Raw genomic sequence first — 49,529 nt, forward strand, 5'->3', positions numbered from 1 at the left:
CCAGAATGGAAGGAGATGGGCTCATAGAGTTCCCTTTGTGTACCAACAGTCTACACCGGTTTCTCACCCGCCCTTTGGGTAGATTAGGGGTCATGCGCCAGGCGCTGCTTTTGCTCGCCCTAGCCCTCCTGCCCTTTGCCCTTGCCCAAGAGCCCTCGGCACCCGGTACCTACGCCATAGCCCGCATCGTCGCCCTCAACGAGGGCACCGCCACGGTGGAGGTGGGCGGGCGGCGGGTGGAGGCCGAGCTACCCACCGAGTTCGTGGGCTTTTGGGTAGGACAGCGGGTGGTGGTCTACCAAGCCGACGGCAAGACCTACATCGCCGAGCCGTACCGCATTCCCTACCTGTGGGGTCTGCTGGGGCTATTCGGGCTTGTCACGGTGGCCCTGGGCCGGGGTAAGGGTCTACGCGGCCTACTGGGCACGGCAGCCAGCATGGGGGTGCTGGCCTTCTTCGTGGTGCCCCAGATATCAGCCGGGCAGAACCCCCTGCTGGTCACCTTTGTGGGGGCTTTCGGCATCCTAAGCCTATCCATCTACTTCGTCCACGGGGTCAACCGAAAGACCACCGCCGCCCTCATCGGCACTACCCTGGCCACAGCGGTAGCGTTGGTGCTCTCCTCACTCCTCACCGAGTGGATGCAGTTCACCGGCCTCACCTCGGAGGAGACCTTTCTGGCCCGCTTCCAGCTCGGCGGGCAGCTCGACCTGGTGGCGCTGTACCTGGCAGGGGTGGTGGTGGGGGCCTTGGGGGCCCTCAACGACGTAACGGTAACCCAGGCCGCGGTGGTGCAGGCGCTGGTGCAGGCCAACCCGCGCTACAGGGTGCGGGAGCTGTACAACCGGGGTATGAGCGTGGGCTTTGACCACATCGGTAGCCTGGTCAACACCCTGGTGCTGGCCTATGCGGCGGGTTCCCTGCCCCTGCTCCTTCTAATCAGCAAGAGCGATGTTCCGCTGGTTTTCTTGGTGAACAACGAGACCTTCGCCGCCGAGGTGGTCACCATGCTGGTCGGCTCTTTGGCCTTGGTGCTGGCGGTACCGCTGACCACGCTGGTAGCGGCCTGGCTCTTGCGAGGAAGAAGCCTCGACTACATCAACCGGCGCTGGCCCAGGTAGGAAGGGGTCGTCACCGGGTCGGTCCAGGCAGCAGCTAAGCCTCCTAGCGTCTGTACAGCCGCCGCTCGGCCTCTATGGCCTGCAAGACCTCCTGAATCTCTCGGGTAAGGGTGCGGATCTCCTCCAGATCAGCGGAGCTTTTGAGCTGGGCTTTGAGCTTATCCAGCCGCATCTCGTAGTAGACCTCCCGCACCCGGGCCATGGCCACGGCCAGGTGCGCCTCGAGCTCGGCTCGCTCAAAGCTCGGGCTCTTCATCAAAATGTCCATCAACCTGGCCCCTTCCCCCCGCTGTTCAAAGTGGCGCAGAACCCGGCTTCTGCCGTGCTTGGAGCGAGAAACCTGCACGAATTCGGCCAGCAGGCTTCCCTCCGGCGGCCAGGTATTGGCCTCCACGTAGCGCACCCAGTCCTCAAACTCCTCCTCTGGGACCGCATACAGCAAGGCTACAACGTCCAGCTCGCGCAGCAAGCGCCTCTCGGTCAGGTCGGGGCGGCCCAGGCTCAGCCGGGCCAGCGGGTCGCCAGGGGAGGCCCGGCGGGGCTCGGGGGCCCGGGACAGGTAGTCCTCCAAAGCCCGGGGCGAGATGCCCAGGGCGCTGATGACCTTGGCCTTGAGCCGCTCCGCCACCCGGTCAAAGGGCTCCGGCGAAACGAGGCGGGGCCGCAGGGCCTCCAGTACCCTCTGCTTGTGTTCAGGGCGGCGCAGGTCAAGGCCCTGAGCGGCCATCTGGAAACGGTACTCCACCTCTGGCAGGGCCTCGGCCAGGGCCTTCTCGAAGAGGGCCCGGCCCTCCGGAAGGAGGAGCAGGTCGCCGGGGTCCTTGCCCCCCTCGAGCAGCACCGCGTAGACCACGAAGCTCCGGGCTATTTCCAGGTTCAGGCTCTGTAAGGTGGCCCTACGCCCAGCCTCATCAGCGTCGAAGGCTAGGTAAAGCTCAGCCGCCTCAGCGCGGCGCAGAAGATGGGCCTGTTCGGGAGAGAGGGAGGAACCAAGCACCGCCACTGCCTCGGTAAAGCCCATCTGGTGTAGGGCAATCGCGTCAAAAAGCCCCTCTACCACCACAGCCCGCTGCCGCTCGCGGATGCTCTGGCGGGCCTGGGGGTAGGCGTAGAGCAGAAGGCTCTTCTTGAAAAGGGCGGTTTCGGGGGAATTGAGGTACTTGGGGTGGTCCTCCGGGGAAAGCGCCCGGGCGGTAAACCCCACGATGCGGCCCAGCGGGTCAAGGATAGGAAAGGTAATCCGGTTGCGGAAGCGGTCAAAGAGACGGCCCTCCCGCTCCACCAGCACCCCTGCCTCCAGCGCTTCCCGAGGACTTACCCCGTGGCGGTGCAGGTGCTTGAGCAGCCCATCCCAGGACGGGGGCGCGTAGCCCAGGGCAAAGCGCTCAATGGAGGCCTGGGTAAGCCCTCGAGCCTGCAGGTAGTCCAGCGGCGCGCCCTCCAGATGGCTTTGGAAATAGGTCTGGGCCAACTCCAGAACCTGCAGGGCCTCCTTTCGGGCCGAGGGCGGCCCCCCCCGCCTGGGCAGCTCCACCCCAACCTCCTGAGCCAGCCGCTCCAAGGCCTCGCGGAACTCGAGGCCCTCTATCCGCTGCAGAAAGGCGAAGATGTCCCCTCCCGCTTTACAACCGAAGCAGTAGCAGAGCCCCTTGGCCTCGTTGACGTAGAAGGAAGGGGTCTTCTCCTGGTGGAAAGGGCATAACCCTTTCCAAACCCCCCTGCCGGCCGGCTTGAGGGCCACATAGCGTCCTACCAGCTCCCGAATGGAGACGCGGGAACGGATTAGCTCAATGGCTTGAGCGCTTTCGGCATCCATACACCCCGCCTCCCGAAGCCAAAGCTGGCCCGGACGTAGGGCCCTATTCTAACCTGCCCGCGTCCGTTCGGGGCAGGGCGCAGCCCTAGCCTGCCAGCGCAACCAGACCCCAAGCACGCCGTACCCCCGAAGTTGTTGGGGCTCAAAGCTGGGCCGCCTGCCGTCCACGAGCCCCCTGAGGGTCTGTTGCCAGGCCCAGGCCAGAGGGGTTTTGGCCTCGAAATCGAGGAGCCCCAGAGGCTCCTGTCCCTTCATCAGCAAAAGCTGAGCCTGCAGAAGCCGGGCGTAGCCATGCTGGGTTTCAAAGCCGGAGGCCAGCGTACTCCGAAACAGGTAACGGGAGAGGGCTAGGGCCTTCTGGCTCGAGCGGCCGCCCAAAAAAAGGCCCAAGCTCACCAGGGCATGGTAGTAGAGGCTGGGGTTGCCCACCTGCCGGGCCAGCCTCGCCGCCCGCTGCAGGTGAGGGATGGGGTCCTGCCGAAGGTGCCCTTTGCGCAGCCCCAGCGCAAGTTCCCCTACCGCCTGGGCCTCGACGTCCTCCAGCCCCTCCAGCCCCCGCAAAAGCCGCAACAGCACCTCACTGTCTCGTCCCGAGGCCAGCGCGCGGGCCAAGGCCAGGTAGGCCAACAGGGAGGCAGAAGGGCTGCGGGCCAGCGCGGCCTCTCCGTAGTAGAGGGCTTCCTCGAGCTGCCCCGACTCCAACAGGTAGCGCAGGCGCACCCGGCTCACCCGCTCAACCGCCCAGGTCGGGGCCCCCTCGAGGCACAGGAGGCCCTCCTCCAGAAGGCTACCGGCCCACTCGAGCTGGCCCAGGTCCAGGCACAAGGCTGCCCGGCTGCTTTGGTACAGGCTGCGAAACCAGGCGGGTAGTGCCTCGTGGGGCGGCGGACCCAGGGCCTTCAGGGCCTCTTTGGGCCTGAACTGCCGCCAAAGCGCCTCGGAGCAGATCTGACGGGCCTCAAAGCACCCCACCGGGCTCTGCGCATGCTCCTCCAGATAGGCCTCGCAGGCCGCCCGGGCTTGCTCCAGCTGGCCCGACCTCAGCCAAAGCCGGGCCTTCACCAAAAGGGCCGAGCCCTGCAAGGCTGGAGGCAGCCCCTCGAGTAGGGTCAGCGCCTCGTCCGTGGGAGCGGTTCGGGCCAGGGCCAGGGCCAGCCGGGGCTCCAGCGGCTCCTCCCGCCGAAGCTCCTTGGGTTCGTCCTGGCCCAAGGCCCAGGAGGCCTCCAGGTAAACCGCCCGAGCCCGCTGGCGCAGCACCAAAGGAGCCTCCGAAGCAGCGAGGAGCCGGCCTGCCAGCTCCAGGGCCTCGCCGTAGCGGCCTAGGGCCAGATGGGCCTCTGCAGCTTCCAGCACAGCCTGGCCGCGGACCCCACCCTCAGCCAGGCGCAGGGCCTCGAGGTAGCCCAGCAGGGCCTCCGCATAGCGCCCTTCGCTCCAGGCCTGCTGCGCCGCCAGGCGCCACAACCGGTAAGCAGCGGCGGTCTCCCCTGCGGCCTCGAGGTGGGCGGCGGCCTCGGACAGCCGCCCCTGGCGCTGGTACCAGCGGGCAGCCTGCTGATGCCAGCGCCGCGCTTGCTGCCCCCCCACCTGTCCTAAAACCGCCTCTCGCAACCAAGGGACAACAAAGCGAAGCTGGCCCTTCCCGTCGGTCTCGAGAAAGCCTTCCCCCACCAGGCGGGCCAGGTCGGCCTCCTCCCCCACCAGGTGGCGCACCAGTTCGGGAGGGGCTGTAACCCCCAGCACCGCGGCGGCCTGCAGGGCTAACCGGGCCAGGCGGGGAAGAGTGTCCAGGCGCGGCTGGTATAGGGGTATAGGCTCGGGCTCCCCGCTGGGGGTGAGGCTTAGAACCTGCACTGCCAGGGGATACCCCCCGCTGGCCTCAACCAGGTGCTCAAGGCTGGCCGTGCCCAGGTCCGGGCGATAACACAGGATCAGGCGCCTGGACTCCTCCAGCGAAAGGGGCTCTAGGGGCAAAAAGACCACGTCGGGGTCCGCCCCCCAGCGGTTCTGCCGGGCCACCAGCACCAGCAGCACCCCGGCTGGGGCAGGGCGGCGGGTAAACTCGAGGACCGTCGCATCGGCACTCTGAAGGTCCTCCAAAATCACCACCACCGGCATCCCTCTCGCCAGCCGGCTCAGCAAGGCCCCCCAGGCCTCCACCAGCAGGGCGTCAAGCTCTGCGGCGGGCAGTGGGGGCCGCTGTCTAAGCCCAACGCTGAACTCCAGCGCCACTTGCAGGTGCTCAGGCAGCTCGAGCTGCCTGAGCTGGCCAAAGCCTCCGGGCAACAACCCCTGCAGGCCCTGGCGCAAGGTGTCGCGCAGGGGAATACCCTGGATGAGCCGGGGCACCATCACACCCTGCACCCCCTCGGGCAAGGTCTCTAGGAAGTAGCGGACCAGGTGTGACTTCCCCACCCCCATAGGCCCGTACACCACCACCCGGCGGCCCTCCCCCCTTCGCGCCGCCTCCAGGGCCTGCTGCAAAACCTCCAGCTCCCGCTCCCGGCCCACCATATCGAGCGGCCCCTGGCGCATCCCTAGGTACCGGAAGACCACCAAGGGCTCAGCAAAACCCCTAAAGGGCTGTGGCGGGAGGAGCTCGGTAATGGCCCTCGGCACCAGCCGCACGGTAACCTCGTCGCACCACACCTCACCGGGAGGGGCCGCCTGGGAGAGGCGCTGGGAGAGGTTGACTGCAGGCCCCAAAACAGTCTGATCGCCGGCCAGCCCTCCCCCTAGAGGGGTACGCAGGACCAGGCCGCTGGCCACACCCACCCGGGAAGGCAGGGGGCTCGAGGCCACCGTGGCCCTTGCCGCCTCCAGCGCGGCCTGCGCATCGGACTCTTGGCTCCTTGGCACCCCAAAAACGGCCAGAAAACCGTCTCCGAAGAACTTGTCTATGTGCCCCCCCCGCAGGCGAACTTGGCTGGCCGCAATTTGCAGGGCTTCGTTGGTGGTCTCCCAGGTGACCTCCAGAGGATGCCTCAGGGTGTACTCAGTAAAGCGCGATATGTCGAAGAAGAGCGCGCTCACCCAGCGTCGCTCCTGGATCAGCCCGCCCCCAGGCCGCAGGATCGCCCCACAGCGGAGGCAGCTCTCCTCGCCTTCGGGATTGCTGTGGCCGCAGCGGGGGCAGATCATAGATGAGAAAAACCCGTGGGCGGATGCCAAAAGATGCCGTGAAGAGTACGCAGGCTGTGCAAAATGCAGAGCGGCCCTCCCATCGCGAAAAGGCTTACTGGGCCAAGTCCAGTATAGGGGCTACTCCACGGGCGGGACAACCGCCGACAACAGGTGCTCAAGCTGCTCCAGACGCTCCGCCAGGACCGCCGGCGAGTCGCTGCGCAGGGTAACATGCCCCACCTTCCGTCCAGGGCGCACCGCCTTGCCGTACCAGTGGAGGTGGGCCCCGGGAATCTCCAGCACCCGGGTGAAGTCAGGCCGGAGCCCAACCAGGTTCAGCATGGCCGCGTGACCCCGCGGTGCGGTGGAACCCAGGGGCCAGCCCAGCACGGCCCGCAGGTGGTTCTCAAACTGGCTGGTCTCGGCCCCCTCAATGGTCCAGTGGCCGGAGTTGTGCACCCGGGGGGCCATCTCGTTGGCCCAAAGCTCCCCCTCTACCTCAAAAAACTCTATGGCCAACAGGCCCACATACCCCAAGGCCTCCATAACCCGTCGGGCTAGGGCCTCGGCCCGGGGCTGGAGGGCCTCAGCCTGGGGCGCGGGGGCCAGGCTCTTGTGCAAAATGCCCCTCCGGTGGTGGTTCTCCACCAAAGGGTAGAAGGCCAGCTCACCTCGGGCCGAGCGCACCCCCAGGATAGAAAGCTCTCGCCTGAAGGGCACGAAGGCCTCCAGAATCAGGGGCACCCCCCCCAGGGTGGCCCAGGCCTCCTGGGCCTGGGCCGGCTCGCGCAGCAAGAGCTGACCTTTCCCATCGTAGCCAAGGCGGCGGGTCTTGAGCAGGGCCGGGCAGCCAACGCGCTCCAGCCCCTCCAGCAGATCGGCGTAGCTTTCCACCGGATGAAAAAGGGGGGTGGGAATCCCCAAGCGCCGGAAAAAGGTCTTCTCACCCAGGCGGTCCTGAGCTACCTCCAGCGCCTGGGGGGGCGGGTAGACCGGCAGCCGCGGGACCAGCTTGTGCAGCGCGGCGAGCGGAACGTTCTCAAACTCGAGGGTCACCCGGTCCAACCCCTCGGCGAACCGCTCGAGCAAGGGCCCGTCCTCGTAGTCCCCCACCCAAAGCTCGGCCACCTGGCCCGCCGAAGCCCCGGCGGCAGGGTCCAAAAAGCGGAATTCCAGGCCCAGCGGATACCCGGCCAGGGCCAGCATCCGGCCGAGCTGCCCACCCCCCAAAACGCCAACCCGGGCACCCATAGCTCGCCTCAGCCCTGCCGGGGGTCGGGGTTTGCCAGCACCGCTTCGGTCTGGGCGGCGCGGTAGCGCTTCAGGGCCTCCCTGCACTGGGGGTACTTGTTGCCCAGGATGCTCACCGCCAGAAGCGCCGCGTTGATGGCCCCAGCCCGACCAATGGCCAACGTACCCACCGGAACCCCCGCCGGCATCTGCACAATGGAGAGCAGCGAGTCCAACCCCCTCAGGCTTCTGGACTCCACCGGCACCCCCAGAACCGGCAGGCTGGTTTTAGCAGCGGTCATACCCGGCAGATGGGCGGCCCCGCCTGCCCCTGCGATGATGACCTCGAGCCCCCTCCCTTCGGCCTGCTCGGCGTACTCAAAGAGCAGGTCGGGGGTACGGTGGGCGGAGACCACCCGAACCTCAAAGGGAATCCCCAGCTCCTCCAGGGTGCGGGCAGCTGGCTCGAGGGTTTCCCAGTCGGACTTAGAACCCATAATCAGGCCCACTAAGGGATGGGGTGGAAGCCTCATCAGCATCAGAAGGGTAGTTTACCCTTTCCTGGGCTCGAGCTGGGCCATCCTCCAAATTTTGGGCTGTTGCTCCTCAGGCTATGGGCAGTCTAGCAAAAAATCACCATAACTCAAGCCCGTCCCGCACCGGGGCCCTTGCCCTAGATTGGGGTCCGGGAGGAGGTATGCAGAAAACCCCCATCACAGTGGCCTACGGCGACGGCATCGGTCCTGAGATTATGCGCGCAGTGCTGCGCGTTCTGGAAGCCGGTGGGGCCCAGATAGAGCCCGAGCCCATCGAGATTGGCGAGAGCGTCTACCGCCGGGGACACACCAGCGGCATTGAGGAAAAGGCCTGGGAAAGCCTGCGCCGCACCCGGGTCTTCCTGAAAGCCCCGATCACCACCCCCCAGGGCGGGGGCTACAAGAGCCTGAACGTAACCGTGCGCAAGACGCTGGGGCTCTACGCCAATGTGCGGCCGGTGCGCAGCTACGAGCCTTTCATCGCCACCAAACACGGGGCCATCGACCTGGTCATCGTGCGGGAAAACGAGGAGGACCTCTACGCTGGGATTGAGCACCAACAGACCGACCAGGTGGTCCAGTGCTTGAAGCTCATCTCCAGGCCGGGAACCGAGCGCATCGTCCGCTATGCCTTCGAGTTCGCCCGACGGAACGGGCGCAAAAGGGTTACCTGCATTACCAAGGACAACATCATGAAGCTCACCGACGGTCTCTTCCACAGAATCTTTGAGGAAGTGGGGCGCGAGTACCCAGAGATACAAAGGGAGCACATGATCGTGGACATCGGGGCTGCACGCCTGGCTGAGACCCCCGAGCGCTTTGACGTCATCCTGGCCCCCAACCTCTACGGGGACATCCTCTCCGACATCGCCGCCGAGGTGGCGGGGTCGGTGGGACTGGCGGGTTCCGCGAACGTAGGGGACGACTGCGCCATGTTCGAGGCGGTACACGGCAGCGCACCGGATATAGCTGGAAGGGGCATAGCCAACCCCTCAGGGCTGCTGCAAGCCGCCGTTTTGATGCTGGTCCACATAGGTCAGCCCGAGGCCGCAGCACGGATCCAGAACGCCTGGCTCAAGACCCTGGAGGATGGTCTGCACACCCCCGACATCTACGACGAGCGGACCAGCCGGAAAAAGGTAGGCACCGAGGCCTTTGCCGATGCGATTATCGAGCGGCTTGGCCAGATGCCCGAACACCTCTCGCCTGCCCGGTTCAGCGAGGCCAGCAGGACCCCCATGCCCCCCATCCGGGTCCGAGAGTATCCCCCTGCCCAAAGGGAGCTGGTCGGGGTGGACGTCTTTTTCTGCTGGCGCGGCACCAAACCCGAGGAGCTGGCCGGAATTCTGCAGCCCTTCTCCAACGGAAAGCTCAGGCTCACCCTGATCACCAACCGGGGGGTCAAGGTCTGGCCGGGGGGTTTCCCGGAAACCTTCCGCACCGACCACTGGCGGGGACGCTTCATGAGCGAGGGGGGCTGCCTCAGCCACCGCGACATCGTGGAGCTGCTGGGGCGGCTGGCTGAGGCCGGCTTGGACTTCATAAAGACCGAGCACCTCTACACTTTCGACGGAAAACCCGGCTACTCCTTGGGGCAAGGGCAGTAGAATGGGAATCCGCGTGGAGAGCCAATTGTCGCTTCCAGCAAAGCCCATGGTACAGCCCTAGAACCCTGCAACTTGAACCTCAGCCCAAACCATGGAAACCCTAGAACTCCTTCGCGCCAACCTACTTTCTCCCGCTGTGCTGGCCTTCGCCCTGGGGATAGTGGCCACCCTGGTCCGTTCCGACCTCAGGATTCCCGAAGCCCTCTACACCAGCCTCTCCATCTACCTACTCCTGGCCATCGGGCTCAAAGGGGGGGCAGCCCTGGCCGCCACCCCCTGGAGCGAGCTGTGGAAGCCTGCTTTGGCTACCCTGGCCCTAGGGGTGTTCACCCCGTTGCTCTCCTACGCTGTGCTGCGGCGGCTCGGCCGAATGGATGTGGTCAACGCCGCAGCCCTGGCCGCCCACTACGGTTCGGTTTCGGCGGTCACCTTCATCGCCGCCAACTCCCTCATGCAATCCGTCAAGCAGCCGGTGGAGGGCTACCTGCCTACCCTGGTGGCCATCCTGGAGGTTCCGGCCATCGTTATCGCTCTGCTCATCGCCCGCCGCAACCTGAAAGGAGGCCCTATGGGCGAAGCGGTGCGCGAAATCCTCACCGGTCGCAGCGTCTTGCTGCTGGTGGGGGGATCACTTATCGGCTTCTTGAGCGGACCGGAGGGCCTCAAAAAGGTAGCTGCGGCTTTTGTGGACCCCTTTCAGGGGGTGCTGGTGCTGTTCCTGCTCGAGCTGGGTATGGTGGCAGCCAAGCGGCTGCGCGACCTGCGCAGCACCGGGGCCTTCCTCATTGGCTTTGGCCTGGGAATGCCGGTGGTACAAGGTGCGCTTGGGGTCTGGCTGGGCAGCCTGGCCGGGATGTCGGTGGGCGGGGCCACGGTCCTAGGGGCTATGGCGGCCAGCGCCTCGTACATCGCCGCCCCCGCCGCTGTGCGCATCGCCCTGCCCCAGGCCAACCCTAGCTACTACCTGACGGCCTCGTTGGGAATCACCTTTCCCTTCAACTTGACCCTGGGCATTCCCCTCTACTTCGCCCTCTCTCGCTCTCTGCACGGAGGTGCGTGATGGCGCTGGTGGCGCGCAAGCTGGTCACCATAATTGCCGAGGGGTTTCTGGAAGAGCGGCTGGTGCGGGAGATAAAACGCCTCGGGGCTAAGGGCTACACCATCACCGAGGCCCGAGGCGAGGGGAGCCGAGGGGTACGGGCCAGCGAGTGGGAGGGCAACAACATCCGCCTCGAGACCATCGTGAGCCCCGAGGTGGCCGAAAAAATTCTGGCCCATCTGGCCGAGGTTTACTTTCCCAACTACGCGGTCATCGCCTACGTAGAGACCGTGGAGGTGGTCCGGGGCGAGAAGTACACCTGAGGGCCCCGGCAGTAGACTGTCTGCCATGCCCAAACGTATCGTGAGCATCTCCATTGGTTCATCCAAGCGCAACTCCATGGTCGAGGTGCACGTCCTGGGGGAGACCTTTCTGCTGGAGCGCATCGGCACCGACGGGAGCTGGGAGAGGGCCATCCAGCTGGTCAGGGAGCTGGACGGGAAGGTAGAGGCTTTCGGGCTGGGAGGGGCCGACCTGTACGTGTACGCTGGGGGGCGCCGCTACACCTTTCGCGATGCGCGGAGGGTTGCTGCAGCGGCCCAAAAAACCCCCATGGTGGACGGCTCGGGATTGAAGCACACCCTCGAGCGCCGCGCCGTGCGGATTCTGGAGGGTGAGCTGGGCTGGCAGGGCAAGCGGGTGCTGGTTCCCAGCGCGGTGGACCGCTTTGGCCTAGCCGAAGCCCTAGACGAAGCAGGGGCCCAGACCCTTTACGGGGACCTCATCTTTGGGCTGGGCCTGCCCATCCCCATCTACCGGCTCTCCCTGCTGCAGAAGCTGGGCTACCTTTTCCTACCCCTCATCACCCAGCTCCCCTTCCAGTGGCTCTACCCCACCGGGGAAAAACAGGAAAAGCAGGTGCTGGACTGGCGCCAGCGCTACTTCAGCTGGGCCCAGGTGGTGGCGGGCGACTGGCACTTTATAAGGCGCTTCATGCCCGAAAGGATGGAGGGCAAGGTCATCCTAACCAACACCACCACCGAGGAGGACCTGGCGTTTTTGCGGGCTCGAGGCGTGGCCAAGCTCATCACCACCACCCCCCGGCTGGAAGGCCGCAGTTTCGGAACCAACGTGATGGAGGCCTTCATCGTGGCCCTAGCGGGAAGGTACCCGCTGAGCGAGGCCGACTACCTTAGGTACATAGAGCAGCTCCAGCTAAAGCCCGAGATCACCGAACTTCAGGCTTAGGGAAGAGCGTCCGGAGGTACTCGGCCAGGCCCAGCCGGTCGCCCGCGGCCAGGTAGGCGGCCTGCTGGGGCCAGGTGGGTAGGCTGGAAGCGCCGCGCCGCCCGGCCGCAACCAAGGCCCGGCGCAGGTCCTCCAGGCTGGCCTTGGCAAGCTGGGCATAGGTGGTGAAGCCCGCTGCGCGCAAGGCCTGGGCCGTGCTGGGCCCGATGCCCCAGATGCGGGTAAGGTCGTCCCCTGCCCTGCGGGCCCGGGGGGGCTTCAGGGCGGCCAGGTAGGCCAGAAGCCGGTAGCCCACCTCCTCCGCCGTCCGGTTCAGGCGGGCCTCGAGGGACGACCAAGCCCTCCGCAAAGCCCCCCTGCGCGCGGCCGAAACCCCCTCGGCATAGGCCAGGGCCAAGGCCCTCCCCCTTAGGGCCGCCCAGAGGAGGGCATGGGCCTCGCGGTTGAAGTATGTCTCCCCAGCGAAGCGGTTAACCCCCAGAAATTCCTGCCAGCGCGGGTCTCGCAGCAGGCGAGGGTAGAACCGGGGCTCCCTGGAGAGGCCGGGGGTAGCCAGCACCCCTACCAGGCCAGCCGCCCGCCGGGCTGCCTCAGCCTCCAGCCCGGCCTGCTGGAAGGCCTCCTGAAGAAGCCCCCTCAGGCGCCACTCCTCTAGATGGGCCCCCAACCCTGGGACCAAGGCCCAGCCCAAGAGGGCCATCCTCACCTCCGGCCGAGGCTCAGTGCGAACTACCCAAAGCGCCCCCTCCAACCGCCGCAGAACGCGCGCGGGCGGGGGAAGCCTCAGGGCCGGAGCAAAGCGCCCAAGGCTTTGGTAGAGGGCGCGAAGGTCTTCCCGCAAGGCCTCGTCTGGGGAACCCCCACGCGACAACCGACGCAGCCGCTCCGGGGTGATCAGCCTGCGCAAAGGCGCGTGGACGGGGGCCAGCCATAGGGAAAGCCGCGCCTCCTCCAGGCTCGGCACCCCCTGCTCCCCCAGGACCTCCCAAAGCTGGGCATAGCTGCCATCCGCATCGTGCACCTCGCGCCAGTCCATGAACACCCGCCGCTGGTAGGGGCCCAGCTCGAGGCAGAGCCCTCCCTCCAGAAGGGCGCGGTTGGGCCGCAGGTACTCCAGCCCTGTCACGCGGTCGCGAAAGAGGCTGTAGTAACCCTCCGCCGGGCGCAACCCCAAGCCCTCCGCCAAGCCCACCCGGCGCACCTCCCGCCCCCCCGGGGTCTTGAAGAGCTGGGGCACCGAACGGCGCAGGCAAACCCGGGCAACGGCGTTTTTGTTGTGGTAGACCACCAAGGCCCGCACCTCGCCCCGCCGGTTGGAGTAGGCGAAAACGTCCTGGTTCACCCCATCTTCCCCCTCGGCATCGTACAAGACGAAGTTCTCTACCTCAGCGAAAAGCGCCCGGTTTTTGAGGAGAGGTGCGATCTGCTCCTGGTGGTAGGCCACGAACCCCTCGTCCGGCGCCTCTTCGTAATAGGCCCGGGCGTACTCCATCCCGTAGCGTTCAGCCAGACCCTCCACCTGGCCGTGGGCCAGCATGGGCAGGCCCGGCAGGGTGGCGCAGAGGGTCATCACGCCAAAGTACTTGTCCCCCTTTCCAAACTGCTCCAGCGCGGTCTTCTCATCCGGATTGCTCAGGAAGTTCACGAAACGCTTGAGAATTTCCGGCTCAAACTCCAAGGTGTTCTTCAAGACCTCCCGGTAGCGGGCGTTCTCCTCATCGCGCAGCATGTTCATGAAGGCCGAGTTGTAGACCCGGTGCATCCCCAGGCTGCGCACAAAATAACCCTCCATCATCCAGAAAGCCTCAGCCAAAAGCAGGGTGTCGGGCGCCTCCTGGGCCACCCGGTCCACCACCTCCCGCCAAAACTCCTGGGGCATGGCCCGGTCAAAATCCTCCTGAGGCATGGCGTGTTCGGCCCGGCTGGGCACCGAAGGGCCCCAGGGTGACCCCCCCGGTGGGGGCCACCACAACCGCTGGTAGTGCCGCCTGGTTAGGGTCATGGCCGCGTCAAAGCGAAGGATGGGGAAACGACGGGCCACCTTGAGGATGGTCTGGATAACCGCCTCTCGCACCTCGGGGAGCAGGTAGTTGAGCTGGGCAGTATCGTTCCAGGGCATGGCGGTGCCGTCGTTGCCATGGTAGATGTAGCGCACCTCACCGCTTTGTCGGTCCACCCGCTTGAAGACCACCGCCGCATCGGACCGGTCGTAGTAGTGGTCCTCCAGGTAGAGGCCCACCCGGGGGTCTTCGCTGAGATCAGGCCCGCTAAAGCTGTAGCTGGGAAAGGGAGGGTAGGGTAGGCTGATGAACCAATCGGGGTGTTCCACCACCCAGCGACCGTCCATTGCGGTGTGGTTGGGCACCATGTCCGCCGCCAGGCGTATGCCATACCGGGCCGCCTTCCGGCGCAGCACCTCCAGCGCCGCCTCCCCCCCCAGCGCTTCGGCGATGGTGTAGTCGTATACAGCGTAGGCCGAGGCCAGAGCCTCGGGGTTCCCCATCCGGCGCTTGATCTGGCGGGAGGCCCGGCTGCGCTCCCAAAGCCCAATCAACCACAGGGCGTTCACACCCCAGTCTTGAAGCCGCTTCAGCTCCTCCTCAGGAATGGCGTCCAGGGTCTGGATGGGGCGGGCGTACCTTTTGGAAAGCTGGTCGAGCCAGACAAAGGTGTTCTTGGCTAGCAGCACCACCTGCGGCATCCAGTCCAGGTCAGGGCTGAAGGCCTCGGGCTCGAGCTGCGCGCTGGCCCAAAACCGCTCCCGATCGAGCATCGGGCTCTCGGCGGGTCTTTGGGGAGGTCCAAAACCCACCGGCACGGCGAACGAGCGGGCCGCCTCACGCACCACATCCAGCGCCACCAGAAGCCGATAGTAAATAGCCCCCAGCCGCCCCCCAAAGCGCTCCAGCAAAAAGCGAAGCTGGGCCTCTAGGGAGTCGGGGTAGAGCCGGGCCGGCAGGCGCAGGGTTTGGAGGAGCGACGCCCCCCCCTCCCCAAAGGCGGGCTGGGACTCAAAGAAGCGCTCAAGGTGGAGGACAACCGTAGGGTAGGCTGTGGAGGCCTCGAGGCTGGCGTCGTCAAAAAGCTCTAGAAAAGGCCCAAAGGCCGGATTGGCGTTGGCCAAATGGAGCATGAGGAGTTCCTCCAGGAGGACCTCGCGGTGGGGAATCCCCTCGGTCTGGCCCTCCATGTACGCCTCCAGGCTCAGCTCCCCTCGGTAAACCCTAAGAGGCGGAAACTCCTCAGCGAAAGCCCGCAGGGTTCTCTCCAGCACCTCTCCCCCCACCCGCTCCGCCAGGTACCCAAGGGCCGCCCGCATCAGCCCCGGGTGCTCCTCCAGGTACTGCCGCATCAAAAGGTGAAGTACCTCATCGATGAGGCCCATGGCGTTGATCTGGGCCGGGCTCACCGCCTGCTCGGGGGGCCTTCTGGCGTTCATGGCCGCAGCAAAGCGCCGGGCCGCTTGGAAGTCGGCCAAAATCACATTCCCGCTCAGGGAGAAAAGCGAGAGGTCAAAGCGGTAGCGGTCGCGCGCCCGCCTAGAAACGTGAAACTCAAAGACTCCCGGCTGCCTCATACCCTCCTCCGCTCGCCCCAAGTCTATCAGCCCCGGGTTCAGGGAATTCCCCACCTGGTAAACTAACCCCATGCCAGAGGTCTACGCTGAGCTCTACATCCCCAAACCCCCTCAGGAGGTCTACCGCGCAGCCCGGGACTTGGCCGGGCTGAAGCCCTATCTAAAGGATGTGGAAACCCTGGAGGTGCTGGAGGACAAGGGCAGCACCTCCCGCACCCGCTTCGTGGCAGTAGCCATGGGCAAGAAGGTCCAGTGGGTTGAGGAGGAAAGGTGGTTTGACGAGGAACTGCGCAACGAGTTCGAAAGCACCGAAGGTGACTTCGACCTCTACCGGGGCACTTGGACCTTCCTTCCGGAAGGGGACGGCACCAAAGCCGCCCTGCGGCTGGAGTACGAGCTGAACATCCCCATCTTCGGGGGCCTGCTGCAAAAGCTGGTCAAAAAGCTCATGCAGGAGAACGTAGAAAGCCTTCTGGCTGGCCTAAAAGAGCGCTGCTTGGCCGCCTAAAACCCCCAAGCCCGGCGGGGTATACTCCCTTTGTGGGGGACCACCGCCGACGGCCTCCCCTTTGGGGGCGGTCCTCCAGTCCCGCGAGTCCGCAAAGCAACCCCAGCGAGCTAGCTTAGCTGACCCTGGAGTTTTCCTATGCCGCTCCAAATCTACAACACCCTCACCCGCAGCAAACAGGCCTTCGTTCCCACAACGCCGGGTTACGTGGGCATCTACGTCTGCGGGCCCACCGTCTACGCCGAACCCCACCTAGGCCACGCTCGAGGCCCCATCGTCTACGATGTCCTGCGCCGCTGGCTGCGTCATCAGGGCTACAGGGTGCGCTTCGTCTCCAACATCACCGACGTCGGCCACCTGACCGACGACGCCGATGCGGGGGAGGACAAAATACAGCGCCGCGCCCGCGTAGAGCGCCTGGAACCCATGGAGGTAGCCGAGAAGTACATGTGGAGCTACTTTGACGAGATGCAGGCCCTAAACGTCCTCCGCCCCGACATCGCCCCGAGGGCCGCAGGGCACATTCCCGAGCAAATAGAGCTCATCCAGGCCCTCCTCGAGCGCGGCCATGCCTATGTATCCAATGGTTCGGTCTACTTCAGGGTGAAAAGCTGGCCCAGCTTCGGCAAGCTCTCCAACCGGGATATAGAAGAGCAGGAGGCCGGCGCGCGGGTGGAGGTGCGCGAGGAGAAGGAAGACCCCCGCGACTTCGCCCTTTGGAAACGGGCCGAACCAGGGCACATCATGCGCTGGAACTCGCCGTGGGGGGTGGGGTTTCCCGGCTGGCACATCGAGTGCTCGGCCATGAGCCTCAAGTACCTGGGCGACGGCTTTGATATCCACGCGGGGGGCGTAGACCTGCAGTTCCCCCACCATGAAGCCGAGATCGCCCAGGCCGAGGCCGCTGGCCGCACCTTTGCCCGCTACTGGATGCACCACTACCATGTCCTGCTGAACGGGCAGAAAATGGCCAAGAGCACGGGAAATTTCGTCACCCTAGCTGAGCTGCGGGCCCGGTACGAACCGATGTACGTCCGGTTCTACCTGCTAAACAGCCACTACAGGAGCGTGCTGGACTTCACCGACGAGGGCCTAGAGGCGGCTAAAAACGGCTACCTGCGCCTCCTGAACGCCTACCGCGAGGTGCGGCGGCTGCTGCCAGCCGCACCCCCAGGCGTGCACCTGGGGCTCGAAAGCGCCCTTGATCGGCTAGAGGCCGAGTTCACCGAAGCCCTAAACGACGACCTAAACACCCCCCAGGCCATCGCTGCTTTTTTCGGCTTCGTCACCGAGCTGAACAAGGCCCTCCTCGAGCGGCCCGGCCGGGACAGCCTGGCCAGGGCCGAGCAGGCCTTCGCCGTGCTGGGAGAGGGGGTGCTGGGGTTGTTCCCCCCACGGGTGCTGGAGCAGCAGGTAGGGGGGGCTCTGCTCCAGGGCTTGGTCCAACTCCTCCTGGAGGTACGCGAAGAGGCGCGGCGCAGCCGGAACTTCGCCCAGGCCGACCACATCCGCGCCCGCCTGGCCGAGCTGGGCGTGGTGGTGGAGGATACCCGCGAAGGCCCCAAGTGGAAGGTGGTGTAGGCAAGCTGGGCATCTTCTGCAACGGTGGGTAGGCCACCATGCGGGGACAGCAAGATTCCCTTGCCCCCACAGGGGGTTTACCCTCGAGGGCATTTTGCGCCAGGAAGTCCGGTCTGCGGCGAGCTGCAGGACATCGCCCTTTACGGACTTCTAGAGCAAGGCTGGCCCATGAAAAAGCCCCGCAGCAAGCGGGGCCGATCTTAGGAGCTTAGAGTGGCATCGGTCTTACTCGCGGTTTTGCATCATGATAGCCACGTAGTGCAGAATGGTGGCCACCGAGTTGGCCAAAGCGGCCACATAGGTCAGGGCCGCTGCCGTCAGCACCGCTCGGGCCCCGTCCATCTCACTGCGATCCAGGAGGTTCATCTTCTTGAGGATGTTCAGGGCTCGGTTGGAGGCGTCAAACTCAATGGGCAGGGTCACCAGCTGAAACAGGGCCGCCGCCGCAAAAAGCCAAATGCCGATGCTCATCAGGCCAGTGGCCTGCATAAACATGCCGGCCAAGAAAATCCAGGGGCCGAACATGCTGCCCAGGTTGGCAATGGGCAGAATGCTGTGGCGGACCCTCAACCAAGCATAGCTTTTGGCATCCTGGATGGCGTGGCCTACCTCGTGGGCAGCTACCGCCAGCGCGGCCGCCGAAGGCGAGTGAAAGTTAGGCTCAGAAAGCCGAACCGCCTTGGCGATGGGGTCGTAGTGGTCGGTCAAGGCCCCAGGCACCATCTCCACCCGCACATGGTGCAGCCCATAGGCGTCCAGAATGGCTCGAGCCACCTGCTCGCCCGTCACCCCGCGACTGTTGGCCACCCGGCTGTAGCGGGCGTAGGTGCGCTGTAACCAAAACTGGATGAACAGCGTCGCCACGAAGACCAGAATCATCAGCAAAAAGGTAATCGTCGTCATTTCTCCCTCCTACACGTACCAGGGTAGCAAACCCCAGATGAGCGCTCTGAGTCCTGCGTCACCGCTTGGGCGACGGAAAGCCCGGCAGGCCGAGGCCCGCCGGTCCAGCCCTATTCTACAAGGCCCTCGGGTGGAAGCATACCCCTAGGTGGTATGTGCCGCGGTTTGGGTTCAGGGTTGCAAGGGCTGGCTGCGCACGGTGAAGCGCAGGGCGGTTCGCTCCTCGTTTTCCAGCTCGAGCTTTACAAAGGCTGGTTTGACGATGAGGTCAAGGTTGTCCGGGGCGATGTAGCCTCGGGCAATGGCGATGGCCTTGATCGCCTGGTTGACCGCCTCAGGACCAATGGCCTGCACCTCAACCTCGCTTTGGGAACGCAGCAAAGCGGCGATGGCACCCGCAACGGAGTTGGGACGTGATTTGCCGGATACGCGCAGCGTTTCCACAAAACCTCCTAGGCGTTACGCTTCCCCCTGCATTGTAGGAAAAAAGCAGAAGCGATGTCAAGAAAACACCATCACAATCGGTTTTCAGTCCCAAAATGGACCCTGGGGCCCTGTCCCACCTTCCCGGAGGATAGCCTTGGTCTAGGCTCGGTATTGACGTGCAAACGCGGGATTCGTATACTGCTCCAAATCTTCGCATAAGGTTGCGAAGATTCCCCCCCAACACCGGTTCGTTTCGCCAAGCCTGGAGGTCGTGAGTGAGATTCAGCGAAGCCTATCCTGGTATACCAAGCGGACGTGACGCCTGCGGCATTATCGCCATTGTTGAAAAAAGCGCCCGTCCGAGCCACGCCAACGTACAGCGCACCCTTGAAAGCCTCTACAAGATGGCGCACCGAGCTGGCCTAATCCGGGGGGAAGGCGACGGCACCGGCATCCAGACCGACCTACCGCGCGAGCTCTGGGCCACCTACCTCTACGAGGCAGGCCTGGACAGCAACCTAGCCCAAAACCCCCGCTTTTTTGTGGGGCACCTCTTCGTACCCAAAAGCGAGGGGGGCCGGGTGCAGGAACTCTTCGACCTGTTCCGGGTAGAGGGCTCTAAGCGGGGCATCCGGTTGCTCCTCGAGCGCAGAGGCGAGACCAACAGCAGCGTGCTGGGGCCGGTGGGAAAGCGCACCGAGCCCCTGTTCTACCAGGTGGCTGGCCTTTCCACTGATGGGGATGCCCCCCTTTGGGAGCTAGGTCTTCTCCTGGAGGAGCGATTCCCCGTGCACGTGGTCTCCCTATCCACCGCCACCGTGGTCTACAAGGTGCGGGGCTCTGCGGAAATTCTGAAGCGCTATTACCCCGAGCTCTCCCGCGCCGAGTACAAATCGGCCCTTACCCTCGGGCACAACCGCTACTCCACCAATACCCTTTCCACCTTTGAACAGGTCCAGCCCTTCGGTCTCCTGGGCCACAACGGCGAAATTAACACCATTGAGCGGCTGCGGCGAGAGGGCCGGTTCCTGGGCATCCCCCTCACCGGCGGCTCGGACTCGCAGGACCTCAACCGCATCCTGGAAGGGTTGCTCTACCGCTTTGGCCTTTCGCTTCCCGAGGCCATGGATGCGGTCTTTCCACCCATTCTGGGGGAGATAAAAAACTACTCCCCGGCCCTTCAGGACCTCTACATGAACCTGCGCCAGCGCTTCGGACCCCTGGCCCAAGGCCCTGCGGCCCTGGTTACCCGCCATCGTGACGAGGCGGTTTTTGGCACTGACGCCATGGGCTTGAGGCCGCTGTGGTTCGTGGAGACGGAGAGCGAGTATGTCTTCAGCTCCGAGCGAGGCGTCTTCACGGTGGAGGAGTTCGTTTCCGAGCCGCGCCCCTTTGCACCCGGGGAAAAAATGTACCTGCGCCTTACCCCCGAAGGCGCCCGGCTCTACCCCTTCGACCGGCACCAGCGGCAGGTGCTGGAGCGCATCCTCACCAAAACTCAAGCCCTAGAAGGCCACCGGGTGCACCTCCTCGGACCCCGCTACGAAACCCCCCCTCCCCTCGCGGGCGGCGTGGAGGCCCAGGTGGAGGAAAAACCAGCCCCCCCCTCGCTGGGCCTCGAGCGGGCCTATGGCTGGGATCGGTGGGACGGGGGGTACCTGGAGGCCCTGGTTGAGTCGGGCAACGAACCCATTGGTTCGCTGGGCTACGATGGCCCCTTGGCCGCTTTGAACCCGGAGAAGCCCAACCTTTCGGAGTTCCTCAAGGAAACCGTGGCTGTGGTAACCAACCCGGCCATCGACCGGGAGCGCGAAATTGAGCACTTCTCCACCCGCAGCATTCTGGGGCGGCGTCCCACCCCGGATGGCCGAGGCGGCGGACGCGTGGAAGAGCTGGTCATCCCCATCCTGCTCGAGGAGACCGCCCCCACAATACCGGCCGTCGCCCAGGGCCAGGGTACCCTGACCTACGAGGAAGCCCTTCGGCGCTTCCACCACACCGTTCTGCTCTCCCAGTTCACGGTGGAGGAGGGCCTGGTAGCTGGCCTCAAACGGCTCCAGGAGGCCGCCGTTGAGGCAGTGCGCAACGGCGCCGAGCTTCTAGTCATTTCCGACCGCGGAGCCTTTGAGGGCGGGGTCTGGTTGGACGTATACCTAGCCCTGGCGGCCATCGGCCAGGCCCTGGAAGAGACCCGCGACGAGGAGGGCATCTCCCTGCGGCGGCGCACCTCTTTGGTGGTGCACTCTGGAGCGGTGCGCAACCTTCACGACCTGGCAGTCTGCTTGGGCCTTGGGGCTGATGCGGTAGCGCCCTGGCTGATGCAACAAAAGGCCCAGGCCACCAAGGGCCTGCTGGGCCTGCAAAACCTAATCGAGGGCCTCAAGAAGGGCCTCGAGAAGGTAATCTCTACCATGGGCATTCACGAGGTACGGGGCTACGGGCGCATCTTCAGCGCGATTGGCCTGAAGCCTGAGTTGGCCGAGGTGCTGGGGGTTCGCAACTTCTTGGGCTCCGATAGGGCCGGGTATGGGTTCCTGGAGCTCGAGCGCACGGCCCTAGAACGGCTGAACCTGCTGCACGCGGAAAAAGTCCCCCCTGCCAAAGACTTCCGTTTCAACTCCCGCATCTTCAAAGCAGCCCTGGAGGTAGCTACCGGGCAGTCTCCCTACGCCCACTTCCAGGAAAAGGTGCGGAGCCTGGAGCACGAATCGCCGGTGGCCGCGCGGCAGCTCCTATCGGTGCGCTTCCCTGAGAAGTCCCCCGTGCAGCCAGAGGAAGTGGACCTGAGCGTGGGCGGACACTCCCTGCCCTTTGTCATCACCGCGATGAGCTTTGGCTCCCAAGGCGAGGCCAGCTTCCGCGCCTACGTTGAGGCAGCCAAGAAACTCAACATGGTCTGCATCAACGGGGAAGGCGGCGAAATCCCCGACATGCTCGGCAAGTACACCTACTGGCGGGGCCAGCAAGTGGCCAGCGGGCGCTTTGGAGCCCACGCCTACATGCTCAACTCGGCCAGCTTCATCGAAATCAAAATCGGCCAGGGAGCCAAACCCGGCGAGGGCGGCCACCTTCCCGGGAAGAAGGTCACCGCCAAGGTGGCCGCGGCCCGCAACGCAGTGCCCGGGGTTGACCTCATCTCCCCCTCCAACAACCACGACCTCTACTCCATCGAGGACCTGGCCCAGCTCATTGAGGAGCTGAAGACCGTAAACCCCAAAGCCAAGGTTTCGGTCAAGGTACCGGTGATCCCTGGCATCGGCACCATCGCGGTGGGCATCGCCAAGGCTGGGGCCGACGTGATCGCCCTATCTGGCTTTGAAGGGGGTACCGGTGCAGCCCGCTGGCATGCCCTGAAGTACGCCGGGCTTCCGGTGGAGATCGGCGTTCGACGGGCCCACCGGGCCTTGGTGCGGGCAGGTCTGCGCGACAAGGTGGAACTTTGGGCCGATGGCGGCCTCAAAACCGCCTACGACGTCCTGCGCATGGTGCTCCTGGGAGCCGACCGAGTGGGAATGGCCACCATGGCCATGGTGGCCATTGGGTGCACCATCTGCCGCCAGTGCCAGACCGACACCTGCCACGTGGGCATCGCCACCCAGATTGAAACCCTGGAGCAGGCCCAAGCCCACGGCTTGAAGCGCTTTGTCCCCCAGGAGCTGGACCGGGCTACTGAGCAGCTCGTGACCTTCTTCAAGGCCAAAGGGGAGGAACTTAGGCGCATGGTGGCGGCCTTGGGGGTTCACAGCCTGCGGGAGCTGGTAGGCCGCAGCGACCTCCTGGACCAAGAGGGCCACACCCAAGCGCTCGACCTGAGCTACTTCTTTGAGCCGGTGAAAGCCCCCGACTGGTTGAACGAGCGGGCTGCCCATATCCTGCGCAAACCCCTCAACCAGCTCACCCGCTCCATCACCGATGTGGTGGTTGCTGCCTACACCTCAGGTGAGCGCGAACTGGTCTTTCAGGAAGGGCCTGTGGGCTCTACCGACCGGGCCCTGGGCACCCACCTAGCTGGAGAGATCGCCCGCCGCCGCCTCTACGGCAAGGGCTGGGACGCCCGGGTAGAGCTGCGCTTCGACGCAGGGAGCATAGCTGGCAACGGAATCGCCGCCTTCAACGTGGAGGGACTGGAAGTTCTGGTAGAGGGCGGGGCCCAAGATGGTGTAGCCAAAAACGCCTTTGGGGGTAAGGTGGCCATCCTCAAAGGCCGCAACCCCTACGGCCAGTATGTGGATGGATCCGTGGGCAAGTCGTTTGCCTACGGGGCCATCGGAGGACTTCTTATCGTGGAGGGCCAGGCCGACAGCCGCTTCTGCATAAGGCTCTCCGGGGCCGACGTGGTGCTGGGGGGTGAGCCCGACCGGCCAGTCCAAGACGAACTGGGCAACATTGCTGCGCGGGCTCAGGCCAAGGGTTTTGCCTTTGAGTACATGACCCGCGGGCGGGCAGTGGTGCTGGGCGACCCAGGCCCCTGGATCTGCTCTGGCATGACCGGAGGTAGGGTCTACCTGCGCTACTGGCCGGAGATGGGGCTCACCGAGGAGGCCATGCAGCGCCGGCTCGCCAAGGGGGCCAAGGTGGTCATCCAAAAGCTAGATGAACGGGGCATTGCGGACGTGCGTGAGCTGATGAGCGCCTACCTAAACACCCTGCGGGCCGCCGAACGGGAGGAAAAGGCTGAGCGGCTTTTGAAGCTCCTGGCTGACCCTGCCGCCCACTTCCGCATGGTGGTACCGACCAATCAGCAAGTAGCTCAGGAGGTGAGCACCGAGTAGCGCCAACAGGGTACAATTGCCCCGGTGAACGCCCAAACCCTGCTGCAAAAGCTGCTGGCCCGCACCGGCTTCCAGCAGCGGCATGCTGAGACTCTGCGTGGGTTGGAGCCCCTTATGGCCCCCCTAGCGCCGGAGATCGCCTTGGCCTTTTACGACTACCTAGGCCGTGACCCGGAAATGCACGAAATCCTCTGGGGAACACCAGGAAGGGTGGAACGGCTGTACCGCTCGTTCGCCGCGTGGTATCGGGAAATTTTCTCAGGGGTCTACGACGCGGCCTACGCGACCCGACGGGTGAGAATTGGTCTTGTCCACGCGCGCGTTGGGGTGCGGCCCGAGCACGTGTTGCCTGCGGCAGGCATCGTGCAGGAGCTTACCCTAGAGCACCTTCGCCAAGCCCTGCGGGGTGGGGAGGTGTTTTTGGCTATAGAGTCCTTTGAGAAAATCATGGCCGTGGAGATGGCCCTGATGGAGGAAAGCTACCTACAGGCCTTGGCTGAAGGGTTGAAGTTTACCCAGGAGGTAAGGGAGGCTGCAATGGTAGGGGCCCAGGTTCTGCTCGAGGCAAGTTAAATCCCTGAAGATGGCGTAAGATTGGGCGGTGGTTCAGGCAGTTCTCTTTGACTTGGACGAAACTCTTATTCTAGACCATCCGGTTTCCCTTCACGCCCTTCAAGGCTGCGCTTTTTATGCGGCCTCCTGGTACAGCCTGGACATCCCCCGGCTGGTACAGGCTGCTGAGGAAGCCGCTGTGCGGCTGTGGAGGGCGGGGCCAGCCTATAGCTACACCCAGCGCATCGGGCACAGTGCGGGGGAGGGGCTTTGGGCCCGGTACACGGTACAGACCCACCCCGCCTTGAAGGTCTTGAGCGAGTGGGCCCCCGATTTCCGGGTGGCCGTCTGGCAAGAGGCCCTAGGGGAACAGCGCATCCGTGACCAGGCCCTCTGCGAGGCTCTGGCCCATCGCTACTTGAGCGAGCGGAGGCTCTTCCCTCGCTACCCCGAGGTGGACGCACTGCTGGAGAGGCTACGGGGCTACAAGCTCGGTCTCGTAACCAACGGAGTGCCCGACCTGCAGCGGGAGAAGCTGACCGGCGCCTCGCTCCAAGACTGGTTCCAGGCCGTCGCCGTGTCCGGCGAGCTGGACGTGGGCAAGCCCGAGCAGGGCATCTTTGAGCACATCTGCCGGGAACTCAACGTCGAGCCCTCGGCCTGTGTAATGGTAGGCGACAACCCTGAGCGGGACATCGCCGGGGCTTTACGGGCGGGAATGCGGTCGGTCTGGGTGAACCGCGGCTTCAAACCCAAGGACCCTCGCTACCAGGCCGACCTCGAGGTCTCCAACCTGCTCGAGATGCTGCCCTGGCTGGAAACTTTGTGATCCGAAGCCCACTGGGACTCCACGGGCCACCCGACGATCCTCCCTAGCGCAGCGCCTTTAGGGCCAGCTTGATAAGCTCCTGGGTGCTGGCCCCGGGGTATTTCCGGGCAACCTCCGCCACCACGCTGCGGACCTGGCCCTCACGGAAACCCAGGGCGATAAGCGCCAGCTCCGCTTCCTCAGTCTGGCTGTTGCGCACAAGCCCCCCACCCTGGCCCAGCAGGTGCGCGGGAACCCTGCCCTTTAGCTCCAGGGCAATGCGTTCGGCCAGCTTCTTTCCCACCCCAGGGGCCGCGGTGAGCAGCCGCAGGTCGCCTTCGGCCAGGGCCCGCGCCAGAAGCGCAGGGGTATGGGACGAAAGCAGGCTCAGCGCCACTCGAGGACCCACCCCAGAGACCGAGAGCAACAGCTCAAACAGCTCGAGGCTCTCCTCATCGGCAAAACCAAAAAGGGAAAGGTCGTCCTCCCGCACAATGAGCCGGGTGTAGAGGGCGGCCTCCTGCCCCTCCTTAAGCCCACCCAGGGTAGTCGCAGGGCAGGCCACCTCAAAACCCAGCCCCCCCACTAGCAGCACCGCGCTCGAGGGCCCCTTTTTCAGCACCGTGCCCCTGAGGTACCTCAGCATAGCCCTCTCCCGCTGTGGGCGCCCGGCGAACCCGCCTATCGCCCCTGGAACCGCGGCGAGCGCTTCTCGTAAAAGGCCTGTACCCCCTCCTTGTGGTCCTGGGTCCGCCCCGCCACCTCCTGGAGCAGGGCCTCGTACTCGAGCACCTCCTCCAAGGTGGCCCCCGCACTGTACCTCAGGGCTCGCTTGATGAGGCCATAGGTCTTGGTGGGCCCTTGGGCCAGCTCCAAGGCCAGGCGGGCCACCTCCTGCTCAAAGGCCTCTACCGGCACCACCCGGTTCACCAAACCCAAAGCCAGGGCCTCCTCTGCGCTCAATCGGGGCGAGAGGGCGGCCAGCTCGTAGGCCCGCGCGTAGCCCACCAGGCGGGGCAGGTAGTAGTTCATCCCGGCATCGGGTATCAAACCGATCTTGCTGAAACCGGTGGTCAGAAGGGCATCCGCCGCAGCCACCCGCAGATCACAGGCCAAGGCCAAAGAGAGCCCGGCCCCCGCTGCGGCGCCGTGGATGGCCGCCAGCACAGGCTTCTCCAAAGCGGCAATCCCCTCCACCACCGAGCGGTAGTTGCGCAGGTGGCCCTTGTAGGAAAGGCTCTGCCCTTCAAACTCACGCAGGTCTTGTCCCGAGCAGAAGCCCCGGCCTGCCCCCCTCAAGACCACCGCCCGCACCTCCGGAGCGGTGGCCTCCTTGGCAAAAGCCTTGCCAAGCTCCCGAAGCATCTCAGTGGTGAGGGCATTGATGGCCTCGGGTCGGTTCAGGGTCAGGGTCAGCACACCGTCCTTCAGCTCCCTCAGAAGCACGCTCATCTTTCCCTCCTAGCGCCCCTTCCAGACCGGCTTGCGCTTCTCCACAAAGGCCCGGGTGCCCTCAGCCTTGTCCTCGCTGCCAAAGGCTACCAGAAAGTTGCTGCGCTCCAGGGCCAGTCCAGCCTCCAGGCCAACCTCCAGCGCCCGGTTCACCGCATCCTTGGCCAGCCTCACCGCCAGCGGGGCCCGCTCAGCCATCCCTTGGGCCAGCTCCAACGCCTCCTCTAGATAGAGTTCTACCGGCACCACCCGGTTCACCAACCCGTGCTTGTAGGCCTCCCAGGCTGAAAGCACCCGGCCGGCCAGAATCACCTCCATCGCCAGGTACCTGCCCACCTGCCGGGTAAGGCGCTGGGTACCCCCACCCCCAGGAATGAGGCCCAGGTTGACCTCCGGCTGGGCGAACCGGGCCGTCTCAGAGGCCACAATAAGGTCGCAAAGCATGGCCAGCTCGCAGCCGCCCCCGTAGGCATAGCCCGAAACCGCAGCCACCAGGGGCTTGCGTGCCCGGCGCAAGACCTCATAGGCGTCGGCCCGTTGGCCCCGCAGCAGCTCAGGAAGGCTGGTCTTCTGGAACTCCAAAATGTCCGCCCCGGCAGCGAAAGCCCGCTCGTTTCCGGTAACGACGATGGCCCCTATGGCCTCATCCTGCTCAAAATCCCGCACCGCCTGGGCCAGCTCGTTTAGGGTCGCGGAGTTAAGCGCGTTGAGCTGTTCAGGCCGGTTGAGCCGCACCAACCCTACCCCACCGTGGGTCTCCACCAGAATGTTTTCGAACATAGCCGGAAAGAGTCTACCCCCACGCCTGGCCCATGGGAAGCGGCCCCTCCCTCCCGGCCCTCAGGGCCGTATGGCCTTCAGCGCCGCCTCGAGCAGGGACTTGTCCAGGGTGAGAACCTGGCCAAAGCGCAGGTAAACCAACCGCACCTCGGGCTCCAGACCCCAGGCCCGCCGCACAGCCTCCAGGTAGAGGCCAAGCTGAAAGTGGTAGCGTTCAGGCTGCAACTCGTGGTCGGTCTTGTAGTCCTCCAGGTACCAGCGCTCTCCCACCCGGTAAAGCCGGTCTATCACCCCTTGCCAGATTGTGCTGCCGATGGGCAGGGCCACCGCGAACTCAGCGTAGTCCTCATCGCGGGGCCAGGGAAGGGCTTCTCCCAACAAGGCATGGTACCTGACCAAAAGCTCCCGCACCTCGGCCATGATGGCCTCCCGCTCTTCAGGGTCGTAGGGGAACATCACCTCCTGCGCCTCGAGGTTGGCCATCTCGTCCGGACGGCCGGGATGCCAGTTCTGTCCTATAGCGTAGTGCACCAGGGTACCCACCGCGCGCGCCCCCCCCAGGGGTTCCTCGCCCTCAGCAGGGTCCGGCAACGGCAGGGGCTCGGCCTCCAGGCGCTTGTAGGCCGAAGGGGAGAAGATAGGCGGAAAGGGCTCAAAACCGAACCGCCGCTCCGCCCAGGGCGAGGGAGAAGGCCTTTTGGGTGGGGCTGGGGGAGGCTCCAGCTCCACCTCCTGAAAGGGCCAGGTCCTCAAGCAGAAACTAGACTGGTCGTAGGGCCTGCTCTGGTGCCCCAGCCCCATCTCCTCCAATACCCCAGCCCAGCCCTCCACCCTCCGAGTCGGGTTCACGCTGCCGGTAAGCACCAGAACATCGCGGGCCCGCGAAGCCGCCACGTAGAAAAGCCGCAGGCTCTCCTCCTCCTCCAGCCTTCGGGCCCGAGCCTTGTACTCCTCGAAGAGGGGGGTTTCGGGAAGGGCTAGGCGCTGCACCAGCCGCTCCCCCTGAAGGTCCCGCCCCCCCAGGTACAAAGGGGCCTCGCGCCGGTCCAGCCCCCGGCCCAGGTCAAAAACCGCCACCAGCCGCCACTCAAGACCCTTGGCGCGGTGCACCGTAAGCACCTGCACCCCCTCGCCGGACTGGGGCACGTCCCCTGCATCGGCCTGATGGGAGAGGTGCTCCAGCCGCTCCAAAAGTCCCTCCAGGCTCACCGGGGGACGCGGAGCGAAGTAGAAGAGCAGCGCATCCACGTTCTCGCGGGCGCGGGGCTCCAGGAAGTCCTGGTAGGCTCTGCCACCTATCAAGGGAGCCCGGAGCAAAAACTGCAGCGCCTCCAAAGGAGCCCTGTTCCTGATCTCCTCGCCAATGCGAAGAAGCCGGCGGTGGATCGAAGGGAAGCGCTGTCCCAGAGCCTGCAGGGGGTCGCTGGAGCGCAGCAACCCCTCCACTTCTGATAGGGTAAGGGGCCGAAGCCCGCCCTCCTCGGGTTGGCCAAAGGGGCTGCGCAAAAAGGCCGCCAGGGACAGGCCGCGAGGATCAAGGGCGGCTTTCAGCGCGTGGTACAGGTCGCGCACCTCCACCCGCTCGTAGTAGCCCCGACCCTGCAGCAGCACATAGGGAACCCCCGTGGTCTGAAAGGCCCTTTCAAGGAAGGGAACGCTCCCATAAGCGCGCACCAGCACGGCCATCTGAGAAAAGGGTACCTCAACCGAAAGCGCCCGCAGCCGCTCGGCCAGCACCCAGGCCTCGTAAGCCCTGAGCGCCTCCAGCGGCCTCTCCCCCACCACCCAGTGCACCTCCAGCCGCCCCTGCTCAGGACGCACCCCCTCCACCGGCGGGGCCTCTTCCGGTCCGAAGCCCCGACCCTGTTCGGCCAGGTGCTGGGTCAGGCGGTTCAGGAAGCGCACCAGGACCCGGCTGTGGCGGTAGGTTTTCTGTAGCGGAGGGAGGCGCTCGCCCTCCTGCAGGGCCTGACGAAATACCTCCACATCAGCGTTGCGAAAGGCGTAGATGGACTGCTTCGGGTCGCCCACAACCTCGACGGCCAGCCCAGCCCTCCGCAAGGCCCCAAAGAAGGCCCCTTGCAGGGGGTTCACATCCTGATACTCGTCCACCAAGAGCACCTTCACCCGCTCCTGCACCCGCTCCAAGGCCCCGGGGTGGCGCACCAGCTCCAGGGCCTTCTGCTCGAGCTCCGCCAAAGGCAAGAGGGCCGCCCCGAGCCTGGCCTGGTAGGCCCCGTAGACGGCCTTGTAGACCTCCAGAAACTCTGCGTTGGCCTCGCCCTGGGCGGGCTCAAAGGTCTCGGCCAAGGAGCGCCGGCCAAAAAGGTAAAGCAGGGGCTCCTCCCAGGCCTCCAAATCGCGCCCGTAAAACGGATGAGCCGGATCCCGGGCCAGGTAGCACAGGGTCTTCCACTCCTCCTCAAAGAGGGCCCGGGCCTCCCACTCCCCCAAAACCACAAAGTCCGGGTCAAGGTGCAGGAGGGGTGCGGACAACCGGAGGCAGTGGGCCATAAAGCTGTGGATGGTGCTTAGGATGGCCCCGGGCAGCTCCCGCTGAGCCTCCTCAAAAGCCCGGCGGTCCTTGGGGAGGAGCTCGTAGCCCTGGTAGCGGCCGTTTTGCAAAACCTCCGCGATGGCCAACCCCACCCGCACCCGCAGTTCATCGGCCGCCTTGTGGGTAAAGGTCACGCCCGCAATGCGGCGCAGAGGCGTTCCGGAGGCGATAAGCTCGAGGTAGCGCCGAACCAAGGCGCTGGTCTTTCCAGTGCCAGCAGAGGCAACGCGGACTTTCACCAAATAGAGCTTACCGGAAAATGAGGTCCCAGCCGCACCTGGCTTGGCAAAGTCTGGGAAAGCCAGTATAACAAGCGGTAGAGGACTGTGAGGTACACTTACATCAACGGGCACATACTGGAGCACGCCCAGGCCACCCTGCACATCTCCGACCTGGGGCTTCGGCGTGGTTACGCCGTTTTTGAGTTCTTTCGTGTTCTAAAGGGAGTCCCGGTTTTCCTGGAAGACCACCTAGAGCGATTTGCCCACTCAGCAGCGCTCCTGGAGCTGGAGCCCCCCCATGGCCCAGAGGAGCTAGCCCGGGTCGTGCTCGAGCTCATAGACCACAACGGGATGACCGAAGGGGGCATCCAGATGCTCCTCACCGGGGGCTACTCGGAGGATGCCTTTACCCCCGGGCAGCCCAACCTAATCGTCACGCCTATCCCCGTGAACCCGCCCCCCCGCCAGCTGTACGAAAAGGGTGGCAAGATCATCCTGCACATGAACCGGCGCGAGCTGCCCGAGGCCAAGACCACCGACTACCTGGTGGCTGTGCGGCTTGCCAAGCGGGCGCGGGCCCAAGGGGCTACCGAGGTGGTCTACCACGATGGACAGTGGGTCTCAGAAGGAGGCCGCAGCAGCCTCCTGCTGGTCAAAAACGGCGTGCTGGTCACCGCCAAAGAGGGGGTGCTCCCCGGCATCACCCGCAAACACCTCTTGCAGGTAGCCCGCCCACTGCTGCCCATAGAAGAACGCCCCATCGCCCTAGAAGAGCTTATGCATGCCGACGAGGTGCTCCTGACCGGGGCCACGCGGCAGGTCATGCCCATCACCCAAATTGAGGATCAGCCTGTGGGCGACGGCCAAGTGGGACCCTGGGCCAAGGCCCTGATGGGGGCATTTCAAAGGCACCTCGAGGCTTACCTGAGCCAGCGCGGGGCCAATGCTCCTCGCAAGGTCTAGCCACAAGCGCTTGCTGGCGAGCCGAGGGAAACCTTTCCCAGCGAAAGGGCTGGCGCGCCCGGGAGGATTCGAACCCCCGACCTACCGCTTAGAAGGCGGCTGCTCTATCCGCTGAGCTACGGGCGCACGGGGCCTAGAGCGGCCAGCGATAGTTTAGCAGACTCGAGGCTCCACGCCCACCAAAGCCACGTAGAGGTCGGCCACAACAGGCGGTGCACCGAGCCCACAAGCCAGGGGCTGACGCCTTGAAACCAATGCGGTTAATCCCAAGCACGAGGTAGGCGGAAAACCCCAGCACCCTCGGGTACACAGGCCTCTCCCACTGGGGAGGAAGGAGGCCCCTCGAAAGGCCTCACCGGGCAGCCTGCCCCCTGCGGACGCTGGCCGCTCGAGCCTCTCCCTCACCGCCCACCAGCAGGGGCAGCAATTGGGCCGCCGTAGCGATAGCAATAGCCTCCGGGGCCTTGCTCTGGGTGAGGGGTAGGCCGATGGGGCAGGTCACGCGGGCCAGGTCGGTCTGGGATAGGCCCTGCTGCAACAGCTTCTGCTGAAAGTTGCGCCACTTGACCGCCGAGCCAATCAGGCCGATAAAGCCCAGGTCGCCCCGGCGTAGGGCAGCCTCGAGCACGAACAGGTCCTCGGCGTGATCGTGGGTCATGACGACCAGGTGGGCCCCAGCAGGCAGGTCCTGAACGACGCTGTCTGGGATGGGGGCCTGAAAGACCCGCAGCCTTGCCGCGCCCTGGAGGGGCCTCAGGCGCTCCTCGCTGAGCATGGCGGGCCTTGAGTCCACCAGCCACAGCTCAATAGGCAGAATGGAGAGCACCTTAGCCAGGGCCAGGCCCACATGCCCCACCCCAAAGAGGGCCACCGTGGGGCGAATGGGGTGGACGGCCTCGAGCAGAACCTGCACCTCCCCCCCACAGCACTGCACCCCGTGCTCAGCGGGAGCCCGCTCAGTAAGGCGCAGGGTGTGCACCTGGGGGGTCGTCCCCCCCTCCTCCAGCACCTTCCGGGCCAGCCCAATGGCGGTGGCCTCGAGGTTTCCCCCGCCGATGGTGCCGTACACCGCCTCGGCTGTCACCAGCATCTTGGTCCCCGCCTCACGGGGCGCATGACCTCGCACCGAGAGCAGGGTTACCATCACCAACGGCACCTTCTGCTCGGTCAGGCGGGCCAGGTGCTCAAACCACAGCATCCTCAACACCAGGTCCACATCGGGGCTTTTGGACCAACCCTCGAGCCGGCTCGAGGGATGAAGTTCGTGAGCATTGGCAACCCCCACTGCTCGCCCAGTCCGGTCCAACCAGCCCCATCAATCCCCCGTAACCAAGGCCCTCTGCCGCACCTTCTCTATCGCCCAGTAGACCGCCTCGGGTGTGGCCGGCGAGGCCAGTTCTACAATGCCCCCTCCTCCAAAAGCTGCTACCGCATCCTTCAGGGCCTCGCGCACCGAGATGGCCAGCATCAGGGGGGGCTCCCCCACCGCTTTGGAACCGTACACCACCCCTGGCTCGGTGGCCCTGGGCAGAAGCCGCACGTTGAAGACCTCGGGCAGCTCGGAGAAGCTGGGCAGCTTGTAGGTGCTGGCCGAGCGGGTCGCTACCTGGCCCTTCTCATCCCAGCGCAGGTCCTCCAGGGTAAGCCAGCCCAGGCCCTGGATGAAGCCTCCCTCTACCTGGCCCAGATCCACCAGGGGTGAGAGCGAGTCGCCCACGTCGTGGAGGATGTCCACCCGGCGCAGGGTGTACTGCCCTGTAAAGCCATCCACCTCCACCTCGCTCACCGCAGCTCCAAAGGCGAAGTAGTGGAAGGGCTTGCCCCACATGCGGGCCTTGTCCCAGTGAAGCCCCGGGGTGCGGTAGAAACCGTCGGCGAAGAGCTGCACCCGCTGGGCGTAAGCAGCCCTCACCACCTCAGCGAAGCTCAAACGCTCCTCGGGCTTCCAGAGGCTCCAGACCTGGCCGTTTTCAAAGACCACGTCGGCCGGATTGACCCCAAACCGCTGCGCAGCCACCCCAGCCAGGCGGACCTTTATCTTCTCGCAGGCCAATTTGACCGCGGCCCCGTTCAAATCGGCTCCGGTGGAGGCGGCAGTAGCCGAGGTGTTGGGCACCTTATCGGTGCGGGTGGGCATCACCCGGATGGCGTCGAGGGGTACCCCCAGGGCCTCGGCGGCAATCTGCTGAATCTTGGTGTGCAGCCCCTGGCCCATCTCGGTGCCGCCGTGGTTGACCTGCACCGAGCCGTCCTGGTACACGAGCACCAACGCCCCAGCCTGGTTGTAGGCGGTGAAGTTGAAGGAAATCCCGAACTTGACCGGGGTGATGGCAATCCCCCGCTTGCGGTGGGGGTTTTTCTGGTTGAACTCAGCCACCTCGAGCCGCCGTTCCTCAAACAGAGCACTGCGCTTGAGCTCCTCCCAGATGAGCTGAATACGCTCTACATCCTTCACTTCCTGGCCGTAGGGGGTGATGTTTCTGCTCCCCTCTCGCCGGTAGAAGTTGCGCTCCCGCACCACCTCCGGCGGCAGACCCAGGCTGCGGGCCACCCGGTCCAGGATCTCCTCAATGAAGACCATCCCTTGCGGTCCCCCAAAGCCCCGGAAGGCGGTCTGGGAGGTCTTGTGGGTCTTGCAAACCCGGCCCACCGCCCGCAGGTTTGGGATGTAGTAGGCGTTGTCCACATGGCAAAGCGCCCGGGCCATCACCGGCTCGCTTAGGTCCTGCGACCAGCCGCCATCGGAAAAAAGCTCTATATGCAGGGCGTTTAGCAGACCGTCCTCGGAAAAACCCACCTTGTAGCGGGCGTAGAAGGGGTGGCGCTTCCCGGTAAGAACAATGTCCTGGAGGCGGTTGAGCCGCACCCGCACCGGCCGCCCGGTGAGGTAGGCCCCTAGGGCCGCCACCGCCGCGTAGGGATTGGCCTGGACCTCCTTGCCGCCGAAGCCCCCGCCCATCCGGATGCACTGCACCGTGACCCGGTTGCGAGGCAGGCCCAGCACCTGGGCCACGATCTCCTGGGTCTCCGAAGGGTGCTGGGTGGAGGAGTGCACGAAGACCTGGCCCGACTCGTCGAGCAGGGCTATGGAGGCCTGGGTCTCGAGGTAAAAGTGTTCCTGCCCGCCCAGCTCGAGCCTTCCCTCCAGCACCCGCGCCGAAGCCCTGAGGCCCGCCTCCACATCCCCCCGACGAACCTCCAAGGTAGCCCCCTGGAAACTCCCCTGGCGGATGGCCTCCTCCACGCTGAGGATGGCCGGCAGGGGCTCATAGGCCACCTCAACCCGCTCGGCCCCCAGCCGGGCAGCCTCCTCGCTTTCAGCCAGCACCCAGGCCACCGCCTGGCCAAAGTACATGACCTCCTCGGGAAAGAGCGGCTCATCGCCCTTTAGGCCCGAGTCGTTGAGCCCCGGCACATCCCTCGCGGTGAGCACCCGCACCACCCCCGGCACCGCCAGGGCCGGCTCCGTTTCCATGCGCAGGACGCGGGCGTGGGCATGGGGGGCCTGCACCGGCCAGGCGTGAAGGGCGTTTGGGTAGCGCGGCAGCAGGTCGTCGGTGTAGAGGGCCTGGCCCGTCACGTGCAGGGGAGCCGACTCGTGGGGAATGGCCTTTCCGACCAATTTCATACCCGCACCTCCTGGGTTTCCTGGTAAAACTTCAGGAGCAGGTTCCCGAGCATGGCCCTGCGATAGGCCGCGCTACCGCGGTGGTCGTCGATGGGCTGGAACTCACCCCGCAGGACCTCTGCAGCAGCCCGCACAGTGTGCCCTTCCCAAGGTTTGCCTACCAAAAAGGCCTCGGTCCGGTAGGCCCGCACTGGGGTGGGAGCCACCCCACCTAGGCCAATGCGAAGCCGCTTCACCTGGCCCTCCTCCAGCTCCAGGGCAAAGGCCGCAGCCACAGTGGAGATGTCATCCAGGCGGCGCTTGGCCACTTTGTAGAAGCGGGCTGTGGGGGCTAGGGGCAGGGGTATCCGCACCGCCCGGATAAGCTCGCCAGGCGCCAGAGCGGTCCTGCGGTAGCCGGTGAAGAAGGCCTCCAGCGGCAACGTCCGCTCGCCCTCTGGGCTGACAAGCACCACCTCAGCCCCCAGGGCCAGCAGCACGGGGGGGCCGTCGCCGATGGGGGAGGCCGTCCCCAGGTTGCCCCCAAGGGTAGCCCGGTTGCGAATTAGGCGGGAGGCGAAAAGGGGAAACCACCCCGAGAGGAGGGGGATGCGGCCCTGCAGGCTGCGCTCGAGCTCTGAAAGGGTCAGGCCGGCCCCAAGCTCCACATACGCCGATTCCCAGCGCAGGGTCTTTAGCTCGGGGAGGGCGCTTAGGTCGAGGAGGGCTTCGGCGCGGGCGAAGCGCTGGTTGACCTCCACCCCAAGGTCGGTGCCGCCCGCCAGCAGCCGAGCCTGGGGGTACTCGGCCCACATCTGGAAAAGCTCAGCCAGGGAGGTCGGGCGCAGGTAGGTGCGCTGGACAGTGTAACGCACCGGCCCCAGCGGGGGCGCCGGCCGCTCCAACCGCTGGACCAGGGGATCGTCTGGCGGGGGCTCCCCCAGGGAAAGGGCTGCGTCCCGGATGGGGCGGTAGCCGGTGCAGCGGCAGAGGTTGCCCGAGAGGGCCTCGAGGTCAAAGCCCTGTCGCCCCCTGCGGTAGTACTCCGCGGCCATGCTCACCACAAACCCCGGCGTGCAGTAACCGCACTGCGAACCCCCCTGGAGCATAGCCTCCTGCACCGGGTGGAGCCTGCCCCCCTGGGCCAGCCCCTCCACCGTCCAAACCTCCTGGTCCGCTAGGCTCGGGAGAAGCAACAAGCAGCCGTTCACCGCCTCCAAGCGCGAGGCCTGGCCGTCAGAGCGCAACAGCAACACCGCGCAGGCCCCACACTCCCCCTCGGCGCAGCCCTCCTTGCTGCCGGTGAGGCCCCTACCCCGCAACCAAGAGAGCAGGGTGGTGTGGGGGTCTACCCCGCTAATCCAGACTGCCTCGCCGTTGAGCCTAAAGCCGATGGTATCCATAAACACCATACCCCTCGCCGGACCACCCCCGGGCACACACAGCGCTCCGATTTGGTATACAGAATACCACCCGGCTGGGCCCATCCTTATGGTGAACCTGGCCAAGCTCCCTGGCTTCGACTGGGGTTGGCCGCCTCCATCGCCCCCTTTCCCACGGGCGAGGTAATGCGCCGGATGAATATATCCACCAGCCTGGGGTCCAGCTTCTTCCCCTTGAGCCGCTGAAGTTCCTCGATAATCTCGGCGGGCGTCCAGGCCCGTTTGTAGGGGCGGGGGCTGTAGAGGGCATCAAAGGTGTCCACCACGGCAAAGATGCGGGCCAGGAGGGGGATGTCCTGCCCCTTTAGCCCATCAGGGTAACCCGTACCGTCCCAGTTCTCGTGATGGTGCCGGACCACCTCGAGGGTCTCCTGCGGCAGGAAGGGGACCCGGGAGAGCATCTCCCACCCCTTGGTAACATGAGTCTTCATCACCTCCCACTCCTCCTCGGTAAGCTTGCCGGGTTTTCGGAGTATGTGGTCGGAAATGGACAGCTTTCCTATATCGTGAAGATAAGCACCCCAGCGCAAAAACTTACGCATGCTGGCATCCAAACCCACGTCTTGAGCGAGCTGGTCTGCCCAGGCCGCCACCCGCCTAGTATGCCCCTGGGTCTCGTGGTCGCGGAACTCTAAGGCCAACCCCAGGGCCCTGAGGGTCCCGTCGTATGCGTCCTCGAGCTGCCTCAAGGCCTCCATCTGCCCGAGCTGGGCCCCCATGATCCGGGCCAGGGAGTTGACAATGGCCTTCTCCTTAGCCTCAAAAGGCCGATGACCCTCACGGGCCAGGATGACCACCCCCAGTGGGCGTTTCTGCCGCGCCGAAACCGGCACAGCCGCGGTGGACCAGCCCACGCTCTCGGGTATGCCCTCCAGGTAGTTACCTACGGTGAAGCTGTCGGTTAGGGAGGCCAGGCTGCTGAGCTTCTGCTGGGGAAGGTGCCGCCCCCGGTAACGCTCCAGCCCCCCTCGTGCGCTGACCACCACCGGCCTTCCCTCCCGGAAGCGGACGAAGGCCAGATGGGGGGCAATTTTCAGGTTGTGCAAGGCGGTCATAGCGCTCTCGGTCAGCTCCAGAGGGTCAGCGGCGTTGCTGATGGCCAAGCTACCCTCCTCGAGCAATTGCATGTAGCGGAGCGACTCCTCCAGCTCCCGCTTTCTCCGCCAGTCCCGCTCCCGCAACATCGCCACAAACCCTAAGGCCATGACCCCCGGTAGGGTGGTGACGAGCAGGTTGTCCCAGCTGAATCCTCCCCAAGGGTAAAGGCACTGCAACAGGTTGCTCCCCAACAGCAGGGGCACCACCCATCCCAGGCCCCTGAGGCCGGCCTGCCAGGTCAAGGGGATGAGGAAGAGAAAGGCAAAGGCCTGGTAGTCGTCGGGCAGAAAGAGGAGCGAAAAACCAACCCAGACCAAGAAAGTCAGCAAGCTCAAGAGCTTGGGGTCGTAGAAGGTCCGCCTCAGACGGGTCATAATGCTGCCCCCAATCTAGCACCGGCAGGTGCGGGGGCCAGTTCATTTGACAAAAGCGAAGGCCGGGGTTTCCCGGCCCTATGGTGGGCTGTGCAGGACTCGAACCTGCAACCTACTGATTAAGAGTCAGCAGCTCTACCGGTTGAGCTAACAGCCCAAGCAGATGTTAAATCTAAGCACCCCGCCAAGGCTTGTCAAGGGAACCCCTGGGGAAAAGCGCCCTCCCAAGGCTTTTAGACCGGCACCTTTGCGATTATGATTCTGTGCAATGGGCAAACCCCTCCTTCAACTGCGGGACATCACCAAGCGCTTCCCAGGGGTAGTGGCCAACGACAGGGTAAGCCTCGAGCTCTACCCCGGTGAGGTGCTCGCGCTCCTAGGGGAGAACGGGGCTGGCAAGTCCACCCTCGTCTCCATTCTCTACGGCCTCTACCGACCCGATGAGGGAGAAATTCTGGTAGAGGGCAGCCCGGTGCGCATAGCCTCTCCGGTGGATGCCCTCCGCTACGGCATCGGCCTGGTCCCCCAGCACCCGGTGCTGGTGGACCGGCACACCGTGGCCGAAAACCTAGCCCTAGGCCTTGGCAGCGCCCTCTTCCCCAGCCGACGCATCCTGCCCCTCATCGAACGAATCGCCGGAGCGTACGGTCTGCAGGTAGACCCTAAGGCCTACGTGCACCAGCTCTCCCCGGGCGAGAAGCAGCGGGTGGAGATCGTGCGGGCCCTGCTGCGGGGGGCCAAGGCGCTCATCCTAGATGAGCCCACCAGCGTGCTCACCCCCCAGGAAGCCCAGGCCCTCTTTAGGGTGATGCGCGAGCTGAGGGCGGCGGGAAAGTCAATCATTTTCATCTCACACAAGCTCGAGGAGGTGCTCTCCATTGCAGACCGGTGCGTGGTGCTGAGACGGGGGCGGGTGGTCGGCAACCTACCCAGAGAGGAGGCCAGCAAGACCAGGCTGGCCGAGCTGATGGTAGGGCGCCAGGTGAGCTTCGAGCGCCGGCGGCAGACCCCCGATCCAGGCCCGGTCCTCCTAAAGGTGGAGGGCCTGACGGCCCGCTCCGAGCGAGGGCTGCTCGCCCTGCGGGGGGTGGGCTTTGAGCTGCGCTCGGGGGAGGTGCTGGGTATAGCCGGCATCGCCGGCAACGGCCAGAGCGAGCTGGTGGAGGTGCTGGCCGGCCTGCGCCTCCCCCAAGGAGGGCGGGTGCTGCTGGAGGGCAAGCCCCTGCCCTCTGACCCCGCCCGGCTTTTCGCCTTAGGGGTAGCCCACATTCCAGAAGACCGCATCCGCATGGGCAGTGTGCCCAGCATGAGCGTGGCTGAGAACCTGGCCCTGCGCAACTTCGACCAGCCTCCCCTGGCGCGCGGCGTTCTGCTCGACCCCAAGGCGATGTCCGCCCAAGCCGAGGAACGGGTGAGGGCATACGCCATCGCCACCCCCAGCGTGCACACCCCTGCCCGGCTCCTCTCTGGAGGCAACCTGCAGAAGGTGATTCTGGCCCGAGAACTCTCCACCAAAGCCCGGCTTATCCTGGCGGTGCACCCCACCTACGGGCTGGACATCGGGGCCGCCGAGCAGGTCCACGAGGCTTTGCTGCAGCAAACCCGGCTGGGGGCTGCGGTGGTGCTGGTCTCCGAGGATCTAGAAGAGCTCCTATCCCTCTCCGACCGGATTGGGGTAATGCACCGGGGGGAGCTGCTCGGCCCCTATGGGGCGATGGAGGTCTCCCGTGAGCAGATCGGCCTTCTGATGACCGGAGGTGCGGCGTGAGGCTCGAGCCCCTCCCCAACCCCTCGCCCCTGCGGTCGGTAGGCGTCACGCTGCTGGCCTTGGGGCTGGCCTTCGCCCTGGTGGGTGGGGTCTTCTGGGCCTATGGTCTGAGCCCGCTCGAGGCTTACCGCACCATGCTGGAGGGCACGCTGCTGGACCCCCGGGGCTGGCAGGAGGTCCTGAGGCGGACCATTCCCCTGCTGCTCATCGGGGCAGGCCTCAGCCTGGCCTTCCGCACCCAGTTCTACAACATCGGAGCTGAAGGGCAGCTCCTACTGGGAGCCGTGCTGGCCGCAGGGGTGGCCCTGTTCCTCCCCCTACCCCCGGCCTTGAGCCTTCCCGCCATGGCCTTGGCCGCAGCCCTGGGCGGGGCCCTGTGGTGTGGGCTAGCTGCCTGGCTCAAGAACCGCTTCTACGTCAACGAAATCCTCACCACCCTGATGCTCAACTACGTGGCCCAGTCGTTGGTCATCTACCTCATCAACGGTCCCTGGCGGGGCAAGGACGTACGGGGCTACATCTACTCCGACCGTTTCGCCGAGTACCAGCAGCTCCCGGTGCTCCTGGGCTCCAACGTGCACTGGCCTACCCTGGCGCTTGGGATCGCGCTGGCGCTTTTGTTGCAGCTTCTGCTTTTCCGCTCCACCCTGGGCTTCCGGCTGCGGGTGGTGGGGGAAAACCCGGGGGCAGCCCGGTACCTGGGCATCTCCCAAAGCCGCGCCTTCCTGGTGGTGGCGCTCATCACCGGGGGAGCAGCTGGCCTGGCAGGGTTCGGGGAAATTGCGGGCATCCACCACCGCCTTATCGAGCCCACCCAGCTCTCCTCTGGCTACGGCTTTACCGCCATCATCGTGGCCTGGCTGGCTCGAGGCAATCCGGCCCTGGTGCTTCTGACCGCCCCCTTGATGGGCCTGATCCTGGCTGGGGGGGATGTCCTCAAGGTGAGCTTTAACTTGCCTTTTCGTATCGTGGACGTGTTTAGCGGGGTGATGCTCTTCGCCCTCATCGGGTCGGAGCTCTTCCTGCGCTACCGCTTGCGCCATAGATGAGGCTCTATGGAAGAAGTCCTGAACGCACTGGCTCGAGCCCTCTCCTTTGGCACACCCCTGCTCATTGCCTGCCTGGGGGCGCTTCTCAACGAGCGGGCAGGGGTGGTGAACCTTGGGGTGGAAGGCATGATGGCCCTGGGCGCCCTGGCCAGCTTTGCGGTGGCCTACGGCGAGGCGGGGGACGGCAACCTCTGGCTGGCCGTGCTGGCGGCCATACTGGCCGGAGGCCTTTCCGCACTGCTACACGGGTTTGTCACCATCACCCTGCAGGCCAACCAGTTCGTCTCCGGTCTGGCCCTGAGCATGGTAGGGCTGGGAATAGCTGGGCTTCTAGGCAAACGCTACGAGGGGTTGCCCCTTTTCGACCACCCTTCCGAGGAGCCCTTCATCCTGGGGGCCATGGGGCTGGCGCTGTTGCTGGCCTTCCTCTTCGGCGCCACCCGGCTGGGCCTGTCCTTGCGCTCGGTAGGCGAGAACCCAGCGGCGGCCGACCTCCTGGGGATCAACGTGCTGGCCCTCCGCTACGGGGCGGTGGTAGCGGGCGGTGCATTGGCCGGGCTGGCTGGGGCCTACCTCTCGCTGGTCTACCGCCCTTCCTGGACCGACGGAATGACGGCGGGGCTGGGCTGGATTGCCGTGGCTCTGGTCATCTTCGTCGGCTGGAACCCCCTCAGGGCCATATTCGGTGCTGTCTTCTTTGGCCTCCTCTACTACCTGCAGTTCCGGCTCCAGGGCCAAAGCGGCATCCCCAGCGAAGTGTTTGCCAGCTTACCCTACCTGCTGGTTATACTGGTGCTGGCTTTATCAGGGCTGCGTGGTCAGCAAGGCAACGCCCCCGAAGCCCTAGGCAAGCCCTATCGGCGGGGGGAGCGTTAGGCCCAAAAGCTGGAAACGGGCCCAGGAGGTGCGTCATGAAGATTAGGCTTTTGGCTCTCCTTGTAGCGCTCGGTCTCGGGCTCGGCCTGGCCCAGCAGAGCAACCTCAAGGCCTGCTTTATCTACGTGGGTCCCATCGGCGACGTGGGCTGGACCTACGCCCACGACGAGGGCCGTCGCGCCGCTGAAAAGGCCATCCCGGGCCTTACCACCCAGTACGTGGAGTCGGTCAAACCCGCCGACACCCTGGCTACCGTAGACCGGCTGGTAGCGGGCGGTTGCAACGTCATCTTCACCACTTCCTTTGACTTCATGGACCAGACCCTCGAGGCGGCCAAGAAATACCCCAACGTTATCTTTGCCCATGCCTCCGGCTTCAAGCGAGCCCCCAACATGCTCACCTACATGGCCGATTTCTACCAGATCTACTACCTCAACGGCCTGATGGCCGGGGCCCTGACCAAAAGCGGCAAGGTGGGCTATGTGGCGGCCTTCCCCATTCCCGAGCTCAAACGCCATATCTCGGCCTTTGCCCTGGGAGTGCGCGCGGTCAACCCCAGGGCCACCGTCAACGTCAAGTGGATCAACGCCTGGTACAGCCCCGTCAAAGCCCGCGAGGCCACTGAGGCCCTGATAGCCGAGGGCAACGATATTGTGGCCTTCACCGAAGACACCGCCACAGTGATCCAGACCGCAGCCCGCCGCAGGGTCCCCAGCTTCAGCCACTACAACTCCATGTACAAGTATGCCCCCGACTACGTGGTTTCAGGGCAACTTGTGGACTGGAGCGTAATCTACATCGACATCCTGAAAAAGGTACAAAACGGCACCTATACCCCCAAAAACCTGGAGAACGTGGACTACTGGTGGCTGGCACGGGAGCGGGCGGTCATGCTGGGGGCCCAGGTCGGGATGCCCATCAACCCCAAGTTTGAACCTGCCCTGAAGCAGGCCACCATGGTGGTCAACGGCAAGCGGATGAGCGTGTACGACCGGGTGATGGAACTGTACAGGGACATCCAGAGCCCAAACCCCAAGTGGGACCCCTTCACCGGCCCTATTCGCGATCGCAACGGGGTCCTGCGGGTGCCCGCAGGCCGCAGGATGACGGTCAAAGAACTCAACGAGATGCAGTGGGTGGCCCCAGGGGTGGTGGGCCCGGTGCCGGACGAACCCAAGTAGGCCACTGGAGGCCGCGGGCACCCCGCGGCCCAGTTTTTTCTCCTTGTATATTGGCCTTGTGCACCTGATTGTTGGCCCCCCTGCCTCGGGCAAGACCACAAAGCTGTTGGAGGTAGCCCACACCCACCTGCGCCAGCGCAAGCGGGTCTGGTGGGTGGGGTTACCCATGCAAAAGGCCTACGTCTACCGCCGGGCCACCGAGCAGAGGGCGGTGCTGGGGCTGGAGGTGCTCACCTCCCAGCAGCTTTACTACCGTCTACTGGCGGCAAACTTTGGCCTAAAGCCCATCCTGACCGGACCGGGGCGGGTAGCCCTAGTGGGGGAGGCCCTCCACTCAGGGGAGGGCCCGCCCCCAGGCCCAGGCGAAGCCCGGCTCTTCACCCGGGCCATTGCTGAGGCCAAGCGCAACGGGGTGGGGCCGGAGGACATCCCCCAAATAGGGCCTGAAACCCGCCGGCTGAGGGAGGTCTACCGGCGCTACGAGGAGCTAAAGGCCTCCTGGGGTCGCTGGGACTACGACGATTTTCGCAGCGGGGCCCTGAGGCTGCTGGAAGAGGGAAAGCCCCGCATTGAGGCCGAACTGGTGGTGGTGGACGGTTTCCGCGAGCTAGGGGTGCTCGAGCTTCGCCTGCTCAAAGCCCTCTCCCGTCACGTAGAGGTCTGGGTGAGCCTGCCGGAGAGCCCCCCAGGCCTCTCCCCAGAGGTAACCCTCTCCGCCCATCCGGTCTGCATGCTCCGTTTCCGTGCCCCCAACCCGGTGAGCGAGGCTCGCTGGGTTTTGCAGGCCGTCAAACGCGACCTGGCCCAGAATTTCTCGCCGCTCGAGCTGGCCATCGTGGCCCCTCAACCCCGCATCCCGACCTTTCTGACCCTGGCTGACGAGTACGGGCTGCCCCTGGTCAACCAGCTCCCCCCCACCACCGCCGACACCCCCGAAGGACGGCTTCTTCTAGCCCTTCTGGAGCTTCCCGACTACCCCACCCCAAGCCGCCTGCTGGCCCTGCCCGAACTCGCACCGCTGGGCCGGGCTGCCCTGGAGCGGGGTTTGGTGGGCCTGGAGGCCATTGGCCGGCTAGCTGAGGAGCTCGGCATGGGTGTGGTCTGGAAGGCTTGGCTGGCCCGGCTGCGCTCCCCAGGTGAGGAAGGCGCTGGATCGGCCGGAAGCCCCCTCTCTCCCCTAGCCTGGGCCGAGGAACTGGTGGACGCCCTACCCGAGGTGCGGCACAGCTCCTCCCGGGAACGCCTGATGGAGCGGGCCCGGGAAGCCCACCGAATCGCCTGGGGCCCCCACTTTCGGCAGTGGTGGGCTGCCTTGTTGGCCGAGACCTACGAGCCGCACCACCCCAATGGAGGGGTAGCCCTGCTCACCCCCAACCTGGCCTCAGGTCAGCGCTTCCGCAGGGTCTACATAACCTACGCGGTGGAGGGAGCCTATGGGGCGGAAGAGGTGGAGGACTATTTTGTCCCGGAGGAGTTGCGGGTGGGCCTCGAGGAAGCCCTGCGGCGGGCCGGAGGGGTGCTGCCCCGGCGCTTTACGGGGCGCGACAGGTTGCTCCTGGAGGAACTCAAGACCCGGGCCGAGGAGGTGGTGATTACCTACCCTGAGGCTGACCAGGAGGGCCCCTTGGAGCCCGACCCGGTCCTGGTAGGCCCTGCACCAGACCCTCTGCCCCCTCTCCCAGCGGCCAGCCCGCTCGAGGTGAACCCTCCCCAGCCCTACCGAGCGGGCCTTGGTCCAGTTCTTCTGGCCTCCCCCACGGTGGAGGACCTGCGCCACTACGAGGAGTGCCCCATGCGCCACTGGGCGGAACGCCTCGTCCAGGACCCTAAACCAGAGTGGTGGCAGCTTTGGGCACGGGAGGTGCGCGAATCGAAGAAGCTGGTTCCAGCCCGGCTCGAAGCCCTGGCCCAGCAGTTTCCCCAGGCCGAAGGCTGGATGCGCCACCACCACACCTTGCTAAGGGGGCTGAACCTGGGCTTCAGCCTGGAGGACAAGGGGCTCAGGGTCCAGCTGGACGGCATCTCGCGCAGGGACCGCGAAGTCCATATCTACCGCTTCGTGGCTCCCGGCACCCCATCCAAGGAGGCCGAAGAAAAGGTACGCAAACGCTGGAGCGAGCGCTGGGCGGCGGCGTACCTTCTCTCACACCCCACGTGGCAGATTCGACGGGTTTCGCTGTGGGCCTGGCCGGTGCTGGGGGAGCCAGTTCTGGTCTACGGAAACCCCATAGAGAGGCTTTGGGAAGCGCTCAAACAGCATCAGCGCAGGGTTCAGGAGGCGAAGGAGCGCTACTCAAGCGGGGAAATAAAGCCCAAGCCCGGTTTTCCCTGCCGCAATTGCGCAGTTAGGGACGTGTGCCGCGAGGGCAGCCCTGGTTAGAAGGCCCCTCCCTGCCCCTAACCTTATCCCAAAAACCGCGACAGGTTCTGTCACGCTAGGGCTTCAGACTGGCCCGCGTGAGGAGCTTGTGTCTCCTTGTAGCGCTGCTGGTCCTGCTAAGCGCCGGCCTGCTGGTTCGCCTGGAGCCCCCATGGGTGGAGCCACTCGAAAGCCCAGGGAATTCCCCCTTCAGACCGATCGCCGATGAACCCAAGTGCTGCTTGGGCGGTCAGGAAGCGGTTTTCTGGTAAACCCAAGGCTGGGTGCGGGTATGATGAGAAAGTGCGCAAGCGTGACATGGGCCACCTCCAGAGCAACCTGCTGGCCCTTTTGGAGGCGCACCCAGACAAGGTAGCGCCGGTCTTGAAGCGCTGGGTAAGCGAGGCGGATGGCTACGTGGCCGCCCGGCAGCTGGTGGAGGAGGTTTTCTCCCTCATCCCAAAGGGGTTCCTGCGGGACAACCCTACTGCTTTGGGGCTGTACGCGCAAACCCTGAGCATCGCACGGATGCACGAGGAGCTGCTCGAGCAGACCGAGGGCCTGCCCCTTCAAACGGACTACGCCAAGGCCTTGCTCTACCGGGCCTGGGCTTTGAACCGAGCGGGGCGCAGCCAAGAATCTCTGGGGCTACTGGAGCGCATAGAGCAGTTGCTCGAGCCGGAAAACCGAGGGCAGTGGCTGCGGTTCAAAGCCGAGGCCATGGCACGGCTCCACCAACCCGGCTGGCAGGAGGTCTATGCCCAGGCCAGCCAATGCCTCAAAGGGAGCGAGTTGGGCCGCTGCCTCCACGACTGGGGGTATTACCTCTACCGCCAGGGCCAGACCGCCGAGGCGCGGAGCCTTTGGGGTAAGGCTCTAGCCCACGTGCACCATGACCCCTACTACCAAGCCTGGCTCCACCACAACCTGGGCATCACCGTACTGCACAGCCACCCTGAGGAGGCCGAGTACCACCTGCTGCAGGCTGCAGAGCTCAGCAAAAGGAAGGAGGCCGGGGATTTCCGGGCCAGAGCCCTGTGCGGGCTGGCGGCGGTGCGGCGAACCTTAGGGGAGTGGGAACGGGCCCTCAAGAGCTATCATGCTGCGGTCCAGGCTGCCAAAGAGACCGACGATCTTCGGGTGGCTTACCAGGGCATTGGCCTTACCCTGCGCCTGATGGGCAAGCCCGCCGAGGCCCTAGCCTACTTCTGGAAAGCCCACGCTGCTGAACCGTTGGATGAGGTCTACGTGGATATCGCCATCGCCAACCTAATGCTGAACAACCCAAACGCGGCTGAAACTGCCTTGAACCAGGCCCGGCAGATAGGCCCCCGTGCCGCGATGAAGGCTCTGCTGGCCCGGGCTGAGCTGGCCCGGAGGAAGAAGAAGACCGAGGCCCTTGCTGCCCTCCTGGGGCAGATCGAGTGGTCGCAACCCTGGTTGCTGGAGGAGCAGGCCTGCCTCCCTGCCCTATTTGCCGAGGCCAGGCAGCGCGGCTACCTGGAAGGCCCAAGGAACAGAGCTAGACCCCTTGAGGTAGAGGTGCGCGCCGGTGGTGTGCTTCAGGTCAAGGTTAACGGACGGGAAATACCCCTGAGCCCCACCAGCCGGGCTGGTGAGGTGCTGGTGCTGCTCCTAGAGAACGGAGGGGAGGCCACGCTGGACCAGCTTATGGACCAACTCTACCCAGAGGAAATCCACCGCCACAAGGCGCGGCGGGCCATCTGGCCGCACATTGAACGGCTTCGGGAAGCCTTAGGGTGGGAGCGGAGCGTCGAGGCCAGAGGCGGCACCTATCGCTTGGACCCCAGGGCCCGCTGGCGCTACGACATGCGCGACCCCCGGGTAAGGCGCAAGGGAAAGTTTATGGAAGGGGTCTTTTCCAACTGGGTACAGCAACGCCGAGAGGAAATCATGCAGGAAACTTCTATGTGAAGTTTAGATATCCTTAGCGCACTACCCATGAAAAAGGTAGTTAGTCCACCCGTGGATGCCTGGCTGATAAGCTGCAAGCATGGCAAAAGGAGCTAGCCACAAAAAAGCCCAACGCCTTCTAGAGGCCCGAGAGCTCCTTCTAGCCCGTCCCTACACCGCCCAGGAGCTGGCCCGGGCCCTGGGGGTTCACAAGCGCACCGCCCTGCGCTATCTCCTAGAGGACCTGGGGGCCATTGAAACAGAGCGAGACGGGCGCTCGCCCAGATACCAGTTGCTGCAAAGCCAGGAGTTGAGCCCCGTGGAGGCCCTGGTCACCCACAGCGCCCTGCGCCTCCTCTACCACCACACCCCGGGTTACGAACCCACCTATTTCTCTGCCCTAAACAAGCTGGCCCGCCGGCTGCCCATGCCAGCCCAAGAACTAGCCCTAAAGAGTACCCGCGACCTACAGTGGCGCAGCCTGATCCACAAGGACCAAGGGCTGGCCATGGCCACGGTGGCCGAGGCCTGGTTTCGGCGACAGCTCCTCGAGTTTGATTACCTAAAACCAGGAGGTTCCGGCCGGCCACGTAAGAACCTGCTGGAGGTTTACTTTCTAGAGGTCTCCCGCACCAACCTGGGGATGTACGTGATTGGCTACGAGCGCGGCTACCACAAGGCCCTGCGCACCTACAAGCTCTCCCGCATGCGCCGGGTGCGGCTGGTGGGCGAGCCCGGGGCTTACACCATCCCCAAAGACTTCGACCCCCGCGAATACCTCTCGAACGCCTGGGGGGTCATTGGCAGTAGCGGAAGGCCACCGGTGGAGGTGCGGCTGCTCTTTCGGCCCGAAGCCGTCTACCGGGTTGAGGAGGGTGGTTACCCCAATCTCCAGATCATCCAAAAGCACCCCGACGGCAGCCTGGAGGTCTCCATCACAACAGGCACAGACAACGACAACTTCCCCCTGGAGCTTCTTTCCTGGGTGCAAAGCTGGGGGGCGCGGGTCGAGGTGCTGGCCCCGGAGAACCTCCGGCGGCGGTGGCTCGAGGAGGCCCGGCAGGTGGCGGCCATTTGTGACAGGATTTGACACGCTGGGGAGGTATACAAGGCTTATGCTCTCCGAAGCGGCCAAAACCCTCTGGGCCAAGAGCGAAAAAGACGGCGCCTGGCATCCGCTGCTGGCCCATATGCTGGACGTGGCGGCCTGCGCTGAGGCCATCCTGGAGCGAGAACCCGAGAAGACCCTGGAGCTTTACGCCGGGGACCTGAACCTTCCGCCTGAGCAAGCCAAGGCCTGGGTGTGCGCCCTGGCGGGGCTGCACGACATCGGCAAAGCTAGCCCCGCGTTCCAGCAAAAGTGGCCGGCGGGAAAAGAGCGGGTTTGGCAAGCAGGGCTAACCTGGACTACTCCCCCAACGGCGCCGCCCGATGACGTTTCCCACAGCGCCATCAGTGAGGCGGTGCTGCCGGATCTCCTCGAGGCGCGAGGCTGGGTACGCAGGGCCGCCGAAAACGTCGCCGCTGCGGTAGGCGAGCACCACGGTTTTCGGACAGCGCAACAGGACCTAGACAGCGTTACGGGCAAGGAAAAAGGCAGGGGGGCCTGGGACGAGGTGCGGCGTGAGCTTTTTGAGGCCGTGCTCGAGGTACTCGGTGTGGGCGAGGCGCCGGGGGTCTGCATCTACGGGGGCGCGGCCTTCGAGCGCCTGGCGGGCCTGACCAGCTTTGCCGACTGGATTGGCTCGAGCCTCGAGTTCCACCCCCTCGGCGATGACCTGGCTGGGTATTACCGGAAGGCCAAGGAGCGGGCGGGGAAGAAGCTCGATGAAATCGGCTGGTTCCGGCGCGAACCGCTGCTGCGCGAGCCGAAGGGGCTGGAAGAGGTTTTCAGCTACCTGGGCATGCCCGAAGAGCCCTTCAGAGCGCGCCCCCTGCAAAGGGAAGTGGAGCGCCTTCTTCAGGGGGCCAGAGGCCCTGCCATGCTCCTGATTGAAGCCCCCATGGGCGAAGGCAAAACCGAGGCCGCTTTGTACGCCCACCTGCGCCTGCAGGCAGCCAACCAGCACCGGGGCCTGTACCTGGCCCTGCCCACCCAGGCGACGGGCAACCTCATGTTTGAGCGGGTCAAGGCCTTCTTGGCCCAGCTGGGCAGCGAGCGCAAGCCCGACCTGCAGTTGCTTCACGGGGCCAGCGAGCTACAGGAGAGCTATCAGAAAATCATCGTGCGGCCCAACATGCCCAGCCAGAACGAAGAAGGGGTGGAGGCCCAGGTCTGGTTTTCCCACCGCAAGCGGGGCCTGCTCTCCGAATACGGCGTGGGTACGGTGGACCAGGCACTTTTGGGCGTCCTGCCCACCAAGCACCACTTCGTGCGGTTGTGGGGGTTGGGAAACCGGGTGGTGGTGCTGGATGAGGTGCACGCCTACGACACCTACACCAGCGGCCTCATTGAAGCCCTGGTGCGGTGGCTCCATGCGCTGGACTCTTCGGTTGTGCTCATGAGCGCAACCTTGCCCAGGGTTAAGCGAGAAGCCCTGCTGCGGGCCTACGGAGCCGAGGCGTGGGATGAAGCCTGCTACCCCCGCATTAGCTGGATACAGAAGGGCGAGCGCAAAGCGCACGCAACAAGCTTTGAGGCCCGGCCTCAGCCCACCCTGACCCTCAGGCCCACCCGGCTCGAAATCGAAAACCTTGAAAGGAGCGCCCTCGAGCAGGCCCGCTTGGGAGGTTGCGTGGCCTGTATCGTCAACACCGTGCAGCGGGCACAGGAGCTGTACCAGAGGCTGGTGGACAACCAGGATGGGATAGAGGTAAGCCTGTTCCATGCCCGCTATCCGCTCGAGGAGCGCTTGGTGCGTGAGCAGGCCGTCGTTGCCAAGTTTGGCAAGAAGGGTCAGCGTCCTCCAAAGGCCATCCTGGTCGCCACCCAGGTGGTGGAGCAATCCCTCGACCTCGACTTCGACGTGATGTTCACCGACCTGGCCCCCATTGACCTGGTGCTCCAGCGGGCCGGGCGGCTGCATCGCCACCAGGGGCGC

Annotated in this window: 34 protein-coding genes and 2 tRNA genes; 19 read left to right on the forward strand and 17 right to left on the reverse strand. The window is 65.0% G+C overall.

The annotated features are described in order from the left end of the window. The first annotated feature begins 92 nt into the window (after positions 1 to 92). A complete protein-coding gene (locus NZ849_RS05780) occupies positions 93 to 1,121 on the forward strand; it encodes a YibE/F family protein (RefSeq protein ID WP_295405290.1) in 1,029 nt (342 codons plus the stop codon). 43 nt (positions 1,122 to 1,164) lie between these two features. Here NZ849_RS05780 and dnaG read toward each other — a convergent pair whose 3' ends face one another. The 4 genes from dnaG to purE form a co-directional block, all read right to left on the reverse strand. Beyond that, positions 1,165 to 2,937, reverse strand: coding sequence for a DNA primase (gene dnaG, locus NZ849_RS05785; RefSeq protein ID WP_295405292.1), 1,773 nt, complete (start codon positions 2,935 to 2,937; stop codon positions 1,165 to 1,167). A 48-nt stretch (positions 2,938 to 2,985) separates the two neighbouring features. Further along, on the reverse strand, positions 2,986 to 5,970 hold the full coding sequence (locus NZ849_RS05790) for an AAA family ATPase (RefSeq protein ID WP_295405294.1): 2,985 nt from the start codon (positions 5,968 to 5,970) through the stop codon (positions 2,986 to 2,988). 228 nt (positions 5,971 to 6,198) lie between these two features. Continuing rightward, positions 6,199 to 7,311 (reverse strand): 5-(carboxyamino)imidazole ribonucleotide synthase, encoded by a 1,113-nt coding sequence (locus tag NZ849_RS05795; RefSeq protein ID WP_295405297.1) that lies wholly within the window; start codon positions 7,309 to 7,311, stop codon positions 6,199 to 6,201. Positions 7,312 to 7,319: 8 nt separating this feature from the next. After that, positions 7,320 to 7,823, reverse strand: coding sequence for a 5-(carboxyamino)imidazole ribonucleotide mutase (gene purE / locus NZ849_RS05800; protein ID WP_295405343.1), 504 nt, complete (start codon positions 7,821 to 7,823; stop codon positions 7,320 to 7,322). A 164-nt stretch (positions 7,824 to 7,987) separates the two neighbouring features. Between purE and NZ849_RS05805 the strand changes: the two genes are divergently transcribed. The 4 genes from NZ849_RS05805 (at position 7,988) to NZ849_RS05820 (ending at position 11,720) form a co-directional block, all read left to right on the forward strand. After that, positions 7,988 to 9,433, forward strand: a complete 1,446-nt coding sequence (locus tag NZ849_RS05805) for an NADP-dependent isocitrate dehydrogenase (protein ID WP_295405299.1) — start codon at positions 7,988 to 7,990, stop codon at positions 9,431 to 9,433. Positions 9,434 to 9,524: 91 nt separating this feature from the next. Beyond that, positions 9,525 to 10,493 carry a sodium-dependent bicarbonate transport family permease gene (locus NZ849_RS05810; RefSeq protein ID WP_295405301.1) on the forward strand — a complete coding sequence of 323 codons (969 nt, stop codon included), beginning with the start codon at positions 9,525 to 9,527 and terminating at the stop codon, positions 10,491 to 10,493. Further along, positions 10,493 to 10,795, forward strand: coding sequence for a transcriptional regulator (locus NZ849_RS05815; protein WP_295405303.1), 303 nt, complete (start codon positions 10,493 to 10,495; stop codon positions 10,793 to 10,795). Before NZ849_RS05810 ends, NZ849_RS05815 begins: the two co-directional genes overlap by 1 nt. A 25-nt stretch (positions 10,796 to 10,820) precedes the next feature. After that, a complete protein-coding gene (locus NZ849_RS05820; protein ID WP_295405305.1) occupies positions 10,821 to 11,720 on the forward strand; it encodes a quinate 5-dehydrogenase in 900 nt (299 codons plus the stop codon). Here the strand turns inward: NZ849_RS05820 and NZ849_RS05825 are convergent. Then, positions 11,701 to 15,297: an alpha-amylase family glycosyl hydrolase gene (locus tag NZ849_RS05825; protein WP_295405307.1), complete on the reverse strand. Its 3,597-nt coding sequence runs from the start codon at positions 15,295 to 15,297 to the stop codon at positions 11,701 to 11,703. The genes NZ849_RS05820 and NZ849_RS05825 overlap by 20 nt on opposite strands. Before the next feature lie 70 nt (positions 15,298 to 15,367). Between NZ849_RS05825 and NZ849_RS05830 the strand changes: the two genes are divergently transcribed. Continuing rightward, positions 15,368 to 15,805: an SRPBCC family protein gene (locus NZ849_RS05830; protein ID WP_295405309.1), complete on the forward strand. Its 438-nt coding sequence runs from the start codon at positions 15,368 to 15,370 to the stop codon at positions 15,803 to 15,805. Between the two features lie 138 nt (positions 15,806 to 15,943). Then, a complete protein-coding gene (gene cysS / locus NZ849_RS05835; protein ID WP_295405311.1) occupies positions 15,944 to 17,386 on the forward strand; it encodes a cysteine--tRNA ligase in 1,443 nt (480 codons plus the stop codon). A 225-nt stretch (positions 17,387 to 17,611) separates the two neighbouring features. On the opposite strand, the gene NZ849_RS05840 is transcribed toward cysS, so the two are convergent. Next, positions 17,612 to 18,289, reverse strand: coding sequence for a zinc metallopeptidase (locus NZ849_RS05840; protein ID WP_295405313.1), 678 nt, complete (start codon positions 18,287 to 18,289; stop codon positions 17,612 to 17,614). Between the two features lie 171 nt (positions 18,290 to 18,460). Further along, positions 18,461 to 18,733 (reverse strand): stage V sporulation protein S, encoded by a 273-nt coding sequence (locus tag NZ849_RS05845; protein WP_119359596.1) that lies wholly within the window; start codon positions 18,731 to 18,733, stop codon positions 18,461 to 18,463. 257 nt (positions 18,734 to 18,990) lie between these two features. On the opposite strand from NZ849_RS05845, the gene NZ849_RS05850 reads away from it, so the two are divergent. From NZ849_RS05850 to NZ849_RS05860, 3 genes are read left to right on the forward strand one after another with little or no spacing between them, the layout of a single operon-like run. Continuing rightward, positions 18,991 to 23,487, forward strand: coding sequence for a glutamate synthase-related protein (locus NZ849_RS05850; RefSeq protein WP_295405316.1), 4,497 nt, complete (start codon positions 18,991 to 18,993; stop codon positions 23,485 to 23,487). A gap of 24 nt (positions 23,488 to 23,511) precedes the next feature. Then, a complete protein-coding gene (locus NZ849_RS05855) occupies positions 23,512 to 24,060 on the forward strand; it encodes a protoglobin domain-containing protein (protein WP_295405318.1) in 549 nt (182 codons plus the stop codon). 28 nt (positions 24,061 to 24,088) lie between these two features. Continuing rightward, positions 24,089 to 24,868, forward strand: a complete 780-nt coding sequence (locus NZ849_RS05860) for an HAD family hydrolase (protein WP_295405320.1) — start codon at positions 24,089 to 24,091, stop codon at positions 24,866 to 24,868. A 43-nt stretch (positions 24,869 to 24,911) separates the two neighbouring features. Here NZ849_RS05860 and ruvA read toward each other — a convergent pair whose 3' ends face one another. From ruvA to NZ849_RS05880, 4 genes are read right to left on the reverse strand one after another with little or no spacing between them, the layout of a single operon-like run. Then, positions 24,912 to 25,493, reverse strand: coding sequence for a Holliday junction branch migration protein RuvA (gene ruvA, locus NZ849_RS05865; RefSeq protein WP_295405322.1), 582 nt, complete (start codon positions 25,491 to 25,493; stop codon positions 24,912 to 24,914). Positions 25,494 to 25,528: 35 nt separating this feature from the next. Then, positions 25,529 to 26,299 carry an enoyl-CoA hydratase-related protein gene (locus NZ849_RS05870; RefSeq protein ID WP_295405324.1) on the reverse strand — a complete coding sequence of 257 codons (771 nt, stop codon included), beginning with the start codon at positions 26,297 to 26,299 and terminating at the stop codon, positions 25,529 to 25,531. A gap of 9 nt (positions 26,300 to 26,308) precedes the next feature. Continuing rightward, a complete protein-coding gene (locus NZ849_RS05875; RefSeq protein WP_295405326.1) occupies positions 26,309 to 27,079 on the reverse strand; it encodes an enoyl-CoA hydratase-related protein in 771 nt (256 codons plus the stop codon). 60 nt (positions 27,080 to 27,139) lie between these two features. Beyond that, complete coding sequence (locus NZ849_RS05880; RefSeq protein WP_295405328.1) at positions 27,140 to 29,875, reverse strand: exodeoxyribonuclease V subunit beta; 2,736 nt, start codon at positions 29,873 to 29,875, stop codon at positions 27,140 to 27,142. Positions 29,876 to 29,962: 87 nt separating this feature from the next. Here NZ849_RS05880 and NZ849_RS05885 point away from each other — a divergent pair, with 87 nt between their 5' ends. Further along, a complete protein-coding gene (locus NZ849_RS05885) occupies positions 29,963 to 30,820 on the forward strand; it encodes an aminotransferase class IV (protein WP_295405330.1) in 858 nt (285 codons plus the stop codon). 50 nt (positions 30,821 to 30,870) lie between these two features. Here the strand turns inward: NZ849_RS05885 and NZ849_RS05890 are convergent. From NZ849_RS05890 to NZ849_RS05915, 6 genes are all read right to left on the reverse strand, one after another. Further along, a tRNA-Arg gene (locus NZ849_RS05890) sits at positions 30,871 to 30,946 on the reverse strand. A 226-nt stretch (positions 30,947 to 31,172) separates the two neighbouring features. Beyond that, a complete protein-coding gene (gene xdhC, locus NZ849_RS05895; RefSeq protein ID WP_295405331.1) occupies positions 31,173 to 32,126 on the reverse strand; it encodes a xanthine dehydrogenase accessory protein XdhC in 954 nt (317 codons plus the stop codon). A 9-nt stretch (positions 32,127 to 32,135) separates the two neighbouring features. After that, entirely contained in the window at positions 32,136 to 34,448 is a 2,313-nt protein-coding gene (xdhB, locus tag NZ849_RS05900; protein WP_295405333.1) for a xanthine dehydrogenase molybdopterin binding subunit, read from the reverse strand. Continuing rightward, the gene (locus tag NZ849_RS05905) at positions 34,445 to 35,830 is read right to left on the reverse strand and encodes an FAD binding domain-containing protein (RefSeq protein ID WP_295405335.1); all 1,386 of its coding nucleotides are present in this window, start codon (positions 35,828 to 35,830) and stop codon (positions 34,445 to 34,447) included. The genes xdhB and NZ849_RS05905 overlap by 4 nt, the downstream gene beginning before the upstream one ends. Positions 35,831 to 35,916: 86 nt before the next feature. Further along, complete coding sequence (locus NZ849_RS05910) at positions 35,917 to 37,341, reverse strand: HD domain-containing phosphohydrolase (protein ID WP_295405337.1); 1,425 nt, start codon at positions 37,339 to 37,341, stop codon at positions 35,917 to 35,919. Positions 37,342 to 37,422: 81 nt separating this feature from the next. Next, positions 37,423 to 37,498, reverse strand: a tRNA-Lys gene (locus NZ849_RS05915). Positions 37,499 to 37,609: 111 nt separating this feature from the next. Here NZ849_RS05915 and NZ849_RS05920 point away from each other — a divergent pair. The 8 genes from NZ849_RS05920 to cas3 all read left to right on the forward strand — a co-directional run. Next, positions 37,610 to 39,109, forward strand: a complete 1,500-nt coding sequence (locus NZ849_RS05920) for an ABC transporter ATP-binding protein (RefSeq protein WP_295386437.1) — start codon at positions 37,610 to 37,612, stop codon at positions 39,107 to 39,109. Further along, positions 39,106 to 40,158, forward strand: coding sequence for an ABC transporter permease (locus NZ849_RS05925; protein ID WP_295386435.1), 1,053 nt, complete (start codon positions 39,106 to 39,108; stop codon positions 40,156 to 40,158). Before NZ849_RS05920 ends, NZ849_RS05925 begins: the two co-directional genes overlap by 4 nt. Before the next feature lie 6 nt (positions 40,159 to 40,164). Next, positions 40,165 to 41,034: an ABC transporter permease gene (locus NZ849_RS05930; protein ID WP_295386432.1), complete on the forward strand. Its 870-nt coding sequence runs from the start codon at positions 40,165 to 40,167 to the stop codon at positions 41,032 to 41,034. A 35-nt stretch (positions 41,035 to 41,069) separates the two neighbouring features. Continuing rightward, complete coding sequence (locus NZ849_RS05935) at positions 41,070 to 42,215, forward strand: BMP family ABC transporter substrate-binding protein (RefSeq protein ID WP_295386430.1); 1,146 nt, start codon at positions 41,070 to 41,072, stop codon at positions 42,213 to 42,215. Between the two features lie 58 nt (positions 42,216 to 42,273). After that, the gene (locus NZ849_RS05940) at positions 42,274 to 44,595 is read left to right on the forward strand and encodes an ATP-dependent nuclease subunit B (protein ID WP_295386427.1); all 2,322 of its coding nucleotides are present in this window, start codon (positions 42,274 to 42,276) and stop codon (positions 44,593 to 44,595) included. Between the two features lie 282 nt (positions 44,596 to 44,877). Next, positions 44,878 to 46,509 carry a tetratricopeptide repeat protein gene (locus tag NZ849_RS05945; protein ID WP_295386425.1) on the forward strand — a complete coding sequence of 544 codons (1,632 nt, stop codon included), beginning with the start codon at positions 44,878 to 44,880 and terminating at the stop codon, positions 46,507 to 46,509. 79 nt (positions 46,510 to 46,588) lie between these two features. Then, a complete protein-coding gene (locus tag NZ849_RS05950; protein WP_295405339.1) occupies positions 46,589 to 47,578 on the forward strand; it encodes a YafY family protein in 990 nt (329 codons plus the stop codon). Positions 47,579 to 47,603: 25 nt separating this feature from the next. Further along, positions 47,604 to 49,529: CRISPR-associated helicase Cas3' (gene cas3 / locus NZ849_RS05955; protein WP_295405341.1), on the forward strand; the 1,926-nt coding region annotated here is incomplete at its 3' end.

Origin of the sequence: Meiothermus sp., assembly GCF_025060375.1 — a bacterium.
Taxonomy (GTDB): domain Bacteria; phylum Deinococcota; class Deinococci; order Deinococcales; family Thermaceae; genus Meiothermus.

Coding starts and splice junctions, on each gene's coding strand:
- NZ849_RS05780 (WP_295405290.1), top strand. CDS start 93: ATGCGCCAGGCGCTGCTTTTGCTCGCCCTAGCCCTCCTGCCCTTTGCC.
- dnaG (WP_295405292.1), bottom strand. CDS start 2,937: ATGGATGCCGAAAGCGCTCAAGCCATTGAGCTAATCCGTTCCCGCGTC.
- NZ849_RS05795 (WP_295405297.1), bottom strand. CDS start 7,311: ATGGGTGCCCGGGTTGGCGTTTTGGGGGGTGGGCAGCTCGGCCGGATG.
- purE (WP_295405343.1), bottom strand. CDS start 7,823: ATGAGGCTTCCACCCCATCCCTTAGTGGGCCTGATTATGGGTTCTAAG.
- NZ849_RS05805 (WP_295405299.1), top strand. CDS start 7,988: ATGCAGAAAACCCCCATCACAGTGGCCTACGGCGACGGCATCGGTCCT.
- NZ849_RS05810 (WP_295405301.1), top strand. CDS start 9,525: ATGGAAACCCTAGAACTCCTTCGCGCCAACCTACTTTCTCCCGCTGTG.
- NZ849_RS05815 (WP_295405303.1), top strand. CDS start 10,493: ATGGCGCTGGTGGCGCGCAAGCTGGTCACCATAATTGCCGAGGGGTTT.
- NZ849_RS05820 (WP_295405305.1), top strand. CDS start 10,821: ATGCCCAAACGTATCGTGAGCATCTCCATTGGTTCATCCAAGCGCAAC.
- NZ849_RS05825 (WP_295405307.1), bottom strand. CDS start 15,297: ATGAGGCAGCCGGGAGTCTTTGAGTTTCACGTTTCTAGGCGGGCGCGC.
- NZ849_RS05830 (WP_295405309.1), top strand. CDS start 15,368: ATGCCAGAGGTCTACGCTGAGCTCTACATCCCCAAACCCCCTCAGGAG.
- cysS (WP_295405311.1), top strand. CDS start 15,944: ATGCCGCTCCAAATCTACAACACCCTCACCCGCAGCAAACAGGCCTTC.
- NZ849_RS05840 (WP_295405313.1), bottom strand. CDS start 18,289: ATGACGACGATTACCTTTTTGCTGATGATTCTGGTCTTCGTGGCGACG.
- ruvA (WP_295405322.1), bottom strand. CDS start 25,493: ATGCTGAGGTACCTCAGGGGCACGGTGCTGAAAAAGGGGCCCTCGAGC.
- NZ849_RS05870 (WP_295405324.1), bottom strand. CDS start 26,299: ATGAGCGTGCTTCTGAGGGAGCTGAAGGACGGTGTGCTGACCCTGACC.
- NZ849_RS05875 (WP_295405326.1), bottom strand. CDS start 27,079: ATGTTCGAAAACATTCTGGTGGAGACCCACGGTGGGGTAGGGTTGGTG.
- xdhB (WP_295405333.1), bottom strand. CDS start 34,448: ATGAAATTGGTCGGAAAGGCCATTCCCCACGAGTCGGCTCCCCTGCAC.
- NZ849_RS05905 (WP_295405335.1), bottom strand. CDS start 35,830: ATGGATACCATCGGCTTTAGGCTCAACGGCGAGGCAGTCTGGATTAGC.
- NZ849_RS05910 (WP_295405337.1), bottom strand. CDS start 37,341: ATGACCCGTCTGAGGCGGACCTTCTACGACCCCAAGCTCTTGAGCTTG.
- NZ849_RS05920 (WP_295386437.1), top strand. CDS start 37,610: ATGGGCAAACCCCTCCTTCAACTGCGGGACATCACCAAGCGCTTCCCA.
- NZ849_RS05930 (WP_295386432.1), top strand. CDS start 40,165: ATGGAAGAAGTCCTGAACGCACTGGCTCGAGCCCTCTCCTTTGGCACA.
- NZ849_RS05935 (WP_295386430.1), top strand. CDS start 41,070: ATGAAGATTAGGCTTTTGGCTCTCCTTGTAGCGCTCGGTCTCGGGCTC.
- NZ849_RS05950 (WP_295405339.1), top strand. CDS start 46,589: ATGGCAAAAGGAGCTAGCCACAAAAAAGCCCAACGCCTTCTAGAGGCC.